Here is a 57,671-nt window from a genome sequence, read left to right on the forward strand (position 1 = left end):
GACAAATCAGATCCCTCTGATTGCACATCCATTTGCACGACTCATATCCTTATAAGTCTTGATTAAAATTTAGCAACTGAAAGAGAGAAGTGCAAGGCGTTAAATCACCCTTTTACCCAATACTATTTTCAATGTATGAATGGTATTTTTTTATTATTGCAATTAAAATCAATAACTTAATCATTTAAGCAGTAATTATTTACAGGCAAATACAATAATTTCTTCTATTGAATTGAGAAATTTCTTACATCAATTACAGCTTAAATAACGTCATTTTATCTTTTAAAGGAATATGCAGCTTGATTATGTCATAAGATATGGTAGTTTATTTACGATGAAATGTAGCAAGGTATGATTATGAACCAACAACTAAATGCAACCAAAAAAGATAAGCTTCAGGTAATTGATTGGCTTATTGAAAATTTTCCTAATGCATTTTTTAAAAAAGGGAACCAGGTCAAACCGCTCAAAATTGGAATATTTGATGATCTGATTGATTTTTATGAGCGACTGGATACACCACCTTTTAGTAAAAAATCATTACGAGAAGCATTAAGTTATTACAGTGCTTCCCCAGCTTATTTAAGCTGCCAAAAACCTAATACAGCACGTGTAGATATTTATGGTAATGAAATTGATGTGGTTACGCCAGAGCAGGCCAAGTATGCTTATCAGCGTTATCAGGAGCGGTATGGTAGTAAAAAAAGCCAAGAGTTAAAATAGCGAAAATATCTCAAGCCCTATTAACTCAGGCGCAGAAAAGCTACATTTGGCTTTGTTTTATTGTAGAACCATAATGTAATTAATACTTACATCAGAAACCAGAGTGGCTCTCCTAAGGAAGGGATTATAGCATAGGCCTTTCATATCAATAAGATTGAAATCGAACAGGCGTGCCATTTTGACTAACTCACTGGGTTTAATGAATTTATCATAATCATGTGTTTGTCTGGGTAACAAATTAAGCACATATTCTGCAGCAATAATAGCGCCAAGATAAGCCTTTAATGTTCTACTAATAGTTGATAAAAATAATAGTCCATTTGGTTTTAATAAACGCCTGCAATGTTGTAATACCAACTCAGGGTTTTGTACGTGTTCCAATAATTCCATACAAGTTATTGCATCAAAACTTTGATTCTCATACTCTTCAATAGGACTGCAAAAATAATCAATCTGCAACTGGTTTTTATGAGCATGTTCTTTGGCAACTTGAATGGCTTCTGGTTCTGCATCCAATCCACTCATATAAGCCCCTGCCTTGGCCATAGACTCGCAGAGTATCCCGCCACCGCAACCGACATCCAATATTCTCAGCCCCTTCAGATTGATATGTTCTGAAAGAAATTCAAAACGAGCGCCATTGATATCATGCAAAGTTCTGAGAGGGCCATTAACATCCCACCAATCATTTGCAAATTGGGCAAATTTGTGTACTTCTTCTGTAGCGATAGTCGATTCAATTTGATTCATAAGACAATAAATCCATTGGTTTAAAAAATTCAATGACGCGTTGATTAGTAATAAAGCTTACATTATATGGGTGTTCTGAAACCAATCCTATCAATAATTTATTTGGAGGTATTTTCTCAGCAATTTTACCAAATAAGATTAACTGCACATTAGGCTTCCTGATGGCCAATTGCTCAAATAAATTTTGCATAAATGGCTTCCAATGGCGCGCGTGATACGGAACCTTACCTTTACTGTATATCAGGGAAGCATTCAATAATAAAATTCCCTTTTTCATCATTCCCTTAAAAAAGTCTTCTGCAGTTTGTACTAAACAGGATTTATCTATCCTGGAAATCGCTTCTTGCGAGGTATTTTCGTGTAAATCGCCGCGAGCGATCAATAACGTTTTAATCCAGTTGCGTAGTGAGGTGGCTCGATTAACTTCTTTACTTAGCCCTGTGGAGCTCCACAACAAACCTACAGAATTATCCCAAAAAGCATACCCATTAGCGGAAATTTTGCGTGGGTATGGAGATTCCCCCAAAAGAATATATTGTGTTTGACTCAAAGGCAGGCTAAAAGCAGAAAACAGTTGATTTAGTCCAGGTAGCCAATGGCTATCCTTTTGTATTTGTTTTAAGTAACAACTATCCATTGTATTCAATGCTTTCATCAGAATTTCTTTCCATTCCTCATGGCATCCAACCAATAAACTCTCATACATCTTAATTTTTACCTTTTCGTTATGATAAATAAATTTTCAAATTGGTTTTTTTTGATAATTCCCTATGTTTTTAAACAAGATTTCAACCACTTTAACATTATTCTTAGACCATGAGAAATTATCTTATTTCAACATCAAGAAACAAACCTGCTTTATCCATTGCATCCAGTAGTTACCCTGAATAAAACCTGGGGTTGCCAATAACTTATTTGTTGGTTGCAGCAATTTTCTTGCCATCTCAATCATGGTGTGTTGCCTGAATATTCAAATTACTCTAACATCATTTAAAAATGATAATCTGGAGTGATTATGTTTTTGGCCAACTGCAATATAGAGGAATTAGTTACAGAGCATATAAAACAATTTCTGGCAGATGAAGAATTGTCTTTCTCTGGCTTAAAAGATTTAATTCTCAGTAAAGCCCCAATTCCCTGGATTCATTCTTCTGTAACAGCCACTCTGCTTAAATCCAGAGACTCCGATAAAACAGAAGTAAAAAAAAACCTTGAACAACAAGCTTATAAAGCTCAACTGGCCGAGGACAAAATTCAAAAAGAACAGGATGATGCCGAAGCATTAAAAGATAAAAAATTAAAGGAAATTTTAACTCGTGAATTAAACCACATCCCAACCCAAATCAGCGAACAGCAAACGGAACTCAGATTACTTCATTATAAACTCGAGCGACTCTTCGAAAGCCAAGCTAAAGTCGACGTGATTCAGCATTCTGATTCTCCTTTGAAAAAGACAAAATCGTCTTCCAGCCATTCTGCATCGATTGAGCGTCTACAAAGATCTATCAATGAGCATGAAATTAAAATTCAATCACTTTTTGAACAGGAAATTAACAACAAGATAAAATTAAACGAAATTGAAAAGCGTGCCAGCGTACGCTCACAACATCACACTAAAAGGGTTAAACGCGCTCAGGCAAGAATTGGATACAATAGCACTGGTGAGGATGTTGTCAGTACATTATCAGGAAAAAATCAATCCATTTTGTTGCGAAGTATCCAAAAACAACATAACGCTCTTGAAAAAAAATGTAGTGATCTCATTCAGGAAGGCGATCAAATTAATTATCCATTATTTCTTGAGGAACTTCAGAAGTTTTTAAATAAAAAAAATCGCAATTTATCTTCTCAAGAAATCGATGCATTAAAGTCTGTTATAAAATTTATAAAGCAACACTTGGAATTTGAGCATGAGGCAATCAATACACAATCCAGTCTCCATATTAAAAAGCAATCCATCAGTTCCCAAATTGAAAAATTACGAGAACTACAAAATAAACTAAAAACTTTAAAAAACAATAACCCTCATTTGACAGCAGCAAATGAAGAATTAGTTTCACGTAATTTGGAATTAGCCACGATGAAAGAGCATCATGCTAACTTACGTCATCGCTTGGGTACCCCGGCTTTACTCTTATTTGGATTAACTTTTCTATTTTCAATTCCTCTTATTTTAACCATAAGCGGAGTAATCCCCTTTTTCATGGCGCCTGCGCTGCTTTATATTTTGGTCTCAGCACCTCCAACCATCCTCCTGCTATCAACTCTTGGTGTTGGCATAGCGGCTATCATTTTCAGTTTTAAAATGCATTCCAATGAATCAGCTATTAAATCGAATTTGCAAGCGATTGAATCAAACTCCAGTCAAATGAGTCGAAATTCCCAAAATTTAAAATCATTGGAAACGCTTACAATACCCACTCTGGATATGCAAATCAAAAAAGATGAAAATTTAAGAGATCAATTAATGCTTTCTTTGCAAAAACTGCAACGCCAAGCTGCTCAGGCCTTCCAGAAAGCAAAAGAAGTAGAGTGTCTATCCTATGCCAACTCTTCACTTTTAAATTCCAGCAATACTCAACCCTGTGACACCTCATTATCGACACATTCAGAAAAATTCGACGAAGCACTAAATGACTCTGATGACTCCCTGGAAAAAGTGAAAGAAGAAACAGTTAATGGAATAACCTAAATTACCTTCCTATCAATAAAATTTCAATGGAGCAAGATTGATAAATTGGTCTTTATGATCTAAAATGCAACAACTTGATTATTGGGAGCAATCTATGTCTCTTGCTACTTATGACGTAAAACAGGAACTCGTCAAGCTTACCCAGAATTTCTTATCTATTGAGAATCCATTTTCTGAATTAAAGAACTTATTAATTGATAAAAAGATCGTTACAGAGATTCATAATCAAATAGCCGTGCAGTTATATCAAATTAAAAAATCAGACGAAACAGCTGTGATTACGCGTTTAGAAAAAAGCGCTTACGAACAACAAATGAAAGAAGATGACGATGAAAAAAATCGAGATGGTGAAGAGTTACGCCAAGATCTCCTCCAAAGGAATCATTTGACAAGACAGCTCCAGATTTTGGGAGTCCGTAAAGAGCAATATGAAAGAGAATTGCTCATCCGCAATACAGTATCCCATGTCCATACTCATCCGGACACTCCGGTAGTTCATCAACATCCTTCTCAACCAATATCTGCACCCTTGCTAAACCCTAATACTCACGTGCACACTCATCTTGAAACCACTTTAAGTAACCAGGATATTGAGCTGAGTATTCAGAGGATTAACAGAAGAATTTCAGAGATAAATAAAGAATTGGAAACTCTCGACTCCAGAAATAATGAAAGAGAAATTCGCAGAGGCGATAGAGAAAAACGCCTTCAAGCACGCCTTAATTATGTCCAAAAAACAGCAGGAGTTGCCAACACCCTATCTTCTAACAATCAAAAAAAGCTGCTATCCAATATTGAGAAAGAAAAAGAATCTCTCGCACAACAACATTCCGCCTTGCTTATGAAAGCGAAACAATTAAATTACTCCACCTTTGTCGAGCAACTTGAATTGTCTTTGCAAACTATGCAACGTCCTTTTCAAGAAATAGACGCATTGAAAGCTATTGTAAAAAGGATGAAAGAGCATTTGAATTACAAAGAAAAAGCGGCGTCTATTCAATACCAATTAAATAATACAGTGCGTACTATTGGGGAAAATACGAGTAGCTTGGAACGACTTCAATCCAAATTGAGATCATTACAACTTGCCAACCCTGATTTAACAAGGAGAAATGAGCGCCTTGCGGAACAGAATAGGGAACTTCTTGAGTCGTATAATACCCATACCAAAACTCGAAATAAACTGCTTCTTCCTACCTTTATCTTAGCAGGACTGTCCTTGCTCTTTTCTATTCCATTGATATTAACCCTGGCTGGAATCATCCCCTATGTTATCGCTCCAGCTGTATTGCTAACTTTGGTTATTACTCCTCCCGCCTTGTTATTGCTTGCCGGACTTGGTACAAGTATTGCGGCAATCACTTATGCTGTGAAAGCTTACTTCAATAATTCGACTATTGAATCAAACGAGGAAACAATAGAAAGTAATAGACGGCAAATGGGAACAAACCAAAAGGAAATTTACACTCTGGAAAATCAAACAATTCCCAATCTTGAAAAAGAACTGTTAGAGAACGAAAAAATTAAAAATCGCTTAACTGATGAATTACAGTATATGGAAAACCTGGCCGAGCAAGCCTTAAAACAAGCAAGCGAAGTAGAGCCATACGCCTATTCATCTATGCCTTTCTTTAACCCGGAAGTTATTGTTCATCAACATCCTTCTGTAAGCAATGGTATGGTGACCCCTAGTGCTCCGCCTCTTGATCCCCTCTATCCTGTTGTTCGACATTAACTTCCAATCTGGGTTATTAAACCAGGCTGTCATCTGGGTAACTTAATATGATTTCCCGGATGACATAGTGGCCTATAAGTTTCTCTTTAAATAATGACCACAGGCAATTCAGACCAGGAAGTGGTATAACTGGGAGAACGTAACTGTGCCCGCATAGCCCAAGGCTTCACATACCCTTCTGCTGCCAAACGTAAGGTATGACGGCCATATTTCGTATTGATTTCATCTAATACCGACATCAATCGCTCTGTCTGATTTAACTCTTTCTCTGAAACCTGGTTAAACAGATCCAGCTGCAAACAGTTTTTTTCAATTAAATCTCCTAAATAAACACCTACCTTTTGATAATGAAATCCAGAGCGAAATATTTTACGCAGGCACAATTTGGCACAACGAATCAAATATCGCAGATCATCAGTTGGATTAATCAATTTAAACCCTATGGATTGCTGATATTGTGGCAAATCCAAACGGAATCGATTGGTTTTGATAAAGATGGAAAGATGGCATGCCATTAATTTTTGATGTCGTAATTTTTCCCAGGCTCTGGCACAATGGCTGCTGATGGCCTGAGCAAGAGCAGAATACTCTGTTTGCATAGAACCAAAGGATTTGGAAGATATAATACTTTTTCTTGACTCAAAATCCTGTAAACTACCGCATGAAACACCTCGCAACTCAAGCACTGTTCGTTGCAATACAACACTAAATAATTTTTTAATTAGTTGCAAATCCATACCAGCCAAATCATGAGCGGTATAAATCCCCTGCTGTACTAGCTTTTTACCCCATTGCCGCCCTATCCCCCATACCTCACCAACAACTATTTTAGCTAACCAATGATATTGATTTTCAATGTTAAACACGGGGACTCTTAACTCTTTTTTCGCAATATAATTTGCCAGTTTAGCCAGAGTTTTGGTTGCTCCTATACCTATGGATACGGGGATACCGGTATGGCGCAAAATAGTTTTTTGTAACTTGCGACAAAACTCATCATATTCAGACTGAGGCAAGGTATTCAAATCAAGGAAAGCTTCATCAATGGAGTAAATCTCTATTGCTGGCCAATTGTCTTCCAGAACTGACATAACCCGACGTGACATATCAGCATACAATGAGTAATTGGATGAAAACACATGCACTTTATGCTGTTTACATAAGGCCTTGACTGCAAAATACGGCACGCCCATTTGAACACCCAAAGCCTTGACTTCATTAGAGCGCGCTATCACACAACCATCATTATTAGACAAAACCAGAATGGGTTTATTCGCTAACGCTGGTTTAAACAACCGCTCACACGAGACATAAAAATTATTACAATCGACCAGCGCAAACATCACAATACCGTATGAATGACATGAGTGACGACACCCCAAATCACCATATCGTATTCCTCTGTGATATCTATGGGAGGAAAATCAGGGTTTTCAGCCAGCAACTTAACTTGCCCATACTGACGGAATAACCGTTTTACTGTCAATTCGCCATTCAAAGCAACGATTACAATTTTTCCATGAGCAGCCTCTATGCCACGATCAACGATTAAAATATCACCGGAATAAATGCCGGCGTTTAGCATGGACTCTCCAGAGGCTCGTACAAAAAATGTGGATGCAGGATGCTTGATCAGGTACTCATTCAAATCCAGCATGGATTCAATATAGTCATCACCGGGAGAAGGAAAACCAGCTCTTACAGAACTGGAATATAAAGGAATCGCTGGAAATTCTTTTTCTCCTTGAAGATATTTCACCACATCCTGTATACGAGATTCAGGTATACGAACTGATCTGGTTGCTTCTCCATATTTACCTTGTCCTCGAGGGCGTCCAGCACCTGCTCGTGCACCACCATGAGACATATATTCCCCAACCTTGAATTTTGAATCAAAATTCAAGTTTAGTTTTAAAGTAGTAAATTGTAAAGTCCAGACAATAATGGGAGTTCCATATGACGACTATTCTGAATTGACGCCAATGCTCAAATTACGCTATTGTTGGGGATTTAGTGTAAGACTAAAGAGCCATGGTTAAATTATATAAGGAAATAATCAATTCAATAGATAATCATCAGACAACTATGGTGGAGCAACTCCATCAATTTTGTGAAATCAATTCTGGAACAACTAATTTGACAGGATTAGCCGTCATGGCTGAGGCATTGTGTTCAGCATTCAAACCAATCGCTGACACCACAGAATTAATAAAATTACCATCTTTGTCTGTGATTGACATGACCGGAAGCACGGTTACGCAATCCTGTGGGGATGTCTTATTCATTAGCAAACGCCCCCACTTAAAACGCCGAATTCTGCTAAGCGGTCATATGGATACGGTTTATTCCGCCAGCAGCCCTTTTCAAAAATTAAGCTACCTCGATGCTAATCAAATCAATGGTCCAGGTGTTGCAGATATGAAAGGCGGACTAATCGTCATCTTGCATGCATTAGCAGCCTTTGAAAATACCAGATTTGCGGAAGCAATGGGTTGGGATGTGTTAATTAATTCAGATGAGGAAATTGGCTCGCCTGCATCAAGTTCATTATTCAAAGAATTGGCACATCGCTATCAAGCCGCCCTGGTTTATGAACCAGCAATGACACCTAAGGGTACTTTAGCAAAAAACCGCAAAGGCAGTGGAAAATTAACACTGATAGCAACAGGAAAGGCGGCTCATGCTGGCCGGGCATTTGATGAAGGGAGAAACGCCATATGCTATCTTGCTGAAGCAGTTACTGCTGTTCATGCCTTAAATGGACAAAGAAATGGAGTAACAATCAATGTAGGTAAAATTGCTGGTGGAGAAGCGCTGAATGTTGTTCCTGATAAGGCAGTAGCTCAGCTGGATATCCGAATTAGTCTACCAGAAGATGAATTTTGGGTAAGGAATGAATTGAATAAAATCACCAGACAGCTGGAACGACCTGATTATTCCCTAAGTGTGCATGGCATTTTTGGACGACCTGTGAAGCGTATCTGCTCAGGGACAGAACGGCTTTTTCATCGGATTCAAAAAATTGGAGAAGCGCTTGGTTTAACTATTGACTGGAAAGACAGTGGGGGTTGTTGCGACGGTAATAATTTAGCTCATTATGGCTTGGCTGTTCTGGATACCCTAGGTGTTCGGGGAGGCAATATCCATAGTTCAGATGAATATATATTACTTGATAGCTTATCAGAGCGCGCTGCTCTTAGCGCACTTCTTCTGATAGATTTGGCACAGGGTGGTTTAGAGGATCTAATAAAATGATGTTATTTCGTAGTGCTCGCGACTCTGATTTGGATGCGATCCATCAACTGGCACAAATCAGTGGTGTTGGGATGACAACTCTCCCTAAAGATAAAGAATTATTAAAAAAACGCTTGGAATGGTCTTGTGAATCCTATCAAAGAAATGTCACTAACCCAGGTTGTGAATATTATTTTTTTGTCCTGGAAGAGCAAAAAAATAAAAAAATTGTCGGCACCTCCGCTATAGAAGCAAGCACAGGTTATGAAATACCTTTTTATTCTTATAAACTCTCTAAAAGAACCAGAGTCTGTCATACACTCAATATACGCAGTGATTATGAAGTATTAAGTCTGGTCAATGACAATCAAGGTCGCACGGAAATATGCACTCTATTTCTTCATCCTGATTATAGAAAAAACAATAATGGCCTATTGCTTTCGAAAGGACGCTTTTTATTTATGGCACAATATCCTCATCGTTTTGCCCCGATTGTTATTGCCGAAATGCGCGGGATCTCTGACGATAAAGGCAACTCGCCATTCTGGGATAATGTCGGGGCTAATTTTTTTCATATGCCTTTTGTAGAGGCAGATCGTCTGACACTAGCTACTAACAAACAATTTATCGCCGATTTAATGCCCCGAAATCCTATCTATGTCAAACTCCTCTCGCCAGAGGCACAAGCAGTCATTGGCAAACCACATCAATCGACAATCCCTGCCATGAATATTCTTTTAAAAGAAGGCTTTCGTTATAACAACTACGTTGATATTTTTGACGCCGGCCCTACTATCGAATCACCATTACTAGAAATTAAAACGATTGCTTCAAGTCGGATCATGGTTATTAAAAACATCAGTGATGAAGCGAGCAGCAGCAATCGCTATTTACTCGCCAATACCCAAATGGATTTTCGAGCAACAATTGGCCATTCTGTTTTTAATGAGCGAGAAAATACCTGCATTATTAGCAAAGAAACAGCAAAATTACTTGATGTAAAACAAGGAGATAGCCTGCGTATATCACCCATACGTACCGAAGATACTCCAACATTGTAACAAAGGAATAATGATGTCTAAATTACAAATCATACAGAGTAAAGGCCAGTATATTAATGGAGAATGGACAAAGGGGAATGGGATCATTCTGGAATCAACAAACCCCGCCTCCGGAACTTTGCTTTGGCAAGGAAATAATGCTACAGATGAGGAAATTGCAAACGCCTGTTTCGTTGCACATCGCACACTGAAATCCTGGGCTAATACAAGTTTTGACGAAAGGGTTCGTTATACTAAAGTATTTGCGGAACAGGTAGAAAAAAATCGTGAGCAACTGGCACGTCTTATTTCATTGGAAACAGGAAAGCCATTATGGGAGTCTCAAACTGAAGTCAGCTCAGTAATTGGCAAGGTAAATTTGTCAATTCAGGCTTATCAAGAAAGGACCTGGCCAAAACAAACCGAAGCTGCAGAAGCCAATGCCTGCCTGCGTTTTAAACCACATGGTGTTGTTGTAGTATTAGGCGCGTTTAATTTCCCCGCCCATTTAAGCAATGGGCACATTGTCCCTGCCCTGCTTGCAGGGAATACTGTATTGTATAAACCAAGTGAACATACTCCAGCAGTAGCAGAATTGATCATCCAATGTTGGCACGATAGTGGCTTGCCTCCCGGGGTTATCAATTGCTTGCAAGGTAATGCAGATTGTGGAAATACCCTTTTGTCTCAAGACATTCAAGGCGTATATTTTACCGGGAGTTATGCAACAGGGCTTCGTATACATCAACAATTCTGTGATAAACCCGAAGTGATTTTAGCTTTGGAAATGGGTGGAAATAACCCTTTGGTCATCGATGAAGTGAAAGACATTGATGCAGCAGTCTACCATACATTGCTTTCAACCATGATCACTGCAGGACAACGCTGCACATGTGCAAGACGAATTATAATTCCTGATTCCCAGGTAGGCGATCTGTTTTTAGAACGTTTTGCCAAGGCTTGTAAATTAATGAGAATTGGCCCCTTTGATAGTCAACCTGAGCCTTTTATTGGGCCTGTTATCAGCCATGTTCAAGCATTAAAACATCTCCACGCGCAGAGGCAACTTATAGAAATAGGGGGTGAAATCATTCTGCCAATGTCACTTCTTGTTGAGTACACAGGACTCCTTTCTCCTGGCATTATTGATATGACTCGCGTTAAAAACCCGCCAGATGAAGAGATTTTTGCACCATTCACACAAATTTACCGTTATAATCACTTTGATGAGGCGATTCAATTAGCGAACCAGACACGTTATGGTTTGTCATCAGGCTTACTAAGCGATAATAAAGATCACTATCAACAGTTTTATCAAAATATTCGTGCCGGACTAATCAATTGGAACAGACCAACTACAGGTGCAGCCAGCAGCCTTCCATTTGGTGGTGTCGGATGTAGTGGAAATCATAGACCAAGCGCCTATTTTGCTGCTGATTATTGTGCTTATCCTGTAGCAAGCATGGAGCAACCCTTGTTAAGAACTCCAGCACAACAATTACCAGGTCTAGTATTGGAATAATTATTATGAATGTTTATGAATTGAATATGGATGGGCTTGTTGGGCAAACCCATCATTATGCAGGACTCTCTGCGGGTAATATAGCTTCTACAAATAATGCTTTATCTATTTCCAATCCTCAAGCTGCGGCAAGGCAAGGTTTGGAAAAAATGCGACAACTTTATAACATGGGACTAAAACAAGGTCTACTACCTCCACATCAACGACCTAATTTGAATTTACTGTATCAACTGGGATTTAAAGGCACTCCCAGTGAACAAATAAATAAAGCCTATAAAACAGCACCCGAATTGCTTAGTGCCTGTTACTCTGCATCAAGTATGTGGACAGCTAATGCAGCAACCGTTTCTGCAAGCATAGATACCGAAGACAATAAGGTACATTTCACTGCTGCAAATTTAATCAGTAATTTGCATCGCCACCAGGAAGCAGATTTTTCAAAAAAATTATTGGAATTTATATTTTCCAACTCCGATTATTTTAATCATCATCCCCTATTACCCAAATCAATGGGCACAAGCGATGAGGGAGCAGCCAATCATAATCGCCTATGTCATAGTCATGCGCATCCAGGAATTAATTTTTTTGTATATGGAAAAAAAATACTGGGAAATCATCAATTCGAGCAAAGCCCAATAAAATACCCTGCTCGGCAAACTAAAGAAGCATCTGAAGCGATTGCTCGCAACCATTTATTAAAGCCTGAACGAGTAATTTTTGCCTGTCAAAACCCATTGGCGATAGATCAAGGTGTATTTCATAATGATGTCATCTCAGTTGCTAATGAACATGTCTTTCTGGTTCATGAAGAAGCTTTTTATAATCAAGCCTATGTTTTGGATCAATTAAGAGCAAAAGCTGATTTTCCATTGGCAATAATTGAGATCTCAAAAGAACAAATCAGCGTTAGTGAAGCAGTTGACACCTATCTTTTCAATTCTCAATTGATTACCTTACCTGATCAGAAGAATATGATTTTAATAGCCCCTGCTGAATGTCAAACAAACCTTAGGGTAAAAACTTGTATTGATGAATTAATCTCTGATCCCCAAAACCCTATTCACTCGGTCTATTACCTGGATCTGAAACAAAGCATGCGTAATGGCGGTGGACCAGCCTGTTTACGCTTACGTGTTCCTTTGAATGACTACGAACTTAAAGCAATGCACCAAGGTATTCTAATTGATAATAAGCTGTTAGACACTTTGGACAAATGGGTTTTAAAATATTACCGAACTGAACTGCAAATCTCTGATTTAGCTGATCCGCAATTATTATATGAATGTCTGGATGCATTGGATGAATTAACTCAGATCTTGAAATTGGGCTCAATATATCCCTTTCAATCTTGAGTATCCCAACCATGTGGAAAACAAAATTCGGCAAATGTATTTATATTTCACCCTCGGGATATAAAGTCTACCAAAATTTGCTGTACCGTTGGCTTACTTTAGGTAGCGAAGCATGGCAAACTGTAATTAACCGTTATATACCTCGCAGGCCTGGTTTACATTATTTGCAAATGCTGACACTTATGGCGCGAAAATTTCCCAAAGATTGTTGTTTATTAGGACTTGGAGGAGCAGGAATTGCTCACTTGCTGAGTGCACAAAAAAACACGCATTCTATCGTTGCTGTAGAGAATAGTGAAGAAGTGATTCAAATTGCAAAACGATTTTTCATGACGGATTTAATCCCTAATTTCACCATTATTCACCAAAACGCTCAAGATTTTATTCGTGAGAACAAAAAAACTTTTAAACATTTGCTTATTGATCTATATGACGCAACACATTTCCCTGATGAATGTCATTCTACAGATTTTTTCATTCATTGCAGAAAGCAATTAACTGACGATGGATTTTTAGCGGTAAATTTGGCAAATGTCCAAGAACAATGGGATCTGGTTCAATTAATCAAGAAACAATTTCCATCCAATATCATTATTCCAATAAAAAAATGTGCCAATATAGTTGTCATTGCATCCAAAAATGACAATAAAGACTTTTTTATTAAACAAGTCAGGAATACTAATGAAATAAAAAAAATCACATGGGTAAAAGATTGGGGTTATGTTGCTGAATATTAATGCTAATTAAAGGGAAACAATCGTTTTTGTACAAATGAAACTGAAGCAAAAACTGACATGTATTTAAATATTCTATCTTATTTTCTCATGTAGTTAATCGCTGCAATTAATGCCTCATCAGAACAATCGGTATTAGGAACATCTGCTTCTTTACACAAGCCGCCATGGTGCATCAACCCTTTACCTATCTTGACATTGTACAGCAGATAATCCATTGGAGTCTCAAATTGTGAAGGATTATTTTTTGCTTCTATTTTTGCTTGTTTCATTCGCAGCTTCCATGCTTTTTTATTAAAAGCCGGAGGGGCTTTTATAGCCTTGGCTAAATTAGGAGCGTGGCAATTTTTACAGGCAATTTCGTAAACATGTTTTCCTAAGTTATCTGCAAAAACCATATTACTTGTTAAATAAATTAACATTATAATCAATGCATTCCTTTTCATTACATCCCCAAATTATCATTATCGCTAATGCAATCTTAGGATTATATGAGATATTTTGCGAATTGAAATAGTTTTTTACTTTTTTAATTAAGCTGTATGTACCATTATCTTGATGTTTGGCTATAGAAATATCGTAGCCAATTTGTTAGAGCTGAAGAGCATTGGTAAAAAATGAGATAAACAGGCTAAAAACCTAAGCAAGAGCATACCAGTTTTAGTTAATTATGCCTGTGATATTTTATAAATTTGATTATATTTTTGTCATTCCCGGACAGAGGGAATCCATTTCTGTAACAAACTTTGTTGTATCTTAGAAGATTAATTTCCGTCTGAACGAGAATAACTCAAATTTTTTATTATATAATCAGTGTATGATTTTTTCCTGCACTAAAAATAAGATTTATAGGTCTATTATAAAATAGGGTGTGATATCTAGTCCTTAAATTTCCATTAAATCTTTTTCTTTCTCAGCTAATACCGCATCAACTTCAGAAATATATCTATCCGTCAGTTTTTGGATCGCTTCTGCAGCACGTCGTTCATCATCCTCGGAGATTGCTTTCTCCTTAACAAGTTCCTTTAATTGATTATTAGCATCTCGTCTAATGTTTCGAATTGAAACTCTTCCTTGCTCTCCCTCATGGCGAACAACTTTAATCAACTCCTTTCTGCGCTCCTCTGTCAAAGGTGGCATAGGAACTCGAATAGCTGTTCCAGCGGTTGCAGGATTCAAACCCAAATCAGAGTTTAATATTGCCTTTTCTATAGCTGCAACCATAGACTTTTCCCAAGGTGTAACTAAAATAGTTCGGGGATCACTTGTAGTGATATTGGCAACTTGGCTTAATGGTGTAGGACTTCCATAATAATCAACCATTACATGATCTAACAGACTGGCATTTGCCCTGCCTGTGCGGATTTTTGACATATCCGTGTGCAAAGCTTCAATAGTCTTTTTCATACGTTTTTCTGAATCTTGCTTAATCTCATTGATCATGATTAGCTCCGACTATAGTTCCTACTCGCTCTCCAGATACAATTCGTTTCAATGCGTTAGGAGCAGCCATGTCAAAGACCTGTAAAGGCATTCCCTGATCTTGGCATAAACAAATTGCTGTGGAGTCCATCACTTCCAAACCTTTGGTTAAAACTTCTTTGTAAGTCAAATAATCATAACGCTTTGCATCAGGATTTTTAAGTGGGTCAGCAGAATAAACTCCATCCACCTTTGTTGCTTTTAATACGATATCAGCGCCTATCTCAATTGCTCTCAAACAAGCAGCGGTATCTGTTGTAAAAAAAGGATTCCCTGTTCCAGCTGCAAAAATCACTACCTGACCATTGCGCAGGTGAGTGATTGCTTTTCTTCTATGATAAGGATCAACTACTCCAAGCATTGGAATAGCTGACATAATACGAGCGGGTAGATCAATTCGTTCCAAAGCATCACGGAGCGCCAAGGCATTCATAAGAGTGGCCAGCATCCCCATATGGTCTCCTGTAACTCGTCCAACACCAGCCTGAGAAAGTGCTTTTCCTCTGAACAGATTACCACCACCTAAAACCAAACCAACTTCCACACCCATATGAATCAATTCTGCTATATCTCTAGCTAATGAATCAAGAACTGAAGGATCAATCCCAAATTGAGATTTCCCCATCAGCGCTTCACCACTAAATTTAAGCAGAATGCGTTTGTACTTTAATGTAGGTTGACTTTCATTCATCATGTACGAACCTGAGCCATCACTTCTTCAACAAAATTGTCCTCTTTTTTCTCTATTCCTTCACCTACTTCATAACGAACAAAGGATAGCACTTCAGCATTTTTCTCTTTTAGAAGTTGACCCACTTTAATGTTAGGATCTTTTACATAAGGTTGTCCTAACAGGCTTACCTCATCAATAAACTTATTGATTCGCCCATCAATCATCTTATCAATGATCTCTTGTGGCTTACCACTCTCTTTCGCTTGAGCAGTGAATATTTCTCTTTCATTTTCAATAGCTTCAGCTGGCACCTGCTCACGACTAACCACCATCGGTTTGCTCGCAGCAACATGCATAGCAATATCTTTAGCTAATGCTTCACTTCCATTTTTTAATGCGACCATTACTCCAATACGGGAACCGTGTAAATAATACCCAATCACGCCATCGCAATGCATTCTTTCCAATCGGCGCAATTTTATATTTTCACCAATTTTTGCTACCAGTTCTTGTCTTGCTTGCTCAACAGTAATACCAGAAGGTAATACCTGACTGGATAAATCTTCTATATTCTTTGGAAGATTTGTTAATGCAACATCAGCAACAGTATTGGCAAAATTAGTGAAATTCTCATCTCGTGCAACAAAGTCTGTTTCGCTATTAATCTCAAGCATTACAGCCGTACGCTCATCAGAGGAACGCGCAATAACGATTATTCCTTCCGCTGCAACTCTATCTGCCTTTTTATCTGCTTTTGCCTGGCCAGCTTTACGCATTTCAATGATTGCTTGTTCGATATCACCGTTAGTCGCTATTAGAAATTTTTTACATTCCATCATACCTGCGCCTGTGCGCTCACGCAATTGCATTACTAATGCAGCACTAATTGTTGACATTTTGATTTCTCCACATAGCAAAAAGGGGGCTTATTAAATTAATGCCCCCTTTATTCAAATAGTAATTATTCCCCGGATTTTTCTTCTTCTTTAGAATTTGAAGTGACCTCAACAAACTCTGAATCAGATGATACTCTTCCTACCGTATTGCTATTTTTACCATCTAAAATAGCATCAGCGACACAGCGAACATAAATGTCCACAGCACGCATTGAATCATCATTTCCTGGTATAACATAATCAATGTTGTCAGGGCTATTATTGGTATCAACAACACCAATTACCGGGATTCTTAACCGACGAGCTTCTTCAACAGCAATATGTTCAAAACCAACATCAACCACAAATAACGCATCAGGCAGACCACCCATGTTCTCAATTCCGCCAAGACTACGCTCCAGTTTTTCAAGCTCTCTTGTCAGCATTAACGCTTCTTTCTTAATCATGTCATTAAACAACCCTTTTTCCTTCATTTCTTTTAATTCCTTTAAACGGAATATTGATTGACGGACTGTTTTATAGTTGGTCAGCATACCACCTAGCCATCTGTGGTCGACATAAGGCATACCGCATCGTTTTGCATGTTCTCTAATGCTGTCTTGAGCTGCTCTTTTGGTTCCTACAAAAAGAATTTTTGCCTTGTTTGCTGCCAATCGACTAACGTAATTCGTTACGTCATTCAGCATAGGTAATGTTTTTTCAAGGTTAATGATATGGATTTTATTTCTTGAGCCAAAAATATACTCACTCATTTTTGGATTCCAGAAGCGTGTTCTGTGTCCAAAATGAGCGCCTGCTTCGAGCAATTCACGCATACTTACATTATTCATATATATCTCCAGGGTTAAGCCTCCACGCTTCCCATACGAAACCCACCAAGGGACCCTATCGCATGTGACGAAGCGTGTGTGTATTTAAAGCGCGGTATTTATAACATATTCGTGCCAATTCAGCAATGAAATTAGCACTGTTATCTCTGTATATGACAAAAAAATCTATCACGTACAGAACATTATATAGGACAACAATAATAGGCCTAAGTCAATTAGGAAATAAATCTATATTAATTTGTAGATTTTGATTTATACTGCATTCTGCATGGAAGTTTTAAAAATGTTGTGCTCAGGAGAATCCTATTAACGTTACATTTAAGAGGAAACGATGATGAGTAAAAAATCTATCTGTTTAGCCGCTCTTGCTTTAATATTTAGCTTTGTACAACCTGTTTTTGCCAATACAGGTAACACCGCTCAAGCAAAACCCTGTCATTGCCATGATCACAAAAAAGCACTTAACCAACTTAACTTGACTCAAGAGCAAAAAACAAAGATCAAAACAATCAAAATACAAGCCCAAAAAACAATCAAAGAAAATTATAAACAACTTAAAGCAATCAAAGAACAAATCAATGCACTCATTGCCAATGAGAAACTCGATGAAGCTAAACTGGATAATTTAATCAGCCAAAGAAATAAAATAGCAGGAGCTATGCTAAAAAACCGGATAATGATGAAAAATCAAATTTATAATCAGCTTACAAACGAACAAAAATCACAATACAAAAAGAATATGTAACATTTTGATTGGTACTGATAACAGAAAATTCGGTACCAATTTACCCCAACTTATAAGATATGAAAATTGATAATGATTCGCTTAGTATATCAACCCATAGCATGCTGCAGCAGCTGCACTGGCAATGATACAAAGTGCAAATATTATGGTTCGCGCCACATTCTTCTTTGTTTGGTGTTTCATAACAAATCCTGGAATGATGGTTATCCTGATTCATGTTTCATTTAAATTATAGTTCAAATTTCTCCTATCGCTAAAGATATAATGAATCGCTCTTGCATTGAATAGACTTGGCCGCTATAACAAACTCAATTGAAAACATTTGCTATAGATTATTGACTTATGTCTCAATTTAGAACAACCTATTTATGCAATAAGCAATACTGTTGCTGCAGAATAAAAAACAAACCCAGTTATGAGAGGACATATGATTTTTTTAAGTATTCCTAAAGGAATGGAGTTTAAGCAAATTACAGAAGAAGACCATACTAACGACTATTTTGTTGATCCTGATGGAAGACTACCAAGAATTAATATCCAGACATTAGTTAAAGACGCTCTGCAGTATAACAAAGGTCGAAAAAAGGAAATTACTCTGTCTGATTTTACTATTTATAGACACAAACCACCTTATAGAGATGAACTTTTTCTTCAGTATAATCCAGATCATAATGGTAAATATTTTACAAAAGAATCTGTAAGTCTCGTAAATGGTAAAGAATTTATTAAAAATAAAACTCTTGCAACCTCATATGGCACTTTTTGGTTTCAAAAAGTACAACTATCCGAAAGCAGAATGGATGAAGTGCTTACCAAACGAAATGAACAACGAGAAAATCGTCGACATACAGGAGATAGCCCAAACCCAACATAAATAAAAAGGTATGCACAGAATGCATACCTTTTTTAATGAGATTAAATAGCAAATGCAGCAGTGGCTTTGTTATCTAATTGCTGAGTGAATTCACTTTGCATGGTCAAATAGGCTCCTACAACTTTATAAGATTCTTTCGCGTAAAAATCTTTTGTTGAGTATTCTTGAGGACCAGCGAGTGCTTCCAGACGAATATTTGCTGCTGTTATCACCTTGTCCAAATTACTCAAGATGGTAGAGTAATTATCACCGCTCTCTGTTATCGTTTTCATTTCTTCAAGAGCTTCCCTGACAACAGTCAGAATTTTATTAAAGTTTGGACCAGCAGTAGTGCAACCTCGATAGATAGTAATTAGGCGATCGACAAGAGAGAAAAAATTAATCATCTTTTGCAAATTTGATTCAATAATACGCATACATGTTATCATTTCTGTTGTACTGCATTGAGGATACTTGTCTATCAATGCATTCATTACTCCAATGACTTGGTTCACAAAACCATTAACGGCTTTAACGGAATAATTATTTTTCTTAAACATTTCTAGAGTTGAATGGGCGTTTCTCATCGGATCTTTTAATGCGTTCACACTTTTAATGAACGCATTAATCTGTTCCCAAATACGTCTGCCATCCATCCTGCTTTCTATAGATTTTTGATATTTTGTGATTAACATTTTAGCAGTAAACTCATATTGAGATAAGAAAAAGCGATCGCATTTCTCAGCCATTATAGCCTGCAAAGTAAAAATTGGATTATTCCATTGCCCTTCATTACAAGGAACACCCCATTGCTGAGCTTTTGCTCTGATTAAAAAATTTTTTTGTTCATTTGACAACGTAGTGTTAACGTTAATTTTTGTTTTATACAACTCAAACGCTTCCAGCTTTATTTTCTCTACAGCTTGTGCATGAGCCTTAATTAATTCAGCAGGAGAATTAAAATTATTAACAAATTTCCTTATTGGCTTCAAATTCAAAATTACAATTGTATTTTGCCTGATGAACTCCTGCAGCATTAATTTCATTGCCTTCTGTATCATAAATATCTCTGGCATTCTCAATCGCTTTATCACCGAATGCTTTGATCGTTTTAGCATAGTCAGGATTAGCAAACCCCTTTCCCTGAACAGGAGTTTTATAATTGTCCATAGTATGGATATTTTCACGGTTACAAGCATATTTTACCAAATGCATCGTAACATTAGATGGAATAAGCTCTGGATTCTCTGAGAAAAATTGATGCACCCCCTCAAGAATGTCTTCTCGATCATCATAAAAAAAGTAATCAATCTGCTCTCTTGCCTCCAAAGAAGAAGCTCTTTGCATGTGCGCATACACAAGCGTAGTTTTCGACTTATCATGTAACCAGCCGTTTTGAATTTTTCCGCCATTTGCCGGATTCGTTGCCTCATGGAGACTAGTACCTGCAGGCACCAAGTTGTATGCATCAGCCAATAAAAACGGATCAAATTCCATACCTAAGCCGGTGCAAAATTTTTGAATCTGGACAAAACAAGAACTATTGCCATTGGAGCGCGCATTACGCCTATCATCGCGATCACTTTGCCGATTAGAAGCAATCAGCGCCACTTCTTTGGTATAGTGGTTTGAAGTGTCTCGAATTCTCTGGACAAGCTTTGGATTTTGTTCAACGATATTTATCAGATTGGTAACACCAACACAACCATCATAGTCAAAATCCGAATAACGTACCGGCATTTTATTTTCCTCTCAAAAAGATTACTTAATTACTGCCACTTCATTTAGGAAGAGATTTCAGACTTGGGAGTCAGAACATCGCTTTGAATAAAGTGAAACCTTCTTCATAGCGATGCACCCGTTTCCTCATGAAACTAGAAATAGTCAGTCCTCTAGATAATCCTTAGAGAGAAGACACATCGAAATTTTGCTAAACAACATCAAGCAAAGTTCATAATATTAACATAATGTAAAGATATGTGTCAATTGCTTGGTTGTAACAATAATAAATAGTATTTTTTCTATCTATTGTTCAAATAAACCCAATAAGGTTCAATTTGGACCGCTCAAGCTCTCATATCACACTAGTTAGCAGAGAGAGCTCGGAGTTTCTGGTATAAGATATGTTAACAGGAAATATCAAATCAAAAGTACTTTCTTTGACTTGCGACACTTTCATCCATAATTCCTAATTGCGTTAACAACGCTTCGGGCAAATGCAACCCGCTCTCCTCTAACTGAATCAATAAAATATTAAGCTCATTGGAATTAAAATCTTTTATCGCTTTTCTAAAAGCATTAATATTAAATTGATTATGACCTTCATTATCACTCATATAATTTCTTTTAAAATAATCCGGATAAAAGGCCAATAAAACAAGCGCTTTATCAAATAACTTATTATTATAGCAATGCATGACGATATCAAAATCACTCTCATCAATGTATGTAAAGTATTCATTGATATCAATAGGTTTTTGTTCCATTAAAAATTTGACAACAGATTGAAAATCATGGTTATTCAGGATTAATGAGGCATTATGTAAAAAAGTCTTGTCTGATCGGTCATGCACCAAAAGATTAACCTGATTTTTGATCAATAGCTGAATGATATCGATGTATTTTTTGGTATCCTTTGCTAAAGAATATCCTTTCAATGTCAAGCTCAGAGGACAATGACCAGAATGACTTTGCTGTTGATCGATATTAGCCCTGTGGTCAATGAGCCATTTTACATTTTCAACTTGTCCAAGATAACAAGCGGCCATCAAAGGGGTGAATGTATCCGCTTCATCAAAATCTAATATTTTTTCGTCAGTCCCAACTTTTAAAAATGGCAAATCGATATCTGAGGCATTTAATTCTTGTTCTTTTTCAAGGGAATAGTTAGCGAAAATTATCCTTCCTATTTGAGTCGTTAACACTCTATCCCCAACTGTAAGATCAAATCCTTCCAAATTATAAGGCATTTGTTCTAATCGGTATTGAGATTGGTGAGTTTGATAAAATTCCTGTGCCGATAGCCAACCATCACCGGGATTAAGAAAGTAATAATACTTGGAAGCTTGCTCTTCGTAAGTATTGTAGTTAATTAATAGTTGTTGCCCTGCCTTGATGTTTTTGGTAGTTATTACTTTTACAACTTTCTTGCGATTCAATGTACCTTCAACAAATTCTGCGTTATCCTGACTATCAGAAAAATTGATATAACGAGTCAAATTGCCTTTTCTTGCCGCATCGACTACCCGGCCCCCGACATACATCGCATAACTTTTATCAGAACCAACATGTTCCATCAGATATTGTTCAAATTCTTGTTCAGAATACACTTCTCCTGTGTAAATACCAATACACGTTCCCTTTGGAATGTCTTCTCTGGCAAATAGACCTCGTCCACCGGTTTTCCTGAGTAAATGGACAGGTTGAACAATAACGAGATCGGCTCTGTCTATAGCAGACGGAATGTAATCATTGCCTGACATGTTATCAATATGTAAATCAACCATAATCTTGCTCGCAGCAATCAATTCATGATTACTTTCCAGTCCATTGACAGGAGTAAACAGTGTGTAAATATTACCTGGGAGGTGTGACATCCCAATTCTTTTTTTATGTACCTTTTTTTGGGTAAATTTAGATTTGTGCTCTTTACTACCATGATTCAATTGCTTCTCTTTAAATTTTGACTGAATGGCACTTTTCTTTTTAAGCTTGCTATCATTATTGCTTCTTGGCATAACACTGATCTCTTGTAAAAAATAATATAAAATCATCATTGAGTAGACATTATAACCCATTAGTTTATTTTTTGCTCTATCCTATGAGAGATTTTCCTGGAAAATCTATTCTTTTGCTGATTGAAGAGTATTGTTGCTCCTCTTACCCATGTGCTAACATTTATGATTTTGGATAAACCATAATGGGCGTTACAATTAAAACTCCTGATGAAATTGAAAAAATGCGTATCGCTGGCCGATTGGCCGCGGAAGTACTTGAGATGATTGGACCTTATGTCCAAGTTGGCATTACTACTGATGAGTTAAATACCATTTGCCACGATTATATTGTCAATGTACAAAAAGCCATTCCTGCCCCTTTAAATTATAACGGTTTTCCCAAGTCAATTTGCACCTCAATTAATCATGTGGTATGTCATGGAATACCAGGGAAAAAAACATTAAAAGATGGAGACATCATTAATATTGATGTCACTGTTATAAAAAATGAATACCATGGTGATACCAGTAAAATGTTTATTGTAGGTACTCCTTCCGTCAAGGCCAAGCATGTAGTGCAAATAGCCCATGAGTGCTTATATATCGGGATTGAAATGGTTAAACCCGGTGTTCAGTTAGGCGATATAGGACATGCCATACAGCAACATGCAGAAAAAAATCGTTGCTCAGTAGTGCGTGATTACTGCGGACATGGAATTGGTCGTGTGTTTCATGAAGATCCACAGGTACTCCACTATGGGGTTCCCGGAACAGGGATGAGATTAGAACCAGGTATGACTTTTACCATAGAACCTATGGTCAACATAGGAAAACATCACACTAGATTATTGCCAGATCATTGGACTGTCGTTACTAAAGATCATAGTCTTTCTGCTCAATGGGAACATACACTTCTGGTAACCGACACAGGAGTTGAAATTCTGACTTTACGTAATGAAGAACGATAATCGCATCATAAAGAATACGATTAAACAGTTCAAAGAGAAGCTGTGCAAGGACTTTAGCCAAAAAGCGAATATTACCTCTCTCACACGCAAACTTGCTGTATTTATTGATACTATTTTAATACAATTATTTATTAAAAATAAGTTGCATTTTGGAGACAATTTTTGTCTCCTGGCTCTTGGAAGCTACGGACGTAGAGAGCTTCAGCTCCACTCGGATATTGACTTGTTAATATTGCACACTGAGAAAGTAAGCAATATTCAGTTACAACGCGCACAAAAATTTATTCAGGATTGTTGGGATGTGGGATTGGAAGTAAGCCATCAAATTACCACTGTTTCTTCATGTGCCAATTTAGCCAGCCGAGATTTAAGCGTAATTTCTACCATTATGGATATGTTCTTATTGTGTGGGCATGGTGCCTTAATGGAAGAATTAATTTACCAAACACACCCCTTGCACATGTGGCCAAGCCATCAATACTTCTTTGCCAAACTTCAGGAACAGCAAAATCGTTATGCAAAATATGGAGAAACAGCTTACAACCTTGAGCCTAATATCAAAAACGGTCCAGGTGGATTAAGAGACCTGCAAATTTTGCTAAGCATTAGCAAACGCCATTTTAAAATTAAAAAGTTAGCAGAGGGAATCAGTTACGGCTTTATTACTGATAAAGAGTATGAAGAATTAAAATACTGCCAGAATTTTCTTTGGCGCGTTCGATTTGCTTTGCATATGTTAGCAGGAAAGCCTGAAGAGCGCTTGTCATTTGATTATCAGGTTAAATTAGCTCAATTTTTTGGATATCAGGATCAGTCTCATATCTTGGCCATAGAGCAATTTATGAAAGACTACTTTAAAGTCATCAAACGCAATAGAGAGCTGAATGAAATGCTCTTGCAATGGTTCAATGAAACCATAGTCTATCATCAAAAACAAAAAATTGTTCGTCTGGATGATGAATTTCAACTGTCAAACCAATTCATTGAAGTACGCAATAACCGAGTATTTAAGCAAAACCCACAATCTATATTGAAATTATTCTATTGGCTTGTTAAACGCCCTGATATCGAAGGAGTAAGGGCAAGCACAATAAGACTAATAAGAGAATCATTATTTTTAATGGGCAAACGTTTTAGAGAATCAAAAGAGACTGCTAATATATTTATCAACATTTTCAGAACTGGTAATGATCCCTACGATGCATTACAAAGAATGAATAGATATGGTGTCTTAGCACACTATCTTGATTGTTTTGCTACAGTCACTGGACAAATGCAATATGATTTATTCCATGCTTATACCGTTGATCAGCATACCTTATTTGTAATCCGCAATATATCTCGCTTTAAAAAGAACGAATATGCAAAGCAATTTCCTTTATGTGCCAAAATCATTGCGACTTTGGAGAAATCCGAAATTTTGTATCTTGGTGCTTTATTTCATGATATTGCCAAAGGTCGAGGAGGAGATCATTCTGAATTAGGCGCAATTGAAGCACAACAATTTACACAACGCCACTTTATGGATGCAGAAGATAGCAAATTGATTGTTTGGCTTGTTCGCTACCATTTACTCATGTCACAAACTGCTCAGCGTAAAGATATTTACGACCCTAAAACCATCGAACAGTTTTGCCAACTTCTGCCTCATGCAAGGTATTTGGATTATCTTTATTTACTCACGGTAGCAGATATTTGCGGTACAAATCCTACTCTTTGGAATGCCTGGAAAGACTCATTACTTAAAGAATTATATCACGCAGCAAAAACAAGACTTCATAAACAACAAGAGTTACTCGATGAAGCTGCTCTAATATCCATTCGTAAACAATGCGCTATGGATATATTAATTTCAGATGGGATATCCTCTGGAGTCATACAGGATTTATGGAGCCAATTTAAGGGAAAATATTTTCTTCATGAATCTCCTGAGGTGATAGCCAGACACACCAAGGCAATTCTGAGCAGCAAGCAATTTCCGGTGGTAATAATTATGCCTCATCACAGTCAGGGTGGAACCGAAGTATTCATCTACATGCCACATAAAGATGAGAGATTTACTATCACCACTTCAGTGTTAAGCAATCATCACGTTACTATCCAGGAAGCAGCGATTATTACTTGTGATAATCAATTTGATCTAGATACTTATATTATCCTGGATGAAAACAATCAGGCTTTTCTGAATGAACAACGTGCTGAAGACATCCAAAGAAGTTTATGCGATCATCTGGCCGATACAGGACGCCTGCCCGCGATTTCTCGCAGAAGATTATCCAGAGCATTGACTCATTTTAATGTCAAAACACAAATTAACTTTATTGATGACAATACAAATCATCAAACTCAACTATTTCTCATTACCAATGACAGACCAGGTCTTTTGGCAACCATAAGCCGTGTCTTTCTTACTCTAAACATTCATTTACATAATGCAAAAATTGCTACAGCTGGTGAGCGGGTAGAGGACATGTTTTACATCTCCAATCAGACGGGTTATCCCCTGAATCATGAGGAAAAAACAACTTTAAGAGAAAAATTAATTTTGGAAATTTCTAAAAACAAGTATTAAGTAATATATAAAGATAAATTACTGGCGAAGATTTCTGAAAAAATCAGACAGCAATTGAGAGCACTCAGCTTGCATAATTCCTTCGTCTATTAATACTGAATGGTTTAGGGCATGTAAAACATTAAATATTGAGCCAGCTGCTCCCGCTTTAAAATCTCGGGTAGCAAATACCAAGCGTTTGATACGTGCGTGGACCAAAAGTCCCGCACACATAACGCAGGGTTCAAGAGTAACATAAAGCGTTGTATCTAATAATCTATGATTATTTAAATTTCTTGCGGCTTGTCGTATTGCCCTGATTTCAGCATGATCAGAGGGATCATGACTTTTCTCAATGGCATTTCTGCCAACACCTAATAATTGATTGTCTTTGCTAACCAATACAGCCCCAACAGGGACTTCTCCTTCATTATGAGCTAAAACAGCTTGCTCATAGGCCAGTTGCATCCAAAATTTATCAATCATTCCCATTCAATCGTAGCAGGTGGTTTGCCAGAAATATCGTAAGTTACCCGCGACACCCCCTCTACTTCATTAATAATTCGATTAGATACTTTCCCTAAAAAATCCCAAGGCAATTGAGACCAATGTGCTGTCATAAAATCAACTGTCTCAACAGCTCTCAAACAAATTACGTAATCATAGCGGCGTCCATCCCCCATCACACCAACGCTTTTTACTGGTAGAAAAACAGCGAATGCCTGGCTGACTTTATGATAAAGTTGAGCGTTATGCAGTTCTTCAATAAAAATAGCATCAGCCCTACGTAATATGTCTGCGTATTCTTTTTTTACTTCGGCTAAAATTCTTACACCTAATCCTGGCCCAGGGAATGGATGACGATAGACCATATCATGCGGGAGTCCTAATTCCAGACCTACTTGACGGACTTCATCCTTAAAGAGTTCACGAATGGGCTCCAGCAATTTAAGATTTAAGGTATCAGGTAAACCACCAACATTATGATGAGACTTAATAACCACAGCCGCATCATTAGTACTTGTTGCTGCAGACTCTATGACATCGGGATAGATTGTGCCCTGAGCCAGCCACTTTATATCAGCCAGTTTTTGTGCTTCATCATCAAAAACTTCAATAAATGTTCGCCCAATAATTTTTCTCTTTTCCTCAGGACAAGTCACACCCTTCAAGACATTTAAAAATTTATCCTCGGCATTGACTGCGATAATGCGTATTCCCATATGCTTACCGAACATACTCAGCACTTGTTCTGCCTCATTAAGTCTGAGCAAACCTGTATCAACAAAAACACAAACCAGTTGGTCTCCAATGGCTCTATGCAACAAGGCAGCTACAACAGAAGAATCAACACCTCCAGATAAACCCAGCAAAACTTTTTCAGTTCCTACCTGCCCTCTGATTTTATTAATGGCCTCATCAATAATATGTTCTGGAGTCCAATCTGTTGATGCTTTACAAATGTCTACAACAAAACGCTGTAAAATTCGTAAACCTTGCAAGGTATGAGTAACTTCTGGATGAAATTGCAAACCATACATTTGACGGCTCTCATCAGCCATGCCTGCAATTGGAGCATTACGCGTTTCACATATCACTTTAAAACCTGGTGGTAACTCAGTGACTTTATCTCCATGGCTCATCCATACATCCAATAGAGCACTACCATCCATCGCGCTACGATCTTCGATATTACTTAATAATTGACTATGGCCGTGCAAACGCAACTCAGCATATCCAAATTCTCTTAACGCCGATGAATGCACTTGACCACCGAGTTGTACAGCCATTGTTTGCATCCCGTAGCATATCCCTAGTAGTGGCAAATCGCTCTCAAATAGCCATTGAGGAGCTCTGGGATTAGCGTCATGCGTTACTGTAGAAGGACCTCCTGATAAAATTACACCGCAAGGATTTAATTTTTTAAATTGTTCATGATTAATATGATAAGGATAAATTTCGCAATAAACCCCCATTTCTCGAACGCGTCTCGCAATTAATTGGGTGTATTGGGAACCAAAATCTAATATTAATAATGGGTTTTTTTTCAAATTATTCATTATTAATTATCCACCTGATAATTGGGAGCTTGCTTGGTAATACTCACATCATGCACATGGGACTCACGCATACCAGCATTGGTCACTTGCACAAACTCAGTTTTAGAATGCAATTCCTCAATAGTCGCACAACCGGTATAGCCCATACAGGAGCGTAAACCACCTAGTAATTGATGAATAATGGTTTGAACCGGTCCTTTATAAGGTACTCGTCCCTCAATGCCTTCAGGAACCAGTTTTTCTGTACCCAGAGAAGCATCCTGAAAATAGCGGTCACTTGACCCCTGAGCTAATGACATGGCTCCAATAGACCCCATACCTCTGTAATTCTTATACGTACGCCCCTGATATAACTCAATTTCACCAGGAGATTCTTCTGTACCTGCAAACATACTGCCAAGCATTACAGTATCAGCACCTGCGGCCAACGCTTTACAAACATCACCAGAAAAACGTATCCCTCCGTCAGCTATCACAGGAATTATCCCTTTAAGTTCTTGTGCCACGTTTGCTATAGCGCTAATTTGCGGGATACCCACACCAGTCACTATACGAGTGGTACAAATTGATCCCGGCCCTATTCCAACTTTTACAGCATCGGCACCCGCCTCATATAAATCTCTAGCAGCAGCAGCAGTTGCAATATTTCCACCTATCACTTGTACATCAGGATAATTCTTTTTAATCCATTTCACGCGATTTAATACGCCCTGAGAATGTCCGTGTGCTGTATCAACTACTATGACATCAACCCCGGATTCAACCAGAGCTGCAACTCGTTCATCGGTTCCTTCACCAACACCTACAGCAGCTCCAACTCTTAGCTGCTCAAAACTGTCTTTACATGCATAGGGGTTGTCTTTTGCTTTTTGTATGTCCTTTACTGTAATGAGCCCACGTAACTCAAAATTCTCATTCACTACCAATAATTTTTCTATCCGGTGCTTGTGGAGCAAACTTCTGACTTCTTCTCTGCTCGCTCCTTCTCTTACAGTCACCAAACGCCCTTTGGGAGTCATTACTTGTGCTACAGTCAAATTCATATTGGTTTCAAAACGAATATCTCGACTGGTTACTATTCCTACCAAATGCTTACCATCGACCACTGGCACTCCTGAAAAATTATATTTTGTCATGACTGCAAGTAATTCTTTAACTGTCAAATCAGGAGTTACTGAAATAGGATCTTTCACCATACCACTTTCAAATTTTTTAACTCGTCTGACTTCTTCAGCTTGATCAGTGATACTCATATTCTTATGAATAATTCCCAAACCACCTTCTTGTGCCAAGGCGATGGCTAACCTCGCTTCAGTCACTGTATCCATTGCAGCTGAAATTAAAGGCATATTAAGATGAATGGCGCGAGTTAATTTGGTTTTCAATGAAACATCTTTAGGTAAAATAGTTGAGTGGGCTGGGACAAGCAAAACATCGTCAAAGGTTAATGATTGTTGCACAATGGATAGAGGCATTTTATCTCACTCCAGTAATTAAATAACCAAATAGTTTACTACAAACTTTAAAAATTTTAAACATTTATTGTATAAATATATCACTACTATCCTTTAATTAGTTTTTATCACAATTAAGCATTGGATAACTTGAATTAATGAATGAATAACGTGTAAACTGTTGGTTAAATATTGTGTTGAATCGAAAAAATAGGAAGGGTTCAGCGTTGGCTAAAATAATAGTAATTACATCTGGGAAAGGCGGAGTAGGAAAAACTACTTCATCAGCAGCGATTTCTTCTGGACTTGCGCTCTTAGGACATAAAACTGTTGTTATTGATTTTGATATTGGGTTAAGAAACCTGGATATCATAATGGGCTGCGAAAGACGTGTAGTGTATGACTTCATCAACGTCATTAATGGTGAAGCCAACTTAAACCAGGCGCTGATCAAGGATAAGAGGATCCCTAATCTTTGCATACTGCCCGCATCACAAACCCGTGATAAAGACGCATTGACGCTGGAGGGGGTTGAAAAGACTCTGAATGAACTGGCAAAAGATTTTGATTTCATTATTTGTGATTCCCCTGCTGGAATTGAAGCTGGTGCACTTATGGCGATGTATTTTGCGGATCATGCCATTGTTGTTACTAACCCCGAAGTGTCATCAGTCAGAGACTCGGATAGAATTCTGGGAATTCTGGCCAGTAAAACAAAAAGAGCCATAGAAAATAAATCACCTGTGCAAGAACACTTATTACTGACGCGCTATGATCCTGAGCGAGTAGAACGAGGTGAAATGTTGTCTGTAACCGATGTAAAGGAAATATTAGCTATTCCTTTAATTGGTGTTATACCTGAGTCCAAATCGGTTCTTAAAGCCTCTAATACCGGCACACCAGTTATTCTTGATGAATCAAGCGATGCTGGTGTTGCTTATCAAGATGCCATAGCTCGTTTTTTGGGTGAAGAAAGACCCATGCGTTTTATAAGTAATGATAAAAAAGGATTATTTCGTCGCTTATTCAGTAAAAACAGGGAGGAAGTGACAATATGAGTATATTCAATTACTTACGCAGAAGAGCTTCTACGGCATCTGTTGCTAAAGAGCGTTTGCAAATCATCATTTCTCATGAGCGTTCTCAGCGCAATACGCCAGACTATTTGCCTAAACTGCAGGAAGAAATTCTTGCAGTTATAGCAAAATACGTTAATATAAGTCGAGATCAAGTGAGTGTTAATCTGGAGCGTATGGAGGATAGCGCCGTTCTTGAGCTAAACATTACAATGCCAGATAAGGCTTTGGAAGACAGCAATTCATAACTCTATTAAGCTTTTTTACATTTAAAGGTACTATTACACTATTAAATAATGTAGTTTACCTGCCTACTTAAGATACACATTCACTTCCTCAAAATCAGACAAGCTTTACATGCATAAGGGCAAAAATACATTCTTAATGGTTCTCTCTATAAATTTCAATTAATTAAAACTAAATTTGCTAAAAGCATGTGGGAGATTATTTGACTTACTCTAACTACTGGGTAGGATTAAATCATGTAAATCTACCCAGCGTTACCGAAAGGAAAGCCGTAAATTAAACTGTTTCAGTTTCCATGCCATCCTTAGCTGGAATCTTTTTTCCTGGTTTTGCCTTCTCACCAAATAACGAGGGACGGCGCAACTCCTCATCGGCAAAATCGTCTACCCTTATGACATCCTGCCTGGCCTGTTCAGCCTCCTCTAGTTGTTTCGCTTCAACAGGAGTCAATATTTGATGCGCAAGCGCTTCCAATATTTGCTCTTGAAAAGTCAATGAATGAAGGATGTTGTCTTTAACAGCCTTCATCACTTTACGTTCCAACTCTTCAACTGCACAAATCTTATGAAATGCTTCCTCCATCCTTCCCAAGGGGCAATTATTCCCTGGCTTCTTATAAACCAATCTCGTGATTCGGTTTCTTGTTTCATTAGGTTCTATCAGTATTCTTGCTACCTTATGACCTAATTTATCATCCGGCTTATGTCTTCTGTTGCCTAGAGGTTTTAGAATAAACGGTAAAATAAATCGTGCCCAGCGTGCCGGAAAATTAATGATTACTCCATGCATAGCCATTTCACACTCATGCAATAACTGTTGACAACTCCAATGAACAACAGGTAAATCGGCACGAGGTTCCCCATCCTCATAAAATCGTTTTAAAACTGCGGAAGCCATATATAAACAACTCAACATGTCACCTAAACGTGCTGATAGTTTTTCTTTTCGCTTTAGCTCACCGCCTAAAACAATCATTGAAAAATCTGCTAAAAAAGCCAGATTGGAACTGTACTTATGAATTAATTGATAATACCTTTTTACTGAACTGGCCGGAGATTTGCTAAAACGAGCATCAGTCCATCCAAAAATAAGTGACTTTGTAAAATTAGTAATAACAAAACCCACATGAGCAAAAAAGGAATCATCAAACGCAACTAAATCATTATTTCTAACACTTTCTAGCTCTTTGAAAACATAAGGATGGCAACGTATCGCCCCTTGTCCAAAAATAATTAAGCTCCTGGTTAAAATATTGGCTCCTTCAACCGTAATACCAATAGGAGAACCTTGATATCCTCTTCCGATATAATTATTTGGTCCAAGACATATTCCTTTGCCACCATGAATATCCATTCCATCCAGTGCAAGTTGTCTCGCTCTTTCAGTAGTATGATACTTTAAAATAGCCCCTGCTACAGAAGGTTTTGCTCCATGATCTATGGCCGCTGCTGCCATAGTTAGAGAAGAATCAATTATATAGGCAGCAGAAGCTATTCTGGCAAGAGGTTCTTCTATCCCCTCGAACTTGCCAATTGGTTGATTGAATTGTTTGCGAATTCTGGCATAGGCACCAGATGCTAAAGCGACTGCTTGTGCGCCTCCACTGGCACTTGATGGCAGTGAGATTGCACGACCCGCGCTCAAGCATTCCATTAACATTCGCCATCCTTGACCAGCCATAGAAGCACCGCCAATCAAATAATCAAGAGGAATAAAAACGTCTTTGCCTTGAGTTGGGCCATTCAAAAACCCTGTATTTAAAGGGAAATGCCTGCGCCCCTTTATAATCCCGGGAGTGGTTGCAGGAATAAGCGCACAAGTAATGCCAATGTCTTCTCCTTTGCCTAGCAGGTTGTCCGGATCAAACATTCTAAATGCCAAACCAATGACTGTCGCCACTGGGCACAAGGTAATGTATCGTTTGTCCCAATTCAAACGAACCCCTAATATGAGCTCACCATTGATCTCCTGCCGACAAACAACACCTTTATCAGGGATAGAAGCCGCATCCGAACCAGCATTAGGCCCTGTCAAGGCAAAACATGGGATCTCTCTCCCATCGGCCAATCTTGGTAAATAATAATCTTTTTGTTCCTCTGTCCCATACTTTAAAAGTAATTCACCAGGTCCCAGTGAATTCGGTACTGAAATGGTTGTAGCAGCAGTAATAGAACGACCATAAATTTTTACCAAAATTGACATCTGAGCAGTAGCGGAAAAGCCAAGTCCACCATACTGCTTTGGAATTATCATTCCCAGAAAACGATTCTCTTTTATAAATTGCCAAACCTCGGGAGGAAGATCCGTTCTATTATGAGTAATATCCCAATCATCTAACATTTCACAGAGGGTATTAACGGGACCATCTATAAAAGCCTGCTCTTCTTCAGTTAATGGTACAGTTGGAGAATTCCTTAAAAGAGAAAAATTAGGGTTACCACTAAATAAATCACCTTCCCAACTCACTGTACCCGCTTCCAATGCCTCTCTTTCAGTAATGGACATGGAAGGCATCTTTTTTTTGATTATTTGAAATAAATGTTTCGATAGTACTTCTCTTCTTAAAGGCTTAATAGAGCCTAAAATTAATACCGCTTCAATTGCCCATAAGACGATTTGCGACAATAAGCCAGGAGAGCCGAACTGCAAAACCAAGCCAAGAAAAATGGTATAACTAATAGCCCATACCGATATAGATGCATGGCGGGTTAATAGCATTCCAGCCACACCAATTGTTGCTAGTATTAATATGAGTTCTGACACAACATTCTCCTTATTATAGGCTAATCCAAATTAAAGAATTTAATAGACTTCTTCCTGGATAACAAAATCAGAAAACCAGTTAAGACATCTAATCAAATTATAGCATCAACAACTTCTATAACTTGCTTTCCAACAGCTTCAGGGTGCTCCATTGGAAATAAATGTGTACCCATAGTTTTAAAACATTTTACATTAAAATGATTTTTCATATATCGAATGTCCATTCTATCAACTACAGTACTCCTGTCACCATAGATCAATGCGGCGGGAACAATAAGTTTACCTTTATAGCGAGGAATAACATGCGGAATTGTTCTATATATTTGATATTCAATATGCCTGTCAAAACGCAAATAATACCCATCCTCTTTATATTCTAAACCATATTTAATATAGTCATTCAAACATTCTTCTGTAAATGTTTTAAATAAATCCCTGGTTTTTAAATAGGAAATTAGTTGTTCATAGTTTTGCCAATGCTCACGCCTTTTCTTTGTTCTAAAAGCTGGAGTTACTCTGTCTATGATACCTAATGCCTTAGCCAATCTGACCATGCTTGATTTAAAAGCGCCAATGAGAGGTGAGTCTAGCATAATGACCGCTTTAAATAATCTCGGCTGCTCTATCGCAGCGAGCAAGCTCAACACCCCTCCCAAAGAATGACCAACTGCAATCACTGGCTGTTCTGCTTGTCGTTTGATGCTCGCAATGATCTCAGCAACCAGGTTATACCAGTTTTCTCCTACAGGATAATCAGGATTATGGCCAATTTTATCTATAAAACAACAGTCAAAACGAGTTTCTAACTGCTCTAATAACTGTTTGTAACATAATGATGGAAATCCATTGCCATGAGCAAAATGGATTAGCTCTCTCATTTGAGCACCATTTTCCTGCTTTCATCTCGGAGACCATAGACACCGTAACTGTAATAGGCTGCCAATAATATCAACAAAATCACTCCAAATCCGGGAAAAATAAAATGAAGCGATAACATGACTACCAAAACTACCAACATTGGCGTTGATGCAACCATCAACAGTCGACTGGATTTTTTAAAGGATATAGTGAACGAAAAAAAGATTTTGGAAAATACTTGTCCTAAAAAGGCAATGACTAGCAATACAGTCACCATAATCGAATATAAAATAGCAACCACGATTGGGTATATCATCAATTGAGAAGCATATTTCAAACCAGTAATCGCATTATCCTGAATAATTTTTTTGCCATCAAATACCACATTCATTTCTTTATCTAATGGCTGAACAATAGGAACTCCTTTCTGTTCATTTACCGGACTGCTACCTAACAACTCTGGTGTTGGCAATAAGAAATTAATACTATTTTTCTTAATCAGAATATTAAGGTAAGGATATGCCTCTGAGAAATCAGTCACTTTCCCTGTTGTGTCGATAATGATTACTACTTGATTCCTATCATTTCTGATTAAATAGGGCATTGGTTTATCAAAAATAACATTACCATTTTGCACATAAACAGTTGGCAGTTGCAGTAAAGGCTCAATGATTTGCTGATTAAACGTTTTATTAAAATCAGAAGCAATTCTTATAGAAAACGGTATTGAACAAATAGCAATAACCAATAATAGATAAATTAAACCAATTCCACGCCAATGTTTTCCGACATCAACAAAAAGTCTCTTTGAATAAAAACACATATACAGTGCTTGCCAATAACTATAGATAGGAGCATCAATTGGTTTTAATTTATTTTTTTCTTTAGCCACGCCACTCTCCCACACGTTTTCCTGTTCTCTCATCAAATACATGCAACTTCAATTTGGGTAGCTCTACATGTAATTGTCTGTTTGAAACCACCTGCTCTGCTGAAATCCTCAAATTAATCTGTTCATTATTCTTTACACATTTTGCCTGAATCAATTTATCAGCCCCCATATCATCAACAAATTCTACATGAAGTTCAACTGCATCTTGATTTTTACTGGAACATAGCTGAATGTGTTCGGGGCGAATTGCCACAATAAGGTCTGCTTTATCATCGACTGAATGAAGCCAATTAGGTGCTGAATACACTATACCTATATTGGTATAAATACTATCCGTTTTCTTATCGTATTTGCCAGAAATAAAATTAATAGGATAGTGCCCGGTAAAACCAGCTACAAACTGCGTAGCCGGACTTTGATACAGTTCTTGTGGTGTTCCAATTTGCTCAACCTCCCCATGATTAAGCACCAAGATTCTATCAGCCATAGTCATCGCTTCGGTTTGATCATGAGTAACATATAAGCTGGTCGTATTAAATTGTTGATGCAATCGTTTAATTTCATGTCGCATTTCAGTTCTTAATTTTGCATCCAGATTAGATAATGGTTCATCAAATAAATAAACTGCAGGAGAGCGCACAATAGCCCTGCCCATTGCTACTCGCTGCTTTTGCCCACCAGACAGTGCTTGCGGCTTTCTGTCCAGATAAGGAGTCAAATGCAATAAGTTTGCTACTTCAGTCACTCTTTTATTAATATCTGCTTTACTGAAACGCCTCAACTTTAAACCATAAGCCATATTGTCAAAGACTGTCATATGAGGATAAAGGGCATAATTTTGAAAAACCATCGCCATATCCCTTTTTGCGGCCTCTGTATGATTAACACATTGATTATTTATAAGTATTTTTCCTGAACTTAAAACATCAAGTCCTGCTATCAATCGTAACAAAGTAGATTTACCACAGCCGGATGGGCCAACAACAACCATGAATTCGCCCTTCTTGATATCAATGTTAATTCGATTCAAAATTGTTGTTTGTCCGACCTGTTTTGACACCTCGATCAAATTCAGTGTTGCCATTATTTCAATCCCTTTTCGAACCAACGTTGCATCAGCATAACCACCATACAAGGTGGGACAAGCGCGATCAATGCAACGGCCATAATATAGTGCCATTCCGGCACTTGATCCGCTACACCTGCCAAATAACGAATTCCCATCACAATAGTCGTCATTTTAGTTTCTGTCGTGATGACTAAAGGCCATAAATATTGATTCCAGCCGTAAACAAACAAGATTACAAACAAGGCGGAAATTTGGACTCTTGACAAGGGCAAGACGATATCAATAAAAAATCTTAATGGGCCTGCGCCATCTAATTTGGCAGCATCAACCAGTTCTTTAGATATGGTTTTAAAAAACTGACGAAATAAAAAAGTTCCAGTTGCTGATGCTAATAGTGGCAAGGTTAGACCAGAAAATGAGTTCAATAGACCAAATGAAGCAATAACTTGAAAAGTGGGCACTATTCTTACTTCCACCGGCAACATCATCGTTGCAAATATCAAGGCAAAACAAGATTTTTTAAAAGGAAAATCAAAATATACCAATGCAAAAGCAGATCCCAAAGCCAGAATGATCTTACCTACTGCGATGATGAAAGCCATAACTAAGCTATTAAACAGCATGGAAGTGATAGGTTCACCTCCTGTTACAGCCAAACCTTCCGTCAGCACACTTTTAATATTTTTGAAAAATGAAGTTCCTGGAATCAATGACAACTGAGAATGCATCATGGCAGTTCCTTCATTGCTTGCAGCAACTACAGCCAAATACAAAGGAGCCATCATTAATCCTATAAATAATAATATTAACCCATGCGACCCAAAACGTTTAAATTGTCTCATTCGTAATGAACCTTTTTTTCAAGGTATTTAAATTGTAATAAGGAAACTGCAATTACAATAATCATTAATAATACAGATTGGGCTGATGAAATTCCCAAATCCATTCCCTCAAAACCATCTTCATACACCTTATAGATTAAGTTAGTTGTGCTATTGCCAGGGCCCCCGTGTGTCATAACTTGAATAATTCCAAATGTATCAAAAAAACCATAAATCAGGTTCATTATTAACAGAAAAAAAGTAGTGGGCGACAGGATTGGGAAAATTATTTGCCAGAATCGTTGCCATACATTAGCACCATCCATGATTGCTGCATCAATTAATGTCTGAGGAACTGCTTTAAGCGCAGCAAAATAAAATAAAAAATTGTAACTAAACTGTTGCCAGCTGGCGGTTAAAATGACAACTACCAAAGCCTGATTTGCATCGTTGACATAATTAAAATGAATTCCCAAAAATTCCAGTGCCTGAGTCAACCATCCTAACGTTGGATGACATAAAAATCGCCACAGTATTGCGGCTACGGCAGGAGCTATTGCATAAGGCCATATCAACAAAGTCTTATAAATTCCTTGGCTTTTTCCTCTATAATTTACTAAAGTAGCCATTAAAAGCCCTAAACTCATAGTTATAAGTGTCACACTACCTGCAATTATAAAAGTAACCCATAGGGCCTTTGCATAAGCGGGATCAAGAAATAAATCAAAGAAATTTGTCAATCCTGCAAAGTGCTTATTCAAACCAAATGCATCAGTATAAAAAAAGGATTGCAGTAAAGCGCTGCAGGCGGGCCAGATAAAAAAAATAACAGTGACAATCAGCTGAGGGACTATAAATAGCCAGGCAAATAAACTTTGATGATTAAATTTAGACATTAACTAACCATATAGTTGTTAAAAAAGATAAGTATCATCGCAATAGTTTAAAATAAAATTATATCGATTTTAAATCATTATGCGAGTTGCAAAAGATATAATATAGTAAATTATCATACTATGCATTCTTACCTTAAAAAGGATCTCACCTTGCATCACATACAAATTAATAATCCTGGACCACATAGTGAATTAGCCCTTGTCGAAGGTCCAAATCCTGGTTTTAATGAATCTCAAATTCTTGTGCGCGTTAAAGCCACCGCATTGAACAGGGCTGATTTGATGCAAAAATATGGTAAATACCCCCCTCCTCCAGGAGAGTCGGATATTCCCGGACTGGAGGTGGCTGGAGAAGTAATAGCCAGTGGATCCAAGGTAAAACAGTTTAAACCGGGCGACCAAATTTATGGTCTTGTAGGAAGTGGAGGTTATGCTGAAATCTGTCCGGTTGAAGCTTCTTTGTCTCATCACATTCCCTCTCATTGGAGTTTTTCACTTGCTGCAGCACTCCCTGAAGCGTTAACCACAGTCTATGCGACCTTGTACGATTTAGGTGCCTTAAGTGCAGGGCAGACATTATTGATTCATGGCGCAGGAAGCGGGATAGCCTCATTAGCCATACAAATGGCTAAATTAACAAACGCCAGAGTAATAACCACAGTCGGTGATTCAAGTAAAATAGAAAAAGCACTGGCCCTGGGCGCGGATCAAGTCATTCATTACAAAGAACAGGATTTTGAATTATTAATTGAGGACAATTCTGTCGATTTAATCATTGACTTTGTTGGTGGTGATTATTTTAACAAACACTTACATTTGCTGAAACCTCAAGGTAAATTAATCCAAATCGCTTGCCTTAAAGGAAGCAAAGTTGAATGCAGTCTGGCATTGCTTATGCAAAAAAGGTTACAAATCATTGGATTTGTACTGAGATCACAAAGCATTAAAGAAAAATCGAGGCTTTGGAAATTGGCTCATGATCATTGGTTTAATGCATTTGAAAATGACAAAATTAAACCAGTAATTGACTCGGAGTTTGAGCTAAATCAAATAGAGACGGCACTGCAACGCATGCAGGACGGCTCTCATTTTGGGAAAATAGTCATTCGCATAGGCAAGTAATCCCAATTTTCACCAATATGTCATCAGCTCGATATTACAAGCACTGACTTTTCGAAACCACCTTGGCAATGCTCAACGAGCTAATGCTTTTTTTTATAGATAAACCAAAAGATTTTCTTACTCTTTATTCTTATTCCTCATGGCTGAACTATGAATATATCTTGAGATATTTAGACTCATTTTGCATTGAGCCTCAAAGTCCGCTCTAATAATTGAGTATAAATTGGCTCATTACGTGCTAATTGCACCACAATCGTTGCAGTAATACAGGAGATCATAAGAGGAAGAATTAGAGAGTAGTTTTTAGTCATTTCAACAACCAATACCACACCAGTAATTGGTGAGCGTACTGCGGCTGCAAAAAGCGCCCCCATACCTGCGACTGCAAACATACCAGGCTCAATTGAAAAATCCATACTCAACCACTGAAATAAATGGAAAAAACCTAATCCAAATAGTGTTCCCAAAGCCAGCATTGGTGCAAAAATACCGCCAGGTACACCACTTGAATAGGATAACATGGTCATGACAAACCTGATTACAATAAGACTGCACAATACACTAAATGCTGGTGACATAGTCAGCGCTTCACTGATAATAACATAACCGCCCCCAACAGTAGCTGGATAAGAGTAGGCCAGATAACCGACTAAAAATCCAACAGCTAATATATAATATTTTTTGTTTTTGGGATTTTGTTTATCCAGCCACCCAACAGTTCTCATAAGTGTGACATTGAATAATAAGCCAATTAACCCCATCAATATTCCAAAAACAAAGAACAGCCACAAAGAGCCGAGAGTGGGTAGTTCAAAAACCTCCATTTGAATAGCTGGTTGTGAGCCTATAATAAGATGCAAAACAATCGTTGCCATGACACAGCAAATAACCACCATTTTAAAATTGGTAAATGAATAATTAAACTGGTTACGCATTTCCTCCATGACAAACAGTACACCAGCCAGAGGAGCATTAAATGCTGCAGCCAAACCGGCTGCAGAACCAGCCGCTATTAAAGTATCTCGGCGGCGGCGTGTAAGTCGAAACAACTCTCCAAGCATCTGCCCGAGATTACCGCCCATCTGAATAGTAGGCCCTTCTCTTCCCATAACCATTTTTGCAGATATGGATAACACACCCCCAAAAAATTTTACGGGTATCAGGCGCTTCCAAAATATTGGCCTCACATGAAGCAAGGTGCCTTCAATTTCTTGCACTCCACTTCCTGCCGCTTCTGGGGCAATGTATTTCACCATCATCCAGGCGAGAAATAACATCATCATGGATACCAAGGCGGAAACGATTCCTACAGGCAGTCCATAACTTTCTGCGATATGAAATAATAGCTCCAACAAATGATCTACTTGTTGAATAGTAAGTTGGAATAAAGAGGCAATTGCTCCTGTTAATATCCCTAATAGAACTGATACAAAATATAAAATCAGTATTTTTTTACCCATTGTCCTTCACCATGTTCATCAAATTGATGATTATTTTTAAACCCACTTGTTCCGATAAGGATAAAATTGTTTCTGGATGAAACTGAACCGCATGCACAGGTAAATACTCATGAGATATTGCCATGATTACATCATCTTCACTTACAGCTGTAACTAATAATTCATTGGGTAAAGCCTCTGATCTGGCATAGAGCGAATGGTATCTTCCGGCTTTAAAACAATCTCCTAAACCTGAGAACAAACCCTTGGTATTTAGTACCCTAATTAATGAAGATTTTCCATGCATAGGATAATCAAGAACATCCAAAACTCCTCCAAAATACTCAACAATACCTTGCAACCCCAAACAGACACCAAATATTGGTATTTTCTTTGAGAGTATCACATCGATTGTTTCTGAAAGCTTAAAATCAATCGGTTTTCCGGGGCCAGGCGATAATACGATCAAATCAAAATGATTATTTTGTAAATAGCCAATCGCCTTGTCATAACGAACAGTAGTAACATCAGCTCCAGTTTGCCTTAAATAGTTTGCCAAAGTATGAACAAAGGAATCTTGATGATCGATCAGTAAAACTTTTTTATTTTTCCCTACCAGAGGGATATCCTCTATTTTCCTTTTGGCCTTTTGCCATGGCTTTTGTAACATGTCTAAAAATGCGGAAGCCTTTAATCTGGTTTCCTCTTCCTCCGCTTCAGGGATAGAGTCATAAAGTAAAGTAGCACCTACTCTAATTTCTGCAATGCCTTTTTCTATTCGCACTGTTCTTAAGACCAACCCCGTATTTAAATTTCCATCAAAACCAAACCATCCTACAGCTCCTGCATACCATTTACGCGGGGCTTTCTCATGTTGTTCAATAAAATTCATAGCCCAAATTTTAGGCGCGCCAGTCACAGTAACAACCCACATATGAGTTAAAAAAGCATCTACCGCATCAAATCCATCTCTTAAAATACCCTCAACATGATCTACTGTATGAATTAATCGCGAATACATTTCAATTTGGCGGCGCCCAATAACTTTCACACTCCCCGCTTCACAAATTCTTGACTTATCATTTCTATCAACATCGGTACACATGGTTAATTCTGATTCTTCTTTCTCTGAATCTAACAGTGTTTGAATATTGTGAGCATCCTCAATAGCATCCGCTCCCCGTTTGATGGTACCAGAGATAGGGCAAGTTTCTACTCTATTACCCTGGACACGAACATACATTTCAGGTGAAGCGCCTACCAGATATTCTTCATCTCCCAAATTAATAAAAAAACCATATGGCGATGGATTTATTTCTCGCATTTGATGAAATAATGTTGAAGGCTTTTCAGCAAAGTGTGTATAGAAAGTTTGACTCGGGACTACTTCAAACAAATCACCGCAAGAAAATTTTTCTTTGGCTTTCTTGACCACTTCGGCATACTCACCTGGTTCGTGATCACAGTTTTTTTCCGGTTTATGAATAGGTTGATATGGTGAATACTTTCCTTCTCTGGACAAAGATTGCGTTGATCGGCCCTGATATTGAAAATCATAGCGTCTAACAAAAGCTTCTTCCTTACGATGATTCACTATATAAATTTCATCAGGTAGATAGAGAACCATATCTCTTTGTGTTTCATTTCTTGGTTTATACCGTTCCAACTGTTCAAATTGATAAATCAGGTCAAACCCAAAAGCACCATATAAACCCAGATAAGAATCCTCTTCTGTTTTAAAAAAATCCAGCAAGAGGCGTATTACACTAAATACTGACGGTTGATGACTTCGTTCTTCCTCGCTAAATACTTTATCAGATGATTTAATTTTTAACTGACACAGTGAGGCTGTTTGGCTAATTATCTCCCAGGAGTCTGTTGTTTTTAATAACGGATAGAGAAAAGATAATAATATTTCACCCCGTTGATTTAATGCCTCTAAACAGATGGTACTATTTTTACAGATCATAACTAATGGGGGATTATAAAAACCCATGTCCCAACAAGTATAGCGCCCTGGATATTCAAAGCTTGAAGCAAATACTGCTCCACGTTGAGAATCAAGACTCTCAAGTAAAAAATCTATGCCTTGTCTATAATCCAACTCTTGTTGAGAAAACTCAACATGAACACCACCGTGAGTTTTATATTGTTGTAACATGAATACCATTCTCTATCGTTTAATTCGTACAAATATTCATTCTACTGTAAAACCACTGTTCTGCAAGAATCTTGTAACATTTCAATCTCATTGCTTTTTCATGTCTTCAATAGACTGCAATTCTTATTTCAAAAAAGGACATTAGTGCAGTCCTGTTTAAACAGATTCCAAGAAACAAGAACGCAAGCCGGCTCAACAGACTATAAAGATAATTAAACTAATACTTCATTTTTAGAACAATACCGCTATAATGTAAGACCCTTATAATTGGATATAGCCATGACTCTCTCTGCTAAAGATCTTGAAAATATTTCAAAATTGGCTTATTTAAATGAAGATTCCGAGCATTCTGCAAAATTAACTCAAGAAGTAAGTGCGATCATGGATTTTGTTGACCAGCTCAAAACAATTGATACAAACCAGGTAGCACCTCTTTTTCATCCCTTGGCACTAAATCAACGTTTAAGGCCAGATGAAATAACCGAAGCGGAATGCCTTGCTGAATTAGAAGCCATGGCGCCATTATTTGAGGATAACTTATATTTGGTTCCCAAGGTGATATCATCGGATAAATAATAATGGAACAATACTCACTGGCTCAATTATCAAAGGCTCTTCATAATCGAGAATTTTCAAGTGTTGAATTAACACAACACTGTATTAACAAAATTCAAAGCAATAAAGACTTGAATGCATTCATCAGCCTTGATGAAGACCAGGCTCTAAAAGAAGCGCAAGCAGCTGATTTGGTACTAAAAAATGGAGAGGGAAAATCCCTGACTGGAATTCCCATGGCTCTCAAAGATTTGTTTTGTACAAAGCGATTAAATACAACTTGCGCTTCGAAAATGCTGGCTAATTTTCAAGCCCCCTACGATGCCACTATTGTCACAAAATTTAAACGAAATGGCGCAATTATTATTGGAAAAACTAATATGGATGAGTTTGCCATGGGTTCTTCTAATGAAAACAGTTATTTCGGTCCGGTAAAAAACCCGTGGGATAAAGAAAGAGTGCCTGGTGGATCATCAGGTGGTTCCGCAACAGCCGTTGCTGCAAACCTGGTTCCTTTTGCAATCGGTTCTGACACCGGCGGCTCAATTCGTCAGCCAGCAGCCTTTTGCGGGATTAGCGGGATAAAACCCACCTATGGATTAGTCTCCCGATACGGAATGGTTGCTTTTGCCTCAAGTCTTGACCAAGCAGGTCCATTTGCCAGGTCAGCTGAAGATCTTGCAGTAATACTTCACTGCATGGCCGGATTTGATAACAGAGATTCGACGTCAGTTGATAGAGTTATACCTGATTATTCAGCAGAAATTAAAAAACCCCTAAACAAAATCCGAATAGGACTTCCTTCCTGCTTTTTTCAACCTCAAGTCGAAAAAGGTATCCAGGATGCGATACATGATGCTGTGAAATTATTTGAGAATCTCGGGGCTGAAATAATTGAAATCGACTTGAAGCTTCAGCCACTTTGGGTGCCATGCTACTATGTTATAGCTTGCGCAGAAGCCTCATCAAACCTTTCGCGATATGATGGCATAAGATTTGGACACCGAAGTAAATCCGCATCAACCTTAATTGAATTAATCACTAACTCTCGAAGTGAAGGTTTTGGTAATGAAGTAAAACGTCGAATTCTAACTGGAACTCATGTGCTCTCATCCGGTTTTTTTGATGCCTATTATTTGCATGCACAAAAAGTCAGGCGTTTGATTCGAGATGAATTAATTACAACTTTAAATTCAGTAGATGTTATCCTTGGACCAACAACACCTACCACCGCTTTTAAACTGGGTGAAAAAATAGATGATCCCATACAAAATTATTTGGCAGATGTATTTACTGTAGCAGCCAATCTCGGAGGCCTACCAGCCGTTTCTATACCAACTGGTTTTGCAAATAAGCTACCAATTGGTTTGCAATTAATGGGCAAGCACTTTAGTGAAAGCCGCTTGCTTGCAATCGCACATGATTATCAGCAACATACCAACTGGCATTTAGCCAATCCTAACAAGCAAGGGTGAGATATGGAATGGGATACCGTCATTGGTCTTGAGGTACATGCTCAATTAAAAACCAAATCAAAACTATTTTCAGGAGCATCTACTGCTTTTGGCGCCATGCCTAATTCGCAAACGAGTTTTATTGATGCTGGTTTGCCTGGTGTTCTACCTGTATTAAATGGACAAGCTATCATAATGGCTATCCAATTTGGTTTGGCAGTTCATGGAACCATTAATGATCTGTCTGTTTTTGAACGTAAGAATTATTTTTATCCTGACTTACCCAAAGGTTATCAAATCAGTCAATATCAAAAACCCATTATCACTAATGGCTATTTAAATATACAGCTTAGTAATAACCTGGAAAAAAAAGTCCATATTGCACGCGCTCATTTAGAAGAAGATGCTGGAAAATCCATGCACGATGCCCATACTGACTATACCGGAATCGATCTCAACAGAGCAGGTACCCCACTATTGGAAATAGTCACAACCCCTTGCTTGTACTCTGCTGAAGAGGCGATTAATTATTTAAAAACGCTGCATCAATTAGTGAGATTCCTAGGAATATGTGATGGCAATATGCAAGAAGGCTCCTTTCGGTGTGACGTCAATCTGTCTATAAAACCTAAAGGCAGCTCAGTTTTAGGCACACGAACAGAGCTTAAGAATCTGAACTCATTTCGTTTTATTGAGAAAGCCATTGCTTATGAACAAGCAAGACATCAAGATATATTGGAAAGTGGCCTTTCAGTCATCCAGGAGACTCGCCTTTACAATCCTGACAATAACACAACTCAGGCGATGAGAGGCAAGGAAAATGAAAATGATTACCGTTATTTTCCAGATCCTGATTTATTACCAATTCATATAGAAAACAAACAAATTGAAGAGATTAAAAACAACCTACCGGATTTACCTGAAGCAATTTATAAAGAGTTAAAAAGCACTCCGTCCCTAAATGATGAAGACATTAATTTCATATTATCATCACCGGATACTTATCAATATTACAAAAAAATTAAATCCCTCTGTCCAGCTTCTGATAAAACAATTATCAACTGGTTAAAAGGCCAATATGCCGCCTTTCTTAATGAGCATAACCTGACCTTTGAAACACCACCAATTTCAGCAAAAACCATGGCTGCTTTCCTTAGTAAAATTCATGAGAAACAAATCTCTTTCAGTATTGCCAAGAATATTTTCAGTATGCTTTGCGCAGGTGAAGAGGATATCGATGTGATTATTGAACGCGAAGGCTACCAACAACAGAATGACAGCTCAGCACTGGAAGAAATAGTTGAGCAAATAATCAAACAATATCCTGAACAAGTCACAGAATACAAAGCCGGTAAAGACAAATTATTAGCTTTTTTTATCGGGCAAGTGATGAAACAAACTAAAGGGAAAGCAAACCCTGGACAGATCAATCTATTATTAAAAAAACATCTTGGATGATGCAATATTTTTATAATTCACAATGAGCATTTATGGTTTTATTGATTGATTACCAGCTATTATCATTGCCTTTTTGTCAGAAGGTATCATGCATTAAGAATAATAATTATTCAATTATAGAAGAATATTAGCACCAATTTTCATTTAGAATTAATTGCATACATGACTTTTTTCCCGGTATTATTTCAAGCTAATTAATTTGTCATTTCCCTAAGGATTTTTGAAATAATGAAAATAAAGTTTTTGTTATCAATGATAGGAATAATAATGAGCACACAATCAGCCTATGCTAAAATTCCTGATAGCCCAACATCAAAAACACAAAATATAAATGACAATAAGAGCTCAAAAAACGCTAATAACTTTTTAAAGAAAATCACGCCTGAATTTGCCTACAGCTACATAGATTTTAACTTTGATTCAACAGCTGGTCTTAATTTCAATCGATACAATGGGCATTCCAATCTTTACTCAATAGGTGCTGATCATATTTCTCCTATACGAAACATCATTGCAGGCCTTTATGTTTTAAACATAGATACTGAAGTGAGTTCTCAATTTCAATTGTTTCCTAATACGCTGATTCCTTCTAGTCTAACTATTCATAACAACACATTATTCGGACATATACGTAAAATATTTACTCCAAAATTTGATGTGGATATTGCGGGTGGTTATGGTCAAAACAGAATAAACTCACAAACTTTGTTAAATCGCGCCATCACAGATATCGCTTTTTCAAAACATACTAATGACAACTGGCTTGCCAGCATCAATGCAGTTTATAGAAAGCGAGGGAAAAAAATATCTCTAAGAACCAATGTGGGCATGTTATACAGCCAAATTAATTCGGGTAGTTATATATTAGCTTTCCAGTCCAACCAACGCGGGCAAATCATAGCGCCTTTAACCACAAAAACAACCTATATTATGGAAGGGACTGAAATCAGTTACAAACTCAATTCAACATTAACTCCTTTTGTTAATGGTGGCTTGATTCAAATAGCAGATTTCACCAATAGCAGACCTATACTTACACAACAAATTAATGGATCTCTGCCTCAGCTCAATATGGATAAAAATGGTTATAAACTTGGTGCTGGTGTTATTTTTAATTATAAACAAATGACTTTAAGGCTTGAAGAAAAATATTACAGTGCAGGAAATATTTTTGAAAGTTATCAAACGACTGCCGGATTGGAGTACCGATTTAATTAGTTAGGTGTATAGTAATTTATTTATTGTTCCTCCATACCAGAGGCACGAAAATTATTTATGTAGTAACATGGAGCAAACATTCATCTGATCTACAAGGCTGAGAAACATTCTTTCTGCCCTTCCTTGGTAGACTATATACTGTTTAATAAAGGGAATGCTCTTTCATCTTTTATTTTAAGAGTAGCAAAAGGATAATTTTCGTGAATAAATTAACTCTTTATTTCGCTCAATTTCTCAATCATATAAAGTGGACTGAATTTTTCTTGGGATTGGCAATAACCCTTTTGGTATTGATAACCTTGCTCTTTAATGCTCCCCCACTAAGCTCACTAATATCCCAAATTGAAGGAAGAATTTATGATCAAATAATCAATCTCAATTGGCATTCAAAACCTGAAAACCTTAAAGTTATTATCATAGATATTGATGATAAATCATTAGAACAAGAAGGAAGATGGCCATGGCCAAGAAATAAAATGGCTGAATTATTAAATAAATTACAAGAGAATGGTGTGGTCACGGTTGGTTTTGATATAGTCATGTCAGAAGCGGAAACGAATTATGCTTTAGTTCTCATAGAAAAACTGAGTCAATTTTCTGGAAAAATGACAGCAGATCAAAAGCAGTTGGTTACCACATTAAATAGCATTGCAAATCAAGTTGATAATGATCAAAAACTTGTTAATGCTTTGGGGAAGAAGAACGCTGTACTGGGTTTTTTTTTTCATAATAGTGAAGATATTAGACAAGGCTCTTTACCGACACCATTAAGAGGTACTGACAACAACCCCCTCCTGGCAAATAAACTGTCAGTGTATCAGTTTACTAATTTCAACAGTAATTTGGCTGCATTTACGGCAGCTGCGACTTCTGGAGGATTTGTTACTAATTTACCCGACAAAGACGGGGTTGTAAGACATGCACTTTTGCTGGCCAATTATAAAAACAACCTCTATCCCAGTTTATCTTTGGCCATAGCAATGAATTACCTCTTAACTGACAAGGTTTCTCTGAAAAAATATAACAGCCAATTATCAGGTATAGAATTAGATGGGCTACAAATCCCAACAAATAGCAAAGGTCAAATTCTTATTCCATTTTGGGGGGGGCCGGGAACACTAAACTATTATTCAGCAACCGATATATTGAACAATCAATTCAATCCCGAGGAATTGGCTGGAAGTATCGCCTTAGTTGGCTCATCCATAACACTCTTATCTGATTTACACCATACACCAGTTGCCCAATTATTTCCTGGAGTTGAAATCGTGGGCAATATAGTAAAAGGGCTGGTGGAACAAAAAATTCCCCAAGAATTTGACTGGGAATCATTGAAGGGCAAACTTTATTTAGTAATTTTTGGCTTGCTATTTGCACTTATATTTTCTTTTTTTGGTATATTTGGCAAATTATTAATCTTTTTGATAACGGCCGTAGTAATATTGACTAGCACTGTTGTCATGTTCGTATTCTACAATAATTACATCCCCCCTGCATTTTTATTAACCATCACAACCCTGCAAACTTTTGTTAATTTTTTCTATTCATATGTCATTGAAAAGCGGCAAAAAAGACGAATAAGTGAATTGTTTGGTCAATACGTACCAAAGGAATACGTCAAAGAATTAATAGAGCATCCCGAACACTACACCATGGAAGGGCTGAATCGTGAAATGACAGTTCTGTTTACTGACATACGCAACTTCACAACAATTAGTGAAACACTTGGTGCAGGCGGTGTAAAACTGTTGTTAAATTCATTTTTCACCCCAATGACCAAAATCATTTTTGAGCATAGAGGAACCATTGATAAATACGTTGGAGATATGATAGTAGCATTCTGGGGAGCACCAATAGAAGACAAGGAGCATGCGAGTCACGCCGTTTTGTGTTCTCTTTCCTGCTTTGAGCACTTGCCCAAAATTAATGCCAATTTATTGGAGCATGGGCTGCCGCAAGTTAATATTGGAATAGGTATAGCAACTGGGCCTATGAACGTTGGTGACATGGGTTCTGAGTTTCGTCGAGCCTATACTGTTCTTGGCGATACCGTTAACCTCGCATCCAGGTTAGAGAGTCTAACCAAATTCTATCAAGTGAATATCCTGGTAAGTGACAAAACTCGCTCTCACCTGGATAGCATATTATGGCGTACCGTAGACAAAGTGGAAGTCAAAGGTCGTAAAAGTCCATTGACTATTTACCAACCTCTAGGTATTGTTGAACAAGCCTCTGCAAGACTTCTGCAGGAGCAGGAAAAATACGAAACGGCATTAGCTCACTATTACAATCAGGATTGGCTTGTCGCTGAGAATATCTTCAATGAGTTAAAAAATGTAAACCCTAAAATTTATTTGTACCAAATGTATTTGGAAAGAATAGCGACCTTCAAAAAAAAGCGGCCTTCGCCTGACTGGGATGGGGTGTATGTTCATAGAAGCAAGTAAGATCAAGAAGAAACTTTCAATACTGCAATAGGAAGGATTATGAAAACAATTAGGCTGTTTATGTTATCAATAATTGCACATTTTTTATTGACCTGCTCAGTAATTCATGACGTTTGGGCTGAAAAAACCCTAAATCCCGAAAAACTGGCAAATACCACAATCACATTAATTTCTAATAATCAAAATGCCTCAATTGCTAACTGCTCACTTCAATCAGTCACAAGTTGTACCATACTTCTTCATCTTGCTAACCCTGGTACCCCAGGAATTCTCCATGTGACTAACCACTCCTCTTTTGTTACAGCAACCAATATTGAGGCTATACTACCAAGTTCACTAGAGTTTCTTGTGGATATGATTGAAAGCGGTTGTGATGTAGTTCCACCTGGAAGTACCTGCTCAATCTATTTCTATCCTGTAAGTGGCCCTATTTCTCCGCAACCAGTTCAGTTAATTGGCGACAATATAAGAACTGCTACATTTTATCTTGGTATAGAGATGTGATATCCAGTAGGAAGAACTCATGAAAAAATTGATTTATATTAGTCTAATTTTTGTTATAAGCAATGCGTTTGCTCAACCAGCAGCCACAGTATTATTTGCCAAACAAAAAGTCATATCACTCAGAGAAGGTAAAGAATACTCACTCTCTCGAGGCTCTCAATTGGAGCCAGGAGACACTGTTGTTACGGGGGCAGGCGCACTCATTAACATCAAATATAAAAATGGAACCTTGGTAAATATTGGTGAGAACTCCAGATATAAAATTCTAGCCTTTTCCCCAAATCCATCTGATGTTCAAATTAAAGCTGAATTATCTCAAGGAAAAATAAAGTTTAAAACCACAGGCAAATCAAATGAAAGTCTGAAAACCCCGGTGATAGCGATGGCAATTACAGGCACATCTGCCGAAATATTTGTAAAATCTGATAAACAAACTTATTTAAATTTGCTAGAAGGAAATATAAATAATTATGCTCCTGGGAGTTACATTGCTACACCACAGGGAGTTGTAGCAGGTGCCTTTCCTGCTGAGGGCCAGGTAAACACTCCAGCTGGCACAGATGGAAGCATCTCTGATACTGAAACCATTGAAACTATCTCCTCAGAATCTGCAGATGCTACAGATACAACAGATGCAACAGACACTGCCGATGCAACGGATACCGCCGATAGCGCTCAAGAGGCGTCTGATGCTGTGGGATTTATTGAGTCGGCTCAAGTAGTGGATCAAGCGACTACTGATTCAATAGAGGAAGAAATTGAAAGTGAAATAGCTGAGATTTCCCTGGAATGTATAAGTGTTATATAGCTTGGCATGTCATTTTTGTATGATGACTTTATCCTTTTTTCATATATAAAATAAAAGCATATAATGATATGCATTGACATAGAATATGGATAAGAGTCGGTCGATAAGCCGGGTTCTGTCGTGGGCAACCATTCATCTGGGACATGCGTCACCGCATGCCTCAAGCGACCTACCCGAATCCCGTATGGGCCATACGTTATGACTTTGCAGTCAAATGGATTCCTATTTGGTCTTGCTCCGAGCGGGGTTTTCCCTGCCACGATTGTTACCAATCGCGCGGTGCGCTCTTACCGCACCATTTCACCCTTACCTACGACTCCAAAAGGAATAGCAGGCGGTATATTTTCTGTGGCACTTTCCGTAGGCTCACACCTCCCAGGAGTTACCTGGCACTCTGCCCTATGGAGCCCGGACTTTCCTCCCCTTGCTATTAAGCAAAGAGCGATTGCCTGACCGACTCTGACTTCAATATTAGCAGAGTGCACAGGCAAAGGCCATAATTAACGATGAATTTCTATTAGAATACCGCGAAAAATAACTGAACTTGGAAAGTAGTAGCTATATAACTGGATTAAAAGTCACGAGTACCAATGAATTCATCATCAAAATAACGCTTTAATTTAGTGCGCAAAGTACCACGACTTACACCAAGCACTCGGGCAGCTTTTGATTGATTGTATCGAGTTAATTCCATAACAGTCCGGAATAAAGGGGCTTCTACTTCCTCAACAATCAATTGATATAAGTTTAAATTAGCATCTTTACTACCGACACTTGTTAAATAACCTTTAACTGCACTAATCACTTGATGTGACAAGGCATCGTTACCTTGTGTCACTTGTTGCATAACTGCACTCATTTTAATCTCCTAATACAAAATTAATGAACATAAATCATGTCCAGCACATTAATTTGGCTCTAACACCATGACCGATATAATATCAAATATCCCAAAGAGTGTAAACATTGTTTTAATGATATTCATTTATTAAGGAATTATTAAGTCATTATTGTATCATTTTAGTTAGGCTTGTAAAAATAATTGCATTTATTTTTCTAAAAATTTACTTTTGAAATAATAATTAATAAACATGAAAGGAGTAATCACTGCTTTTATAATCAGAAATTTTTTGGGGATTAATAATTTAACTAATAAAAAGAGTATAAAACCATGAGGCTGGATATTGCGACTGCCCTTCAAGCCAGCCGCTTATTGATAATATTAAGGAAGCATCGTGGATTTTCTGCTTATTTTATTGACTCACAGTAAAGCTCTCTCCACAACCACATTGCCCCGTCTGATTGGGATTATTAAAAATGAATTTATAATTTAAACCTTGTTTCACATAATCAACTTTCATATTTTTAAGAAATGGATAACTTGTTTTATCAACGCATACCAGATAATCTTTAGATAAAAAAGCTATCATATCTCCTTCTGAAGGTTCTTTTACATAATCCACTACATAAGATAATCCCGAGCATCCCGTCTTTTTTACAGACAATCTTACCCCCTTGTTTCCTGGATTTTTCTCCAGATAGGAGACCAGGTGCTTTATTGCCGATTCACTGAAAGTGATGTTGGGGTTCGTGCTGCTCGCTTGTTGTATTTCTACACTCATTGCTTTACCTCTCAAATTTTTTACGCATCAAAGTCAATGCTTCTTTATATATGTCCTCTACCTGGACTGCTACAGGATACTGATTATTTGTTATCTGTAATACATTAATTAGAATCTGAAAATCTATTAATGGAAGTGATTCCAAAGTCTTACCTTCAATCTGGCAACATATCCATTCCATTGCCGCAATAACATAAGGATTTCCATTCGTTTTATATCTGGCTTTGGATATCAGTTTATCTCTGTCACATTTTATATAAAAATGTACTGTATTCAGTTGATTAATTGGTTGACTTTGTACACCTATTACAAAAGGATCATTTAAATCGAGCTTACCAATATGTTGTGGCTGAAAAAAATAATCCTGTACAATTTTATTATACATCATAACGGCGATAATTCGTGCAGCCGACTCACTTGTGTGCAAATTATATCAATTGCCTTCTTTATTTGCACCTCAGAAGTAAAGCGTCCTATGGATAAACGCATAGTTGATTGCGCCTCTGTATCAGTCAAACCAATTGCCCTTAAGACATAAGATGGTTGAATACTGGCAGAAGAACAGGCAGAAGTAGTTGATATGGCTAACTCACTTAAAGCAAACAGCAATGAATCTCCATTTAATCCAACAAAACTCACATTCAGATTTCCAGCGATACGCCTGTGCTCATTTCCATTCAGTTTAATAGCAGGTAAATGTCGTATTCCGTCCCATAGTTGTTTGCGTAAATTTAGAATACGCGCCTGCTCGGGAATTCTTTCAGCCTCTGCAATAGCAAAAGCCTCCCCCATGCCGACAATTTGATGGGTAGGTAATGTTCCTGATCGCAATCCACCTTCATGCCCGCCACCGTAACTTAAAGCCTGTAAACGAATCCTTGGCTTATGCCTGACATACAGAGCCCCCACACCTTTAGGCCCATAATTTTTATGGGCAGAAAACGACATCAAATCAACTGAAAGCTGGCTCAAATCGATTGGTAATTTACCTGCACTTTGAGCCGCATCAACATGAAATATTATTCCCCTATTTCTTAATAACTCACCAATAGAAGCAATATCTTGTATGACGCCAATTTCATTATTAACATGCATAATAGAAACCAGAACAGTATCTGGTCTAAGAGCTGATTCCAGTTTCTCAAGATCCAACAAACCATCTGACTCTGGATTAAGATAAGTGACTTGAAAACCTTCTTTTTCCAATTGATGAAAACTGTCAAGCACGGCCTTATGTTCAGTGCTCATAGTAATAAGATGCATTCCTTTATTTTTATAAAACCGGGCAGCTCCTAAAATAGCCAAATTATCTGCTTCTGTAGCTCCTGATGTAAACACTATTTCTTGCGGGGAAGCGTTAATAGTTTCTGCAATTTGAGAACGTGCCTGCTCAACTGCCATAGAAGCAACTCGCCCATACTCATGAGTTGCTGATGCGGGATTACCAAAATCCCCTTCTGGACCTAAATATTTTATCATTTTCTCAACAACGCGAGGATCAACTGGTGTTGTTGCCATATAATCAAAATAAATCGGTTTTATCGCCAATTTTATTGCTCCTATTGTCTTTCCTTGCCCACTCCAATGATTTCTGAACTTGGCTAAGCATACCTCTTAAAATACTAACTTCCATTTTTTCAAGGTTAATTCTATTAAATAGCCGCCTCACTCTTTGCATTAATCTCCTTGGATTAGAAGGTTTTAAAAATTTAATTTCAATAAAAACTTCCTTCAGATGCTCATAAAATTGCTCTATTTCATCAGCTGTAGCCTGCTCTTCATTGCGCAGAGCTACTTCAGCGCGCGGTGATAATAACTTCATACGCAGTTCATAAGCTATAATTTGTACTGCCTGAGCTAAATTTAATGAACTGTAGTCAGGATTGCTTGGAATATTAATATGGTAGTGACATTTTAACAGCTCTTCATTAGTAAGACCTGAGTGTTCTCTACCAAATACAATGGCCACTTGAGTATTATCTGATTGTTGATTTATCAGTTCTGCACAGGAAGCTGGAACTAATCCAGGCAATGACAGTCCCCGTGGTCTTGCACTCGTCCCTAAAATCAACTGACATCCAATTAAAGCTTCATCCAAAGTATTTGTAACAATAGCTGCATCCAGGACATCATCAGCTCCAGCAGCCATTTCTTTTGCTTTGAGATCCGGAAATGACTTTGGACTAACCAGATACAATGTGCTTAGCCCCATAGTTTTCATAGCTCTTGCAGTAGAGCCTATATTACCAGGATGGGAAGTTGAAACCAAAACGATTCGAATAGAACTTAACTTCATAAAAAAATATTCCAAATACAATAGATAACTATATCATAGGATTTATTAATTGAACTTCTCTTTGTTTAAAAAAAATGTGTTAGAATTGCTGATTTTATAGCTAAAGAGTATATCCATGGAACCACTTTTAAATATTGCTGTCAATGCTGCGCGACAGGCTGGTGAAATTATTAATCGTTATGTGGAGCAGGTTGATCGTTTAAAAATAACCCCAAAAAACAGCCATGAATATTTTAGTGAAGTGGACATTAAAGCGGAGCAAGTGATTATTAATGCGATACATAAAGCCTATCCAGAGCATGGAATTCTTGCAGAGGAAAGCGGTATTCAGCAAAGTGATAGTGATACAGTCTGGATCATTGACCCTCTGGATGGTACCTCAAATTATCTTCATGGCTTTCCCTTTTATTCTGTATCCATAGCTCTAAAAATTAAGAATCGTCTGGAGCATGGTGTTATTTACGATCCGCTGCGCCATGAGTGTTTTGCTGCAAGCAGAGGACGTGGAGCAAGGCTAAATGATAGAAGAATCCGTGTATCCAAGCAAACTCAACTCACTGCTTCGCTGTTAGGTACAGGTTTTCATTTTCGTGATGCAACTCTTGCCCAGCGATATCTACCAACCTTTGAAGCATTGGTTGGAAAATGTGCTGGAGTTAGAAGAACAGGTTCTGCTGCTCTCGACTTGGCTTATGTTGCAAGCGGTCGCCTGGACGGCTTCTGGGAGTTTGGGTTACGCCCATGGGATATTGCTGCAGGAGCCCTACTGGTCCGAGAAGCTGGGGGACTCATAAGTGATGTCCAGGGAGGGGAAGATTTTCTAAATTATGGCGACGTAGTAGCAGGAACTCCTAAGGTATTTAAGTCACTTTTGCAAACAATATCACCCGTTTTAAAATAAGTTGTCAATTTAAGCCTATCAAGCCGATCAGTCAGGCTTATCGATTTTAAATTACTTTCAAATATCCGCTTTCTCACAGATAAGAAAGCGGATAAATACTCCTGTTAGCTCTTATCTTAATCCCGGCTTCATTCCTAAAATTACTGGTAACTCATCTGCCATCGCAGTGCCCAAATTTTTAGTTAAGCGGTCAAAGACATTTTGCTTGTAAGTATAGTCAACTATATCTGTAATTTTAATTACCTCTCGTGCTAACTGCCCGCTACTGGCATAACCATCAATTAAACCATTAGCCAACGCTTGCTCACCAGTCCAAAATAACCCGGAAAAAGTTTCATCATCAATATGTAATTTATTTCCCCTTCCTTCTTTGACACGCGTAATAAATTGCTTATGTACTATATCAAGCATGGTTTGTAGCTTTTCTTTCTGAAATTCAGTAGTTGGAGAAAAGGGGTCCAGAAAAGCTTTATTAACTCCTGAAGTTTGTAATCTGCGTGAAATACCAAGCTTCTGCATTGCATCAACAAAACCAAAGCCATTATATAAAACCCCTATTGAGCCGACCATGCTTGCAGGACTTGCATAGATTTCATCCGCTCCAACAGCAACATAATAGGCAGCAGAAGCACACATATCGACACAAACAGCGTAAGTTTTAATGTTAGGTTTTAGACTTTTGTAATATTTTAAAACATTATAAATATATTCCGCCTGTACGGGACTGCCTCCAGGGCTATTTATCCGTAAAATTAATGCTTTTAATCCTTTGCTTTTATAAGCCTTCTCAATTCCTCTAGTGAAATTATCTGCACTCGCGGAGGTGGAATCAGCAATTTCACCGTTAATATCAATTAAGCCAATATGCTCTTTATCCTTAGATGCTTCTGTGGTTTTGGCAACTGAAACGATTTTATAAGATGAATAAACTAATGCGGCCAGGATAATAGCTCGTATAATCCATTTCCATCGACGTTGTCTTTTCTTTTCTTTGAGATAGTCAATTACCAGTTGATTAAGCAAAGCTTGTGAATCCAAATTAGAATTAGAAGATG

General features: G+C 37.7%; 52 protein-coding genes and 1 other RNA gene (1 of these 53 cut by a window edge). 23 read left to right on the forward strand and 30 right to left on the reverse strand.

What is annotated here, in order from left to right; translation table 11 throughout:
* Positions 1 to 351 precede the first annotated feature (351 nt).
* Positions 352 to 723 (forward strand): ProQ/FINO family protein, encoded by a 372-nt coding sequence (locus OQJ02_RS07975; protein WP_416209886.1) that lies wholly within the window; start codon positions 352 to 354, stop codon positions 721 to 723.
* A 57-nt stretch (positions 724 to 780) separates the two neighbouring features.
* Here the strand turns inward: OQJ02_RS07975 and ubiG are convergent, their stop codons facing one another.
* Positions 781 to 1,473, reverse strand: coding sequence for a bifunctional 2-polyprenyl-6-hydroxyphenol methylase/3-demethylubiquinol 3-O-methyltransferase UbiG (ubiG, locus tag OQJ02_RS07980; RefSeq protein ID WP_265718677.1), 693 nt, complete (start codon positions 1,471 to 1,473; stop codon positions 781 to 783).
* Entirely contained in the window at positions 1,460 to 2,179 is a 720-nt protein-coding gene (locus OQJ02_RS07985) for a uracil-DNA glycosylase family protein (RefSeq protein ID WP_265718678.1), read from the reverse strand. Before OQJ02_RS07985 ends, ubiG begins: the two co-directional genes overlap by 14 nt.
* 303 nt (positions 2,180 to 2,482) lie before the next feature.
* Between OQJ02_RS07985 and legC3 the strand changes: the two genes are divergently transcribed.
* Positions 2,483 to 4,165, forward strand: coding sequence for a Dot/Icm T4SS effector LegC3/PpeA (legC3, locus tag OQJ02_RS07990; RefSeq protein WP_265718679.1), 1,683 nt, complete (start codon positions 2,483 to 2,485; stop codon positions 4,163 to 4,165).
* A 64-nt stretch (positions 4,166 to 4,229) separates the two neighbouring features.
* Entirely contained in the window at positions 4,230 to 5,900 is a 1,671-nt protein-coding gene (locus OQJ02_RS07995; protein ID WP_322783378.1) for a type IV secretion protein Dot, read from the forward strand.
* Between the two features lie 86 nt (positions 5,901 to 5,986).
* Here the strand turns inward: OQJ02_RS07995 and OQJ02_RS08000 are convergent, their stop codons facing one another.
* Positions 5,987 to 7,243 (reverse strand): Y-family DNA polymerase, encoded by a 1,257-nt coding sequence (locus OQJ02_RS08000; protein ID WP_265718680.1) that lies wholly within the window; start codon positions 7,241 to 7,243, stop codon positions 5,987 to 5,989.
* Complete coding sequence (locus tag OQJ02_RS08005; protein ID WP_265718681.1) at positions 7,243 to 7,767, reverse strand: LexA family protein; 525 nt, start codon at positions 7,765 to 7,767, stop codon at positions 7,243 to 7,245. The genes OQJ02_RS08000 and OQJ02_RS08005 overlap by 1 nt, the downstream gene beginning before the upstream one ends.
* Positions 7,768 to 7,931: 164 nt before the next feature.
* Between OQJ02_RS08005 and OQJ02_RS08010 the strand changes: the two genes are divergently transcribed.
* Genes OQJ02_RS08010 through OQJ02_RS08030 form a run of 5 tightly spaced genes read left to right on the forward strand, consistent with a single transcriptional unit; the run spans position 7,932 to position 13,785 of the window.
* The gene (locus OQJ02_RS08010) at positions 7,932 to 9,155 is read left to right on the forward strand and encodes a hydrolase (protein ID WP_265718682.1); all 1,224 of its coding nucleotides are present in this window, start codon (positions 7,932 to 7,934) and stop codon (positions 9,153 to 9,155) included.
* Entirely contained in the window at positions 9,152 to 10,195 is a 1,044-nt protein-coding gene (astA, locus tag OQJ02_RS08015) for an arginine N-succinyltransferase (RefSeq protein WP_265718683.1), read from the forward strand. The genes OQJ02_RS08010 and astA overlap by 4 nt, the downstream gene beginning before the upstream one ends.
* 13 nt (positions 10,196 to 10,208) lie before the next feature.
* Positions 10,209 to 11,696 (forward strand): succinylglutamate-semialdehyde dehydrogenase, encoded by a 1,488-nt coding sequence (astD, locus tag OQJ02_RS08020; protein WP_265718684.1) that lies wholly within the window; start codon positions 10,209 to 10,211, stop codon positions 11,694 to 11,696.
* 5 nt (positions 11,697 to 11,701) lie between these two features.
* Complete coding sequence (gene astB / locus OQJ02_RS08025; protein ID WP_265718685.1) at positions 11,702 to 13,048, forward strand: N-succinylarginine dihydrolase; 1,347 nt, start codon at positions 11,702 to 11,704, stop codon at positions 13,046 to 13,048.
* A gap of 11 nt (positions 13,049 to 13,059) precedes the next feature.
* Positions 13,060 to 13,785, forward strand: a complete 726-nt coding sequence (locus OQJ02_RS08030; RefSeq protein WP_265718686.1) for a spermidine synthase — start codon at positions 13,060 to 13,062, stop codon at positions 13,783 to 13,785.
* Between the two features lie 77 nt (positions 13,786 to 13,862).
* On the opposite strand, the gene OQJ02_RS08035 is transcribed toward OQJ02_RS08030, so the two are convergent.
* The 5 genes from OQJ02_RS08035 to rpsB form a co-directional block, all read right to left on the reverse strand.
* Positions 13,863 to 14,228 (reverse strand): c-type cytochrome, encoded by a 366-nt coding sequence (locus tag OQJ02_RS08035; protein ID WP_265718687.1) that lies wholly within the window; start codon positions 14,226 to 14,228, stop codon positions 13,863 to 13,865.
* Positions 14,229 to 14,667: 439 nt separating this feature from the next.
* Positions 14,668 to 15,225, reverse strand: a complete 558-nt coding sequence (gene frr / locus OQJ02_RS08040) for a ribosome recycling factor (protein ID WP_265718688.1) — start codon at positions 15,223 to 15,225, stop codon at positions 14,668 to 14,670.
* The gene (gene pyrH, locus OQJ02_RS08045; protein WP_265718689.1) at positions 15,215 to 15,958 is read right to left on the reverse strand and encodes a UMP kinase; all 744 of its coding nucleotides are present in this window, start codon (positions 15,956 to 15,958) and stop codon (positions 15,215 to 15,217) included. The genes frr and pyrH overlap by 11 nt, the downstream gene beginning before the upstream one ends.
* Entirely contained in the window at positions 15,955 to 16,833 is an 879-nt protein-coding gene (gene tsf, locus OQJ02_RS08050) for a translation elongation factor Ts (protein WP_265718690.1), read from the reverse strand. Before tsf ends, pyrH begins: the two co-directional genes overlap by 4 nt.
* Positions 16,834 to 16,898: 65 nt before the next feature.
* Entirely contained in the window at positions 16,899 to 17,663 is a 765-nt protein-coding gene (gene rpsB, locus OQJ02_RS08055; protein ID WP_265718691.1) for a 30S ribosomal protein S2, read from the reverse strand.
* A gap of 334 nt (positions 17,664 to 17,997) precedes the next feature.
* Here rpsB and OQJ02_RS08060 point away from each other — a divergent pair, with 334 nt between their 5' ends.
* The gene (locus OQJ02_RS08060; RefSeq protein ID WP_265718692.1) at positions 17,998 to 18,408 is read left to right on the forward strand and encodes a Spy/CpxP family protein refolding chaperone; all 411 of its coding nucleotides are present in this window, start codon (positions 17,998 to 18,000) and stop codon (positions 18,406 to 18,408) included.
* A 415-nt stretch (positions 18,409 to 18,823) separates the two neighbouring features.
* Complete coding sequence (locus tag OQJ02_RS08065; RefSeq protein ID WP_265718693.1) at positions 18,824 to 19,282, forward strand: permease; 459 nt, start codon at positions 18,824 to 18,826, stop codon at positions 19,280 to 19,282.
* A 41-nt stretch (positions 19,283 to 19,323) separates the two neighbouring features.
* On the opposite strand, the gene OQJ02_RS15420 is transcribed toward OQJ02_RS08065, so the two are convergent.
* The 3 genes from OQJ02_RS15420 to ankI all read right to left on the reverse strand — a co-directional run bounded on the left by OQJ02_RS15420 (position 19,324) and on the right by ankI (position 23,037).
* The gene (locus tag OQJ02_RS15420; protein WP_322783379.1) at positions 19,324 to 20,307 is read right to left on the reverse strand and encodes a hypothetical protein; all 984 of its coding nucleotides are present in this window, start codon (positions 20,305 to 20,307) and stop codon (positions 19,324 to 19,326) included.
* Complete coding sequence (locus tag OQJ02_RS15425; RefSeq protein ID WP_322783380.1) at positions 20,228 to 21,001, reverse strand: hypothetical protein; 774 nt, start codon at positions 20,999 to 21,001, stop codon at positions 20,228 to 20,230. Before OQJ02_RS15425 ends, OQJ02_RS15420 begins: the two co-directional genes overlap by 80 nt.
* A 404-nt stretch (positions 21,002 to 21,405) precedes the next feature.
* Positions 21,406 to 23,037: a Dot/Icm T4SS effector AnkI/LegAS4 gene (gene ankI / locus OQJ02_RS08075; RefSeq protein WP_265718694.1), complete on the reverse strand. Its 1,632-nt coding sequence runs from the start codon at positions 23,035 to 23,037 to the stop codon at positions 21,406 to 21,408.
* Between the two features lie 143 nt (positions 23,038 to 23,180).
* Here ankI and map point away from each other — a divergent pair, with 143 nt between their 5' ends.
* Together map and glnD are read left to right on the forward strand one after the other, a co-directional pair.
* Positions 23,181 to 23,945: a type I methionyl aminopeptidase gene (gene map, locus OQJ02_RS08080; RefSeq protein ID WP_265718695.1), complete on the forward strand. Its 765-nt coding sequence runs from the start codon at positions 23,181 to 23,183 to the stop codon at positions 23,943 to 23,945.
* Positions 23,932 to 26,517 carry a [protein-PII] uridylyltransferase gene (gene glnD, locus OQJ02_RS08085; protein ID WP_265718696.1) on the forward strand — a complete coding sequence of 862 codons (2,586 nt, stop codon included), beginning with the start codon at positions 23,932 to 23,934 and terminating at the stop codon, positions 26,515 to 26,517. The genes map and glnD overlap by 14 nt, the downstream gene beginning before the upstream one ends.
* An 18-nt stretch (positions 26,518 to 26,535) precedes the next feature.
* On the opposite strand, the gene tadA is transcribed toward glnD, so the two are convergent.
* Genes tadA through guaB form a run of 3 tightly spaced genes read right to left on the reverse strand, consistent with a single transcriptional unit; the run spans position 26,536 to position 30,031 of the window.
* On the reverse strand, positions 26,536 to 26,982 hold the full coding sequence (gene tadA / locus OQJ02_RS08090; protein WP_265718697.1) for a tRNA adenosine(34) deaminase TadA: 447 nt from the start codon (positions 26,980 to 26,982) through the stop codon (positions 26,536 to 26,538).
* The gene (guaA, locus tag OQJ02_RS08095; protein WP_265718698.1) at positions 26,979 to 28,556 is read right to left on the reverse strand and encodes a glutamine-hydrolyzing GMP synthase; all 1,578 of its coding nucleotides are present in this window, start codon (positions 28,554 to 28,556) and stop codon (positions 26,979 to 26,981) included. Before guaA ends, tadA begins: the two co-directional genes overlap by 4 nt.
* A 2-nt stretch (positions 28,557 to 28,558) precedes the next feature.
* The gene (gene guaB / locus OQJ02_RS08100; RefSeq protein ID WP_265718699.1) at positions 28,559 to 30,031 is read right to left on the reverse strand and encodes an IMP dehydrogenase; all 1,473 of its coding nucleotides are present in this window, start codon (positions 30,029 to 30,031) and stop codon (positions 28,559 to 28,561) included.
* Positions 30,032 to 30,237: 206 nt separating this feature from the next.
* Between guaB and minD the strand changes: the two genes are divergently transcribed.
* A complete protein-coding gene (minD, locus tag OQJ02_RS08105; RefSeq protein ID WP_265718700.1) occupies positions 30,238 to 31,068 on the forward strand; it encodes a septum site-determining protein MinD in 831 nt (276 codons plus the stop codon).
* On the forward strand, positions 31,065 to 31,334 hold the full coding sequence (gene minE, locus OQJ02_RS08110; RefSeq protein ID WP_011213993.1) for a cell division topological specificity factor MinE: 270 nt from the start codon (positions 31,065 to 31,067) through the stop codon (positions 31,332 to 31,334). The genes minD and minE overlap by 4 nt, the downstream gene beginning before the upstream one ends.
* Before the next feature lie 274 nt (positions 31,335 to 31,608).
* Here minE and OQJ02_RS08115 read toward each other — a convergent pair whose 3' ends face one another.
* From OQJ02_RS08115 to OQJ02_RS08140, 6 genes are all read right to left on the reverse strand, one after another.
* Entirely contained in the window at positions 31,609 to 34,095 is a 2,487-nt protein-coding gene (locus OQJ02_RS08115; RefSeq protein WP_265718701.1) for an acyl-CoA dehydrogenase, read from the reverse strand.
* Positions 34,096 to 34,187: 92 nt separating this feature from the next.
* The gene (locus OQJ02_RS08120; protein WP_265718702.1) at positions 34,188 to 34,973 is read right to left on the reverse strand and encodes an alpha/beta fold hydrolase; all 786 of its coding nucleotides are present in this window, start codon (positions 34,971 to 34,973) and stop codon (positions 34,188 to 34,190) included.
* On the reverse strand, positions 34,970 to 35,887 hold the full coding sequence (locus tag OQJ02_RS08125; RefSeq protein ID WP_265718703.1) for a DUF1189 family protein: 918 nt from the start codon (positions 35,885 to 35,887) through the stop codon (positions 34,970 to 34,972). The genes OQJ02_RS08120 and OQJ02_RS08125 overlap by 4 nt, the downstream gene beginning before the upstream one ends.
* Positions 35,838 to 36,929 (reverse strand): ABC transporter ATP-binding protein, encoded by a 1,092-nt coding sequence (locus OQJ02_RS08130; protein WP_265719812.1) that lies wholly within the window; start codon positions 36,927 to 36,929, stop codon positions 35,838 to 35,840. Before OQJ02_RS08130 ends, OQJ02_RS08125 begins: the two co-directional genes overlap by 50 nt.
* Positions 36,929 to 37,756 (reverse strand): sn-glycerol-3-phosphate ABC transporter permease UgpE, encoded by an 828-nt coding sequence (ugpE, locus tag OQJ02_RS08135; RefSeq protein WP_265718704.1) that lies wholly within the window; start codon positions 37,754 to 37,756, stop codon positions 36,929 to 36,931. Before ugpE ends, OQJ02_RS08130 begins: the two co-directional genes overlap by 1 nt.
* On the reverse strand, positions 37,753 to 38,631 hold the full coding sequence (locus tag OQJ02_RS08140) for an ABC transporter permease subunit (protein ID WP_265718705.1): 879 nt from the start codon (positions 38,629 to 38,631) through the stop codon (positions 37,753 to 37,755). Before OQJ02_RS08140 ends, ugpE begins: the two co-directional genes overlap by 4 nt.
* A 120-nt stretch (positions 38,632 to 38,751) precedes the next feature.
* Here OQJ02_RS08140 and OQJ02_RS08145 point away from each other — a divergent pair, with 120 nt between their 5' ends.
* Positions 38,752 to 39,753, forward strand: a complete 1,002-nt coding sequence (locus OQJ02_RS08145; protein WP_416209887.1) for an NAD(P)H-quinone oxidoreductase — start codon at positions 38,752 to 38,754, stop codon at positions 39,751 to 39,753.
* A 176-nt stretch (positions 39,754 to 39,929) separates the two neighbouring features.
* Here OQJ02_RS08145 and clcA read toward each other — a convergent pair whose 3' ends face one another.
* Both clcA and OQJ02_RS08155 read right to left on the reverse strand, forming a co-directional pair.
* Positions 39,930 to 41,213: a H(+)/Cl(-) exchange transporter ClcA gene (clcA, locus tag OQJ02_RS08150; RefSeq protein ID WP_265718707.1), complete on the reverse strand. Its 1,284-nt coding sequence runs from the start codon at positions 41,211 to 41,213 to the stop codon at positions 39,930 to 39,932.
* Complete coding sequence (locus OQJ02_RS08155; RefSeq protein ID WP_265718708.1) at positions 41,206 to 43,353, reverse strand: anthranilate synthase component I; 2,148 nt, start codon at positions 43,351 to 43,353, stop codon at positions 41,206 to 41,208. The genes clcA and OQJ02_RS08155 overlap by 8 nt, the downstream gene beginning before the upstream one ends.
* Before the next feature lie 279 nt (positions 43,354 to 43,632).
* Between OQJ02_RS08155 and gatC the strand changes: the two genes are divergently transcribed.
* From gatC to OQJ02_RS08190, 7 genes are all read left to right on the forward strand, one after another.
* Positions 43,633 to 43,929 (forward strand): Asp-tRNA(Asn)/Glu-tRNA(Gln) amidotransferase subunit GatC, encoded by a 297-nt coding sequence (gene gatC, locus OQJ02_RS08160; protein WP_265718709.1) that lies wholly within the window; start codon positions 43,633 to 43,635, stop codon positions 43,927 to 43,929.
* Between the two features lie 2 nt (positions 43,930 to 43,931).
* Positions 43,932 to 45,383, forward strand: coding sequence for an Asp-tRNA(Asn)/Glu-tRNA(Gln) amidotransferase subunit GatA (gene gatA / locus OQJ02_RS08165; protein WP_265718710.1), 1,452 nt, complete (start codon positions 43,932 to 43,934; stop codon positions 45,381 to 45,383).
* A gap of 3 nt (positions 45,384 to 45,386) precedes the next feature.
* Positions 45,387 to 46,820: an Asp-tRNA(Asn)/Glu-tRNA(Gln) amidotransferase subunit GatB gene (gene gatB, locus OQJ02_RS08170; RefSeq protein ID WP_265718711.1), complete on the forward strand. Its 1,434-nt coding sequence runs from the start codon at positions 45,387 to 45,389 to the stop codon at positions 46,818 to 46,820.
* A 228-nt stretch (positions 46,821 to 47,048) separates the two neighbouring features.
* A complete protein-coding gene (locus OQJ02_RS08175) occupies positions 47,049 to 48,038 on the forward strand; it encodes an autotransporter outer membrane beta-barrel domain-containing protein (protein WP_322783381.1) in 990 nt (329 codons plus the stop codon).
* 200 nt (positions 48,039 to 48,238) lie between these two features.
* The gene (locus OQJ02_RS08180) at positions 48,239 to 50,485 is read left to right on the forward strand and encodes a CHASE2 domain-containing protein (RefSeq protein ID WP_265718713.1); all 2,247 of its coding nucleotides are present in this window, start codon (positions 48,239 to 48,241) and stop codon (positions 50,483 to 50,485) included.
* Between the two features lie 39 nt (positions 50,486 to 50,524).
* On the forward strand, positions 50,525 to 50,989 hold the full coding sequence (locus OQJ02_RS08185) for a hypothetical protein (RefSeq protein WP_027264653.1): 465 nt from the start codon (positions 50,525 to 50,527) through the stop codon (positions 50,987 to 50,989).
* 19 nt (positions 50,990 to 51,008) lie between these two features.
* On the forward strand, positions 51,009 to 51,797 hold the full coding sequence (locus tag OQJ02_RS08190; RefSeq protein ID WP_265718714.1) for a FecR family protein: 789 nt from the start codon (positions 51,009 to 51,011) through the stop codon (positions 51,795 to 51,797).
* Positions 51,798 to 51,885: 88 nt separating this feature from the next.
* On the opposite strand, the gene rnpB is transcribed toward OQJ02_RS08190, so the two are convergent.
* The 6 genes from rnpB to trmJ form a co-directional block, all read right to left on the reverse strand.
* Positions 51,886 to 52,258: RNase P RNA component class A (gene rnpB, locus OQJ02_RS08195), an RNA gene on the reverse strand.
* Between the two features lie 110 nt (positions 52,259 to 52,368).
* Positions 52,369 to 52,656, reverse strand: a complete 288-nt coding sequence (locus tag OQJ02_RS08200; protein ID WP_010947469.1) for a helix-turn-helix domain-containing protein — start codon at positions 52,654 to 52,656, stop codon at positions 52,369 to 52,371.
* A gap of 394 nt (positions 52,657 to 53,050) precedes the next feature.
* A complete protein-coding gene (locus OQJ02_RS08205; protein ID WP_265718715.1) occupies positions 53,051 to 53,419 on the reverse strand; it encodes a HesB/IscA family protein in 369 nt (122 codons plus the stop codon).
* Between the two features lie 4 nt (positions 53,420 to 53,423).
* Positions 53,424 to 53,807 (reverse strand): iron-sulfur cluster assembly scaffold protein, encoded by a 384-nt coding sequence (locus tag OQJ02_RS08210; RefSeq protein WP_265718716.1) that lies wholly within the window; start codon positions 53,805 to 53,807, stop codon positions 53,424 to 53,426.
* On the reverse strand, positions 53,804 to 54,937 hold the full coding sequence (locus tag OQJ02_RS08215; RefSeq protein ID WP_322783406.1) for an IscS subfamily cysteine desulfurase: 1,134 nt from the start codon (positions 54,935 to 54,937) through the stop codon (positions 53,804 to 53,806). The genes OQJ02_RS08210 and OQJ02_RS08215 overlap by 4 nt, the downstream gene beginning before the upstream one ends.
* A 4-nt stretch (positions 54,938 to 54,941) precedes the next feature.
* Complete coding sequence (trmJ, locus tag OQJ02_RS08220; RefSeq protein WP_265718717.1) at positions 54,942 to 55,715, reverse strand: tRNA (cytosine(32)/uridine(32)-2'-O)-methyltransferase TrmJ; 774 nt, start codon at positions 55,713 to 55,715, stop codon at positions 54,942 to 54,944.
* Positions 55,716 to 55,830: 115 nt separating this feature from the next.
* Between trmJ and OQJ02_RS08225 the strand changes: the two genes are divergently transcribed.
* A complete protein-coding gene (locus OQJ02_RS08225) occupies positions 55,831 to 56,616 on the forward strand; it encodes an inositol monophosphatase family protein (RefSeq protein ID WP_265718718.1) in 786 nt (261 codons plus the stop codon).
* A gap of 111 nt (positions 56,617 to 56,727) precedes the next feature.
* Here the strand turns inward: OQJ02_RS08225 and OQJ02_RS08230 are convergent, their stop codons facing one another.
* A protein-coding gene (locus tag OQJ02_RS08230; RefSeq protein WP_265718719.1) for a S49 family peptidase crosses the window boundary here: on the reverse strand, positions 56,728 to 57,671 show its 3' portion. Its footprint extends 13 nt past the window's final position; 944 of the gene's 957 nt are visible here — the last part of the coding sequence; the start codon falls outside the window, past its right edge; the stop codon is at positions 56,728 to 56,730.

It is taken from the genome of Legionella sp. PATHC032, assembly GCF_026191185.1.
Taxonomy (GTDB): Bacteria; Pseudomonadota; Gammaproteobacteria; order Legionellales; family Legionellaceae; genus Legionella.

Coding starts and splice junctions, on each gene's coding strand:
- OQJ02_RS07975 (WP_416209886.1), top strand. CDS start 352: ATGATTATGAACCAACAACTAAATGCAACCAAAAAAGATAAGCTTCAG.
- ubiG (WP_265718677.1), bottom strand. CDS start 1,473: ATGAATCAAATTGAATCGACTATCGCTACAGAAGAAGTACACAAATTT.
- OQJ02_RS07985 (WP_265718678.1), bottom strand. CDS start 2,179: ATGTATGAGAGTTTATTGGTTGGATGCCATGAGGAATGGAAAGAAATT.
- OQJ02_RS07995 (WP_322783378.1), top strand. CDS start 4,230: ATGCAACAACTTGATTATTGGGAGCAATCTATGTCTCTTGCTACTTAT.
- OQJ02_RS08000 (WP_265718680.1), bottom strand. CDS start 7,243: ATGTTTGCGCTGGTCGATTGTAATAATTTTTATGTCTCGTGTGAGCGG.
- OQJ02_RS08005 (WP_265718681.1), bottom strand. CDS start 7,767: ATGTCTCATGGTGGTGCACGAGCAGGTGCTGGACGCCCTCGAGGACAA.
- OQJ02_RS08010 (WP_265718682.1), top strand. CDS start 7,932: ATGGTTAAATTATATAAGGAAATAATCAATTCAATAGATAATCATCAG.
- astA (WP_265718683.1), top strand. CDS start 9,152: ATGATGTTATTTCGTAGTGCTCGCGACTCTGATTTGGATGCGATCCAT.
- astD (WP_265718684.1), top strand. CDS start 10,209: ATGTCTAAATTACAAATCATACAGAGTAAAGGCCAGTATATTAATGGA.
- astB (WP_265718685.1), top strand. CDS start 11,702: ATGAATGTTTATGAATTGAATATGGATGGGCTTGTTGGGCAAACCCAT.
- OQJ02_RS08030 (WP_265718686.1), top strand. CDS start 13,060: ATGTGGAAAACAAAATTCGGCAAATGTATTTATATTTCACCCTCGGGA.
- OQJ02_RS08035 (WP_265718687.1), bottom strand. CDS start 14,228: ATGAAAAGGAATGCATTGATTATAATGTTAATTTATTTAACAAGTAAT.
- frr (WP_265718688.1), bottom strand. CDS start 15,225: ATGATCAATGAGATTAAGCAAGATTCAGAAAAACGTATGAAAAAGACT.
- pyrH (WP_265718689.1), bottom strand. CDS start 15,958: ATGATGAATGAAAGTCAACCTACATTAAAGTACAAACGCATTCTGCTT.
- tsf (WP_265718690.1), bottom strand. CDS start 16,833: ATGTCAACAATTAGTGCTGCATTAGTAATGCAATTGCGTGAGCGCACA.
- rpsB (WP_265718691.1), bottom strand. CDS start 17,663: ATGAATAATGTAAGTATGCGTGAATTGCTCGAAGCAGGCGCTCATTTT.
- OQJ02_RS08060 (WP_265718692.1), top strand. CDS start 17,998: ATGAGTAAAAAATCTATCTGTTTAGCCGCTCTTGCTTTAATATTTAGC.
- OQJ02_RS08065 (WP_265718693.1), top strand. CDS start 18,824: ATGAGAGGACATATGATTTTTTTAAGTATTCCTAAAGGAATGGAGTTT.
- OQJ02_RS15420 (WP_322783379.1), bottom strand. CDS start 20,307: ATGAAATTAATGCTGCAGGAGTTCATCAGGCAAAATACAATTGTAATT.
- OQJ02_RS15425 (WP_322783380.1), bottom strand. CDS start 21,001: ATGCCGGTACGTTATTCGGATTTTGACTATGATGGTTGTGTTGGTGTT.
- ankI (WP_265718694.1), bottom strand. CDS start 23,037: ATGATGATTTTATATTATTTTTTACAAGAGATCAGTGTTATGCCAAGA.
- map (WP_265718695.1), top strand. CDS start 23,181: ATGGGCGTTACAATTAAAACTCCTGATGAAATTGAAAAAATGCGTATC.
- glnD (WP_265718696.1), top strand. CDS start 23,932: ATGAAGAACGATAATCGCATCATAAAGAATACGATTAAACAGTTCAAA.
- tadA (WP_265718697.1), bottom strand. CDS start 26,982: ATGATTGATAAATTTTGGATGCAACTGGCCTATGAGCAAGCTGTTTTA.
- guaA (WP_265718698.1), bottom strand. CDS start 28,556: ATGAATAATTTGAAAAAAAACCCATTATTAATATTAGATTTTGGTTCC.
- guaB (WP_265718699.1), bottom strand. CDS start 30,031: ATGCCTCTATCCATTGTGCAACAATCATTAACCTTTGACGATGTTTTG.
- minE (WP_011213993.1), top strand. CDS start 31,065: ATGAGTATATTCAATTACTTACGCAGAAGAGCTTCTACGGCATCTGTT.
- OQJ02_RS08120 (WP_265718702.1), bottom strand. CDS start 34,973: ATGAGAGAGCTAATCCATTTTGCTCATGGCAATGGATTTCCATCATTA.
- OQJ02_RS08125 (WP_265718703.1), bottom strand. CDS start 35,887: ATGTATTTGATGAGAGAACAGGAAAACGTGTGGGAGAGTGGCGTGGCT.
- OQJ02_RS08130 (WP_265719812.1), bottom strand. CDS start 36,929: ATGGCAACACTGAATTTGATCGAGGTGTCAAAACAGGTCGGACAAACA.
- ugpE (WP_265718704.1), bottom strand. CDS start 37,756: ATGAGACAATTTAAACGTTTTGGGTCGCATGGGTTAATATTATTATTT.
- OQJ02_RS08140 (WP_265718705.1), bottom strand. CDS start 38,631: ATGTCTAAATTTAATCATCAAAGTTTATTTGCCTGGCTATTTATAGTC.
- OQJ02_RS08145 (WP_416209887.1), top strand. CDS start 38,752: ATGCATTCTTACCTTAAAAAGGATCTCACCTTGCATCACATACAAATT.
- clcA (WP_265718707.1), bottom strand. CDS start 41,213: ATGGGTAAAAAAATACTGATTTTATATTTTGTATCAGTTCTATTAGGG.
- OQJ02_RS08155 (WP_265718708.1), bottom strand. CDS start 43,353: ATGTTACAACAATATAAAACTCACGGTGGTGTTCATGTTGAGTTTTCT.
- gatC (WP_265718709.1), top strand. CDS start 43,633: ATGACTCTCTCTGCTAAAGATCTTGAAAATATTTCAAAATTGGCTTAT.
- gatA (WP_265718710.1), top strand. CDS start 43,932: ATGGAACAATACTCACTGGCTCAATTATCAAAGGCTCTTCATAATCGA.
- gatB (WP_265718711.1), top strand. CDS start 45,387: ATGGAATGGGATACCGTCATTGGTCTTGAGGTACATGCTCAATTAAAA.
- OQJ02_RS08175 (WP_322783381.1), top strand. CDS start 47,049: ATGAAAATAAAGTTTTTGTTATCAATGATAGGAATAATAATGAGCACA.
- OQJ02_RS08185 (WP_027264653.1), top strand. CDS start 50,525: ATGAAAACAATTAGGCTGTTTATGTTATCAATAATTGCACATTTTTTA.
- OQJ02_RS08190 (WP_265718714.1), top strand. CDS start 51,009: ATGAAAAAATTGATTTATATTAGTCTAATTTTTGTTATAAGCAATGCG.
- OQJ02_RS08200 (WP_010947469.1), bottom strand. CDS start 52,656: ATGAGTGCAGTTATGCAACAAGTGACACAAGGTAACGATGCCTTGTCA.
- OQJ02_RS08205 (WP_265718715.1), bottom strand. CDS start 53,419: ATGAGTGTAGAAATACAACAAGCGAGCAGCACGAACCCCAACATCACT.
- OQJ02_RS08210 (WP_265718716.1), bottom strand. CDS start 53,807: ATGATGTATAATAAAATTGTACAGGATTATTTTTTTCAGCCACAACAT.
- OQJ02_RS08215 (WP_322783406.1), bottom strand. CDS start 54,937: ATGGCAACAACACCAGTTGATCCTCGCGTTGTTGAGAAAATGATAAAA.
- trmJ (WP_265718717.1), bottom strand. CDS start 55,715: ATGAAGTTAAGTTCTATTCGAATCGTTTTGGTTTCAACTTCCCATCCT.
- OQJ02_RS08225 (WP_265718718.1), top strand. CDS start 55,831: ATGGAACCACTTTTAAATATTGCTGTCAATGCTGCGCGACAGGCTGGT.